This window comes from Pseudonocardia sp. (assembly GCF_035305885.1).
GTDB lineage: Bacteria > Actinomycetota > Actinomycetes > Mycobacteriales > Pseudonocardiaceae > Pseudonocardia.
Genome location: NZ_DATGOP010000061.1, coordinates 1 through 56079, shown reverse-complemented (window position 1 = coordinate 56079; position 56079 = coordinate 1). Strand labels below are relative to the sequence as shown.

Genomic DNA, 56079 nt, shown 5'->3' with positions numbered 1-56079 from the left:
TCGGGGTCGAGTACGTCCGCGACGGCGAGCGGCGCACGATCCGGGCCGAGAAGGAGGTCGTGCTGTCCGCTGGGGTTTTCGGGACGCCCCAGCTCCTCATGCCCTCCGGCATCGGCGCCGCCGACGAGCTGCGCCCGCACGGGATCGACGTGGTCCGGGACCTGCCCGGCGTGGGGCGCAACCTCCGCGACCACGTCGCGAGCCCGCTCGTGTGGGCAAGCCGCCTCGACGTCCCGGCGCCCCGGATGACCGGCATCGAGGCCCAGCTGATCGCGGACTCCGGCGACGCCGGGGACGATCCAGCCCGACCGGCAGGCGGTCTTCGTCTCCTTCGTCTACTCCACGCTCACCGACGACCTGCCGGAGCAGGGGTTCACCGCGCTCGCGATCCTGCTGCACCCGGCGAGCCACGGTCGGGTGCGGCTGCGCTCCGCCGACCCACCGAGACGCCCCTCATCGACCCCGCCATCCCGTCCGACCCCCGTGACCTGGACGCCCTCGTCGACCACCTCGAGTCCCTGCGACAGGTGGGCGCACACCCGCGCCGGCCGAGTGGATCAAGTCGGAGGTGTACCCCCGCCCGGACCGGACGAGCCGCGACGCGCTCCGCGACTACGTGCGGGCGTCGGCCGACAGCGGGCACCACCAGGTGGGCACGGCGCGCATCGGCACCGACCCGCTGGCGGTCGTCGTCCTGCAGCTGCGCGTCCACGGCCTGACCGGGCTGCGGATCGCGGACGCCTCGGTCATGCCCGTCACCCCCGCGGGCAACACCGCAGGCCCGACCCTCATGATCGGGGAACGGGCGGCGGCTCTGATCCGGGCCGGCTAGAGCCAGCGGGGCGGTTGCGGCACGGCGGTGGGGGCACCGTCCGCCGCGACCGCCTCGACGGCGTCGCCGCCGCAGCGGCCCACCAGCCAGCCGAGCACCTGCGCCGCCGGGCCCCGCACCCGCACCGGCGCATCGGTGGCGGGGCCGAGCGGCCACGTCCGGTCCCGGTCGGTGGGCGCGAGCAGCGCCGACGGGCAGCCCTCCGCACCCGAGAGCATGCCGGTGGCGTCGTCGAGCAGGGTGTCCACGACGTCCGGGGCGATCTCGGAGACCGAGACGCCCGCGTCGAGGTCCACCGCGTGCAGCCACACCTCGCGCACCCGCATCCACGGGATCTCGGCGGCGGGGATCGGCCTGCCCAGCGCGCTGCGGACCTCCGCCTGCCAGGTCTTCTCGTCGAGGGCGGCGAGCGCGGCGTCGAGGTCGGCGGCCGTGCTCACCAGCTCGGCCCGCAGGACGTCGACCGGCTTCTGCGACGACGCCTCGATGTCGGCCGCCCTGGCCTCCCGCGACGGGTACATGGGCGTCTCGACGCCGGTGCGCGCCCAGGTGGCGAGGCGGATCAACGCCTCGGCGTTGCGCGCCACATGGGCGACGACGTGGGCGCGGCTCCAGCCGGGCAGCGCGCTCGGCGCGCGCAGCGCGTCGTCGGGGAGGGCGCCGACGGCCCGGGCGAAGAGCTCGGTGCCCGCGCCCATCCAGGGCAGCGTCACGGCGGTGTCACGGCGGTCCACACCCGGATCCTAGGGGCCGATCAGCCGCCCGCGAGCGGGTCGGGACGGGTCCGGCGCAGCTCCGGCAGGCGCAGGCGCCGCCCGCGCGCCGGCTGCCGGCCGGCCGCCACCAGCCCGAGGCCCGCGCGCAGCGCGCTCGCCGCGTCGAGGGTGGCGTCCCGGGCGGCGGCGCTCAGCGCGGTGAAGCTCGCGTAGCCGTGCACGAGGCCGGGGAAGCGGCGCGCGACGACCGGCACCCCCGCCTCGCGGAGCCGGGCGGCGAGCTCCTCCCCCTCATCGCGCAGCGGGTCGAAGCCCGCCGTGGCGAGGTACACCGGCGGCATGCCGGACAGGTCGTCGGCGCGCAGGATCGCCCCGCGCGTGTCGTCGGTGGGCACGCCGTCGGGCAGGTACATGCGCTCGAGCTCGCGCAGCATGTCGGCGGTGAGCCCGAACCCGGTGCCGAACAGCTCCCTCGACCCGCCGCTGCGCTCGGCGTCGGTGACGGGGTAGAGCGCGAGCACGAACGCGGGCAGCGGGCCGCCCAGGACGGCCTGCTGGTGGGCGACCACGAGCGCGAGGTTGGCGCCCGCGCTGTCACCCCCGACCGCGATCAGGTCCGGGTGCGCGCCGTACGCGGCAGCGTCGTCCCGCACGGCCCGGAACGCCGCGAGGGCGTCCTCCAGCGCGGCCGGGTACGGGTGCTCGGGCGCGAGCCGGTAGTCCACCGAGAGCACGCGCACCCCGGACTGGGCGGCGAGGAGCCGGCAGAGCGGGTCGGTGGAGGCGACGCTGCCCATCACGAAGCCGCCGCCGTGGAAGTAGACGACCAGCGACCGGGTCTCGGGCACGGCGCGCGGGACGTACAGCCGCGCGGGCAGCGGCCCGACCTCCCCCGGCACCTCCAGGTCGCGGGCCTCGATGTGCTCGAGCGGCGCGTCGGCCACCAGGTCGGCGGCGATGTCGGCCTGCCGCCGCTGCTCGGCGAGCGTGGCCCGGTCGACGGTGCCGCCGTCGCGGCTGGACAACAGCCGGTCGACCCGGCCGAGCAGCTGCAGGTCGAGGTCGAGCTCCTGGTCGTCCACCGAGATCGGGGGCCCGGCGAGGAGGCGCTTGACCGGTCTCGGCAACCCGAACAGGACGCGGAACACCCACCGCAGCACCTGCACGCGCAGTCGCTCACCGATCACATACCCACGGTACGCCGCGCGGTGGCGCCGGGCCCTACTTCAACGCGCCCGTGGCGAGCCCGTCCTGGATCCGGCGCTGGAACACGACGTACACCGCGAGCACCGGCAGCAGCGCGATCACGAGGCCCGCGAACAGCGCGCTCCAGTCGGAGCGGTATCCCTGGTTGGCCGCGAGCACCGCGAGGCCCTGCGACAGCACGTACCGGTCCTGGTCGGGCATCAGCACCAGCGGCAGCAGGAACTGGTTCCACAGCCCGAAGAAGTTGAGGATCCCCACGCTGATCAGCCCCGGCCGGGCCAGCGGCAGCATGATCCGGAAGAACGCGCCCGCATGCGAGCAGCCGTCGAGCATCGCCGCCTCCACGAGCGCGCCCGGCAGCGTCCGGAAGAAGCTCGTGAGGAAGAAGACCGTGAACGGCAGCGCGTACGCGGTGTAGACGAGGACCAGCCCGTGGTAGGTGCCGAGCATGCCGAGGTTCTGCACCACGAAGAACAGCGGCACCAGCGCCAGGAAGATCGGGAACGTCATCCCGGCGACCAGCGTGTAGTAGATCGCGTTGCGGCCCGGGAACTCGTAGCGGGCGAGCACGTAGGCCACCATCGCGCCGAGCAGCATCACGAGCACGACGGCCGCGCAGACCACGATCGCGCTGTTGACGAAGTAGCGGCCGATGTTCGCCGTGGTCCAGGCCCGCACGAAGTTGTCGAAGTGCCACTCGGTGGGCGGGCTCCACGGGCTCGTGAAGATCTCGCGGTCGGACTTGAAGCTGGTGAGCACCGCCCACAGCAGGGGCACGACGCCCATCAGCACCCAGCCGACGAGCACCACCTGCGCCACGACGGTGAGCCCGAGCTCGCCCGTGGTGCCGCGGCGGGCCGGGCGCGCGTCGGGCGAGGCGGACGGCGTGGAGACGGCGGGCCGCGTGTCGATCGTCATCCGGACTCCTTCAGTACTCGACCCGCTCGCGGTTGCCCATGCGCAGGACCACGACCGCCAGCACCAACGTCACCACGCACAGCGCCACCCCGATCGCCGACGCGTAGCCGAACCGGCCGTCGGTGAACGCCGCCCGGTACAGGTACTGGGCCACCACCTCGGTGGACCCGTCCGGGCCGCCGTCGGGCAGCATCACCTGCAGCAGCGCGAAGCCGTCGAGCATCAGGATCCCCAGGTAGATGTAGGAGGTCTTGATGCTGTCGGTCAGCATCGGCAGCGTGATCGAGAAGAACGTCCGCACGCGGCCCGCGCCGTCGAGCACCGCCGCCTCGAACACGTCCGTGGGCAGCGACTTCATCGCCGCGCCGAACACGACGTAGAAGAAGCCCACGAAGCTCCAGATCAGCACCGCCATCACCGACGGCAGCGCGACCGCGGGGTCGCCCAGCCACACCCGGGTGAGCCAGTCGAAGCCGAGCAGCCGCAGCAGACCGTTCAGCAGCCCGGCCTCCGGGTTGTAGAAGAAGCTGAACAGCACGCCCGCGATCACCAGCGGCACGACGTGCGGGAAGACGAACACCACCTGGTAGAAGCGCGACCCGCGCACGCCACCCCTGCCGACCGCGCCGCGCCGCCCCGCCACCGTGGTCATGGTGGCGAGGAACAGCGCGATCGCGAGCGTCACGACCGGCACGACGATCAGCAGCAGCAGGTTGTGCCACATCGCCTGCCAGAACCGGCCGTCGCCCATCAGCTCGACGTAGTTGGCGAGGCCGATGAAGTTCCGGTCCGCGGAGAAGCCCCGCCAGTCGGTCATCGAGATGTAGATCGCCTGCAGGTACGGCGACACCACGAACACGACGTAGAGCAGCAGCGGGATCGCGAGGAAGCTCGCGATGAACCGGTACTTTCCGTAACGCATCGAAGCCCCCGGGGTTGGTGGTCGCTCGGGCGGGCCCGGCTCAGCGCGAGAACTTGGGCACGTTCTGGTCGGCCGCGAGCTTGTCGGCCTCCGACTGGACGGTGGAGATGAACGTGTTGGCGTCGATGCGCCCGGCGAGCAGGTTGCCCAGCTGCTGCTGCAGCACGCTCTTCCAGAAGTTCACGTACCAGGTGTTGATCTGCCACGAGAAGACGTCGTCGCCCGCGGCGTCCAGCACGGCCGTGACCGACTTGAGGGCGGGCGTGGCCGCCGCGCCGGCGTCGGCCCCCTGCACGCTCGGCACGGACGCGGTGAGCTCGGCGAACTTCGACGCGCCCTCCTTGGACAGCATCAGCCGCAGGTACTCCAGGCCGCCGTTCACGTTCGCCGCCCGCGCCGGGACGATGAACGCCTCGGTGGGCTGGGTGCGCACCGCCGTGACCGGCAGCGCGGAGCCGCTGTCGAGCACCGGGACCGGGGCGGCCGTCATCGTGAAGTCCGGCGGCGCGATGCCCTTCATCTCGTTCTCCAGCCACGAGCCGGAGACGTAGAAGGCGGCCTTGCCCTGCACCCACGCGGTCTGCGCCTCGGTGTGCTTGAGGCCCTCCGAGCCGGGCATGAAGTAGCCCTTGCGGACCATCTCCTCGATCGCCTGCACGCCCGCGACCACGACGTCCTGCTGCCAGGCGCCCGGCTCCAGGTTGTCGATCTTCTTGGCGACCTCGGGCCCGCCCTGCTTGACCGCCATCCCGAGGGAGAGGTCGAACACGTAGTCGGCGGCGTTCGTGCCCCCGTAGGCCCACGGCGCGATGCCGGCGGCCTTGATCTGCTCGCAGAGCGCGAGCATCTCGTCGAGGGTGGTCGGCGGCTGCCAGCCGTGCTGGTCGAACAGCGGCTTGGAGTACCACATCGGGAAGGCGGCGTAGACGTAGTTCAGCATCAGGAACTGGCCGCCGTAGGTGCCCTGCTCGATCACGCCGGGCAGGAGGATGTCGCGGATCTTGACGTTCGGGTCGTCGACGGTGGGGGCGTCGAGGAGCGGGGCGAGGTCGGTGCACTGCCCCTCGGCGGCGAGGGTGGCGTAGTCGATCTTCTGCGCGCCCGAGTTGTCCAGCACGTCCGGCGGGTTGCCCGCGACGAAGCGCGGCTGCATCTCCTGGGCGATCTGCGTGGTGGCGGTGTGCTTGACCTCCGCCTGCGGGTAGGCGCGCTGGTAGAGCTCCTCGTGGAACAGCGCGTACTCGTCGCCGTAGCCGCCCTTGAAGATCACGACGTCGAGGGGGGCGTCGGGGGCGACGCCGAGCGGGTTCTGCGCGCTCACCTCGCCCTGCGCCGACGTGGTGGGGCCGCCGCCGCTGGTCGCGCACGCCGACAGCACGCCTGCGCCGGGCACGGTCAGCAGGCCGGCGGCGGCGAGCTGCCGGAGGAACTGCCTGCGGTCGAGTCCGGGACGGGGCCTGTTCATCACTTGCCTCCTGGTACGAGATCTCCTGCTGCGACGGCCGCGGCGGCCGGACTTCCTCAGGCGGGGCGACGGATGCGCCCCGCGTAGCGCGCTTCCAGCGCGGTGTTGTGGGCGTCGCCCTCGGGCACGTTGGACGACAGGTAGACGGGCGGGGTCTCGCCGGCGGCGAGCATCGTGCGCACGACCTCGGCGACGATCATCTGCGCGAGCAGCGCCCCCGTGATCGACGAGATCGCGCACACCGGGGCACCGCCCGCGTCGAGCACGGCGTCGCCGTAGGGCCCCCCGTTGTCGAGGACGACGTCGGCGAACTCGAACAGGCGCTTCCCGGAGGGGTGGCGCGAGGTCACCCGGCTGGTGTGCGCCATGGACGTGATCACGATCAGCGGGTGGCCGCCCTCCTTCACGGCGTGCGCGAGCTCGACCACCGAGCCGTTGCCACCGGAGTTCGACGCCATGACGAACACGTCGGGCGGCGCCACCCCGGCGAGGTCGTAGAGCCTGCGGCCGACCGCGGGGTCGCGCTCGAGGAACTCGGTGAACAGCACCTCCGGCGGCTCGCCGCCCAGCAGCACCAGGTCGCGCAGCGCGATCATGTTGGTCGGCACGAGGCCGCCCGCCCGCCCGCTGAGCTCCATGGCGAGGGCCTGCGAGTGCCCGGTGCCGAAGGCCTGCACGACCCCGCCGGCGCGCAGGCCCTCGACCACCAGGTCCGCCGCGGCCGTCACCGCGGCCGCCTGCTCCTGCGCCACCCGCCGCACCGCCTCCTCCGCGACCGCGGCGAACGCGGCGGCGGAGACGGCCGCCGGCGCGCTGCCGGCGGTGCGGCTCCCGGTGCTGCTCCCGGCGGTCATCAGGCTCCCCCGCGCGCGTTGTCGGCCTGCTCGCCCCGGCGGGACCGCTGCTCGTAGGGCATGCGGTGCGGGGCGACGGCCTCCCCCGCGCGCGTCCACGTCTCCGTCGCGCGCTCGTGGGTGCGCTGGGCGACGCCGAGGTAGAGCAGGTCCAGCACCAGGAACTGGGAGTGCCGCGCCGACATCTCGCCCGAGCGGTACGAGGTCTCGCGCACCGACGTGCACAGCAGGTGCTCGGCGACGTCGGCGATCGGCGAGGTCGAGAAGTTCGTGATCGCCACGGTGGTCGCGCCGCTGGAGCGGGCCTGGGAGAGCATGTCGACGGTCTCGGTGGACCGGCCGCTGTGGGTCAGCGCGATCGCGACGTCGCCCGGGCCGAGCAGGGCGGCGCTCATGAGGCCCGCGTGCACGTCCGACCACGTCCAGCAGGCGAGCCCGATGCGGTGCATCCGCATCTGGATGTCCTCGAGCACCGCGGCGCTGCCGCCGACGCCGTACATGTCGACGCGGCGGGCGCCGACGAGCGCCTCGATCACCTTCTCGACCGTGCGCAGGTCGAGGCCGGCGGCGGTCTCGTGCATCGCCTGCAGGTCGACCGCGAGCAGGGTGCGCAGGACGCGGTCGAGCGGGTCGGTGGGCAGCACGTCGGCGCCGATGCCGACCTCCCACCCCGCCTGGTCGGCGCGGCCGATGTCGGTGGCGATCCCGACCCGCAGCTCGGTGTACCCGGCGAGGCCGAGGCTGCGGCAGAACCGGGTGACGGTGGCCGGTGAGGTCCCGCTGCGCTCGCCGAGCTCGACGATCGTCGCCCGGGAGGCCCACGCCGGGTCCTCCAGGATCACGTTCCCCACCTGCCGCAACGCACCCGCCAGGCCGGGCAGCACGCTGCGCAGGTGGGACAGCAGCTGGCCCCTTCCCGCCTCGACGGGCGGATCGGATCCGGCTGTCACAGCCATCGACAAACCTTTCAAGCCAGGGCGGAGTGGGTGAAAATTTCCACCAGGGCGGGTTTCGTGTCAAGGTTTCGATAAGACGTTTCTGCAACGAGGGGGTAACGCCGTGGCGCTGTACGCCGGCCTGGACGCGGGCGGTGGGCGGTTCGCAGGCGCTGGGCCGTGTGCCGCTCTCGGCTGATCTTGTTGGTTACGAGTCCTGGCTGGAGCGGGACCAGGTCATGGCCTTGGATCTCGACCCGGCGGTTGGCGGGTTGTCCTCGCAGCCGTTCCGGTTGTCGTGGCAGGAGAAGGGGAAGACCCGCTCGCGCACGCCCGACTACCTCGTCCGGCTGGGCGACGGGACCGGCGTGGTGTTGGACGTGCGGGCCGATGACCGGATCGGGCCGGAGGACGCGGAGGCGTTCGCGATCACAGCGAAGGCCTGCGAGTCGGTCGGTTGGCAGTTCCGTCGGGTCGGCGCGATGGACGCGGTGCGGACGGCGAACCTGCGCTGGTTGGCGGGATATCGCCATCCCCGATGCCTGCATGCGGGCCGGGTTGCTGACGTGCAGCGGGTCTTCCGAGGGCCGCGCCCGTTGCTCGAAGGCGCTCGCCGGGTCGGCGACCCGATCTCGGTGTTGCCGACGCTGTTCCACCTGTTGTGGAGGCAGGTCCCGGAGATCGATCTGGACTCCGCTCTCCTGTCTGCCTCGTCGACGGTGCGGTGTCGCGCATGACGGTGTCGCAGCCGCGGCTGCTTCGAGCAGGGGATGACATCCTGATCGGCGGCGAGCAGTACAGCGTCGAGGCGGTGCCCGGTACCGAGGTTCGGCTGGTCAACGTGGTCGGCACCGAGTCGGTCGCGCCGCTGGCTGAGGTGCTGAGCCCTCGGTTTCATGTTGGCGTCCTCCGGCCGGGACGCGGCCCCGCTGCCGCCGTCGGGGCTGCTGGACGGCGTTCCAGACGCCGTGGCCGAACAGGCTCGCTGGTGGGAGCGACACATCGTGGAGATCGATCCTGGAGGCCAGCTACGGTGCCGAGGCTCCTCCGCTGCCGTCCGAGCGCACGTTCTACCGGCTGGTGAAGCGTCTTTCGCAGGGCCGGCACACGTTCGCCTCGGCCAAGACCCACCGTCGGCGGCGAAGCCGCCGGACGGGCCGTTCGGGTCGGTGACGGCGGCCCGTCCCGAAGAGTGGATGCAGATCGACTCCACCCCGATCGACGTCCGGGTCGTCCTGGACACCGGCGTGGTCGATCGGGCTGAGTTGACCTGGATCATCGACCTGGCCACGCGGAGCATTCCAGCGGCGGTGCTGCGGCCGACTACCAAGGCTGCTGACGCAGCGGTGCTGCTGGCGCGCACCCTCACCCCTGAGCCGATGCGTCCGGGCTGGGTCGACGCCCTGCGGACGTCACGCTCGGTGCTGCCGCGCCGGCGGCTGACCGAGGTGGACGAGCGGCTGGAACACGCTGCTGCCAGGCCGGTGATCGTGCCGGAGACGATCGGCGGGGATCGTGGTCGATGGCTGGGTCCTGCCGACCGGGGCGGCCCCAACCGTCCGGAGATGGCGTTCAGCGCCACCAGGTCCATCGTGTCTCTGGTGGCCGCTACCGCCTGCGATGAACCGCCCCAGGTGCGCTCATGAGCCCGTACTACCCGGCCACGAGCCCGTGCTCATAGGCGTATACGACGGCCTGTACCCGCGTGCGCAGGCCGAGCTTCGCCAGCACCCGGCTGACGTGGGTCTTCACCGTGCCCTCCTCTACCCACAGCGTGCGAGCGATCTCCGCGTTGGTCAGCCCGCGGGCCACCAGGAGTAGCACTTCGCGCTCCCGGTCGGTAAGCCGCTCGAGCTCCGGACCGGCGGGCCGCGGGCTGACCGCGGCGAAACGGGCGACGAGCCGCGGCGTGACCGCTGGATCGATCAGCCCGCGCCCAGCAGCAGCTGCGCGCACCGCGTCGAGTACCAGCTGCGGCGGGCTGTCCTTCAGCAGGAACCCGATCGCGCCCGCCGCGAGGGCACCGAACAGGTACTCGTCGAGATCGAATGTCGTGAGGGCGACCACGGGTACCGTCAGTTCCCGGATCGCCGCGATCCCGTCCATCCGGGGCATTCGGATGTCGATCAGGACGACCTCCGGGCGCAGCTCCTGCGCCGCCAGGATCGCGGCAGCGCCGTTGCCGGCCTCGCCGACGACGGAGATGTCCGATTCGGCGTCGAGCACGAGGCGCAGGGCGGACCGGACGGCCGGTTGGTCGTCGGCGACGAGCACGCGGATCGTCATCGGATCGGCAGGTGGGCTTCGACACGCCAGCCGGATGGCTGTCGCCCGGTGATGTGGAGTTCGCCGCCGAGCTGCCGCGCCCGCTCGCGCATGCCTCGGATCCCGGCGCCTTCGATGTCAGGGGACGGACCGGGACCGGTGCCGTCGTCCTCGACGACGATCGCGACCCGGTCCAGGTGATTCGTCACGCGCACGTCGATCGCGGTGGCGCGGGCGTGCCGGACCGCGTTCGTGAGCGCCTCCTGCAGCAGCAGGTGACCGTCGACGCCGAGCCGCAACTCGGTGCATTCGTACGCCACCGTGATCGGGCAGCCCGGCGTGCTCAGTCGTGCGGCGAGGTCCCGCACGTTGCCCGCGACCAGCTGCGTGCCCTGCTCTCGCAGCTCACCCAGCACCGCCCGCACATCGGTGATCGCGGCGGCGGCCACCTCGCCGATCGTGGCGAGCGCCCGGCCAGCCACTGGGTGCATCACCTCGGGTCGCACGATGTGCTGAGCAGCCGCCGCCTGCATCCGGATGGCCGTGAGGTGGTGCCCGACCGCGTCGTGCACGTCGCGGGCGATGGTGGCCCGCTCCTCGGCGACCGTGCGCGCGGCCTCCGCCCGGTGCAGCTGTGCGGCCTGTTCCGCCTGGGTCCTCCCGGCCCGCAGTGCGACGCCGACCGCGACGGGAGCAACCCCGGTGACGATGACCTCCGCGAACGCCGCGACCGTGGCCGCTTGCACCCCACCGAGCGAGATCGCGGCGAACCACGTCACCGACGCTGCGAGGACGACGGCTGGCCGCACACCCTGGTATGCCGCGGAGCAGAACGCGAGCATCACCACGACTCGGCCCGACCACTCCGGCACACCAAGCCCGAAGATGCTCACCGCGGCCGCGGCCAATGCGCAGGCCAGCGGGAACCGCCTGCGCAGCGCGAGCGGTGCCGCCACGCCCGCGCTGAGCAGGGCGAGCGCGGCGGCGGGAGCCTCCGCTCGCTCCAGCACCGCGGCCCCGTACAGGACAACGGCCGCCACAGCGGCGAGCAGGCCGTCCCGGGCCGTCGGGGGCAGCCGGTACCACGCGTCCATGAGCCGTTCCTACCGGATCGTCACGACTGGCAGCGTACGTCGGGTGCCGGCAGTTCGCCCGACGCCAGATAACGGTCGACGATCCGCCGGACGCACTCGTCGCCTCCCAGGTATCGGGAGTGCCCGCCCGCAGCCGCGAGGTACCGGGCGCCCAGGCGGTCGGCCACCCTCCTGCCCCACTCGGGCGGTGTTGCCGAATCACTGTCTCCGCCTGCGACGAGGATCGGCGGCAGGTCCCGTGCCGGGAGCGGTCGTGGCGGGTAGGTACCGCCGGGCAGGCCGGCGCACCGACCGTGTGTTCCGAACGCCTCGATCCATCCGATCCGCGGCGCGGTGGTGCGCAGCCGCTCGGTGATCCCGGCCAGCTGGGCGTGGTCAATGGTCGGGAGATCGGCGCAGGTGGCGAGGCCCTGGAGGTATCCACCCGGGACCGCGCCGCCATCACGTCCCGGGGGCGGCGAAGGCGGCGCGAGACCGCTGGGGTCGCCCGCGGCGAGCGCGGCCGCGAGCATCGGCCACCGGTCCGGCCTACGGATCGCGATGGCGGTTCCGACGACCACCGCCTCGCCCGCCGGCCCCGCGACGACCTCGTCCCAGGCTGCCAAGACGTCCCGCCCGTGCAGCGCGCACGCCGGCTCCCGGGCACACCAGTCCGCGAACTCGTGCAGGTTCCGCTCCAGCGCCGCCGCCTTTGGCGCGAGCACCTCGTACACATCCGGCGTGGTGTGGTCGATGACGCTGTCCAAGTACATCCGCCCGATGCGGTCGCCGAACAGCTCGGCGTACGCCTGACCGTAGACGGTGCCGTACGAGTTGCCGAAGTAGTTCAGAGTCGACTCGCCGAGCGCGGCGCGGATCGCCTCCATGTCGTGGGCCACCTGCCAGGAATCCATCCGGCTCTTCAGCGGGCCGAGCGCGTCGGCGCATGCGGCGACGAAGTGGTGCTGAGCCGCCTCGTACCTGTCGTACGTCGCCCGGTCTGGCTCTGTCCACGCGGGTGGCGCAGGCGGAGCGCTCGGGCAGGAGACGCCGCCGCTCTCCCCCATCCCGCGCGGGTCGAACACGACCACGTCGAACCACCTCGTCAGCTCGCCGATCTGCGGCGCCAGCCGGGGCAATGCGAAGAGCACCGGGTTCGGCCCGCCGGGCCCGAGGAGGAGCGTCCCGATCCGGGTTGCCGGGTCCCGCGCCGGGAACCGGCCCAGGCCGATCGCGATCGTGTCGGGTGCGTCGGGGGTGTTCCAGTCGACCGGCACGGTGATCCGCCCGCACTGCAGTCCGTCGTGACAGTCCTGCCAGGCGATCGGTGCGGAATCGGCACTGCAGGCCACGGTCGGCCAGAGGATCGCCAGCAGCACGGCGGCGACCGCGGCCGCTCGGCGCTTCATCATCATCGTCACGACGTCGACCCTGGCCCCAGCGACGGCCGCGTTCGTCCGTCCTGGGATAGATCTCGGGGATGCCGCTGTCGCGGTCCGTCGTGCCCACCGCGATCGGTAGTGGGACCTGGAACCCGGGTTTCATCGCGCTCGCCTGGGTGCTCTGGGAGAAGTTGGGCACAGGCGCGGGCGGGACCCGCACCCGCGCCGCGGTCGTCGACGAGGCCGGGCGGCTGCGCGGCGCCGCCTCCGGGCCCGGCGCGAACCCCGTGTCCCACGCGCCCGAGCGGGCCGTCGGTGCGCTCGCGGGCACGTTGCAGGCCGGGCTGGACGCCGCCGAGGTGCGCGGGCTGGTGCTCGGGCTCGCCGGGGCGGGTCGCGGCGGGCTCGCGGTGGCGGAGCCGGCCCGCGCCGCCGGGCTCTCCTGCCCGGTCCGCGTCGTGGGCGACGCCGTCACCGCGTTCGCCGCCGGCACCGCGGAACCCGACGGAACGGTGCCGGTCGCGGGCGCGGGCGCGGCCGCCGCCCGGATCGTCGCGCGGCGCGAGGCGGTGGTGGCCGACGGCAACGGCTGGCTCCTCGGCGACGACGGCTCCGGCTTCTGGCTGGGGCGGGAGGCCGTGCGCGCCGCGCTCGCCGCGCTGGACGGGCGGGGCGCCGCCACCGCGCTCCTGCCCGCCGTCGCCGGCGCGCTGCTCGGGGCGCCGGTTCGGCCCGGCGCCGGCCGCCGGGAGGCCGAGCGGCTCGTCGCCGCCGTGCAGGCCGAGCCGCCGATCGCGCTGGCCAGGCTCGCGCCGCTGGTCAGCACGGCCGCGGCGGCCGGGGACGAGGTCGCGGCCGCCATCGCGGCCCGGGCGGCCGACGCGCTGGTCGCGGCGGTCGCCGCGGTGCGGGACGCGGCCGACCGCACGCCGATCGTCCTCGCCGGGCGCGTCGTCGCGGGGGACACCCCGGTCGCCGCCCGCACCCGGGCGGCGTTGGAGCGGCACTGGCCCGGCCGCGTGCGCATCGCGGGTGACCCGGCGCGGGCCGCGGCGTGGCTGGCGAGCGTGACGGGCTGATCAGCGGTGGCCCGCGCGCCGGGCCGCGCCCGCGGTGGCGAGGACGACCACCCCCAGCACCGCGACCGACAGGTTCGCGTAGAGCTCGTAGCCGGCCAGGCCGTCGATGCGCGGGATCAACAGCCGGTTGACGACGTTGAGGAAGCCGAGGATCGGCTGGTACCCGAGCAGCCGGTCGATCGTCCCGCTGACGCCGACGGCGAGGAGCACGACCCCGACGAGCTGGAAGGCACTGCGCATGCCGGCGACGCTAGGCAGCGGCCCCCGGTGCGCGGATCGGTCGCGGGTGTCCCGCCACCACGACCGAAGTACCGAGTTGGCTCGTCATCGGTATCGCGATGGCGCGGATCCGGGCCTGCCGCGTTCCGCCGGCCGTACGCTCCGGTCCACGATGGACGCCACCACCCGGACCAGGCGCAGCAGGCGTGACTGGATCGTCGACACGTCGATGTTCGTGCTCGCCGTGCTGTTCGGGCTGTTCGAGGTGAGCCAGCGGGCCACCTCGCCCGTCGAGCCGCCGTGGCTGTTCGAGCTCGACCAGGTGGTCGGGGCGGCGGGCTGCGCGGCGCTGTGGCTGCGCAGGCGCTGGCCGGTGCAGCTCGGCGTCGCGCTGGTGCTCCTCTCGGCGGTCTTCGAGCTGGTCGCGGGCGCGATGCTCGCCGCGCTGTTCACGGTGGCGGTGCACCGGCCGAAGCGGGTCTCGTTCGCCCTGTTCCTGCTCAGCCTGGTCTGCGCCGGGACCTACTCGTTGGCCAGGGCCGAGCCGGAGCTGCCCACCGGCGTGCTGCTGATGCTCGGCGTCGCGACGCAGAGCGCCGCGTTCGGCTGGGGCCTGGTGATCCAGCACCAGCGCCAGCTCGTCGCGCGGGCCCGCACCGAGGCGCAGCTGCGCACCGAGCAGGCGCAGCTGGAGGCCCGCGAGGCCGTCGCCCGCGAGATGCACGACGTGCTGGGGCACCGGCTGTCGCTGCTCAGCGTGCACGCCGGCGCGCTGGAGTTCCGCCCCGACGCCCCCGCGGAGGACATCGCGCGGGCGGCGCGGGTGATCCGGGAGAGCGCCCACCAGGCGTTGCAGGACCTCCGCGAGGTCATCGGCGTGCTGCGCGCCCCCGTCGGGGAGCTGCCCCAGCCGACGGTGGCCGACATCCCGGAGCTGGTGGCCGAGTCCCGGCGCGCCGGGATGGACGTCGAGCTGCGCACCGACGTCACGGGCGTGCCGCCCGACACCGCGGGCCGCACGGCGTACCGCGTGGTGCAGGAGGCGTTGACCAACGCCCGCAAGCACGCCCCCGGCGCCACCGTCTCCATCGCGGTGACCGGGTCGGCCGGCACCGGCCTGACGGTCGTGGTCGAGAACGGCGCGCCGGAGCGGGCGGGCGAGGCCGGTGAGCCGGGGCAGGGCCTCACCGGTCTCGCCGAGCGGGTCGGGCTGGCGGGCGGCCGTCTGGACCACGGGCCCACGCCCGGGTCCGGCTGGCGGGTGGAGGCGTGGCTACCGTGGCCGGCGTGACCGGGGAGGCGGGCATCGGCGTGCTGATCGTCGACGACGACCCGCTCGTCCGCGCGGGTCTGTCGATGATGCTCGGCGGCGCGCCGGACATCCGCGTGGTCGGCGAGGCTGGCGACGGCGCCGAGGTGCCCGCCCTGGTCGACCGCCACTCCCCCGACGTCGTGCTGATGGACATCCGGATGCCCCGGGTCGACGGGCTCACCGCCACCGAGGCGCTGCGGGCGCGCCCGCGGGCACCCGAGGTCATCGTGCTGACCACGTTCGACGCCGACCGGCACGTCCTGCGCGCGCTGCGGGCGGGCGCGGCCGGCTTCCTGCTCAAGGACACCCCGCCCGAGGAGATCGTCGCGGCGGTGCGGCACGTCGCCCAGGGCAGGCCGGTGCTCTCGCCGGAGGTGATGCGCCGCCTGATGGCCCGCGTCGCCGACAGCGACCAGGACCGCAGGCGCGAGCGGGCGCGGGCCCGCATCGCGCTGCTCAACGACCGCGAGCGCGACGTCGCGGTCGCCGTGGGCCAGGGCCGCTCGAACGCCGAGATCGGGGCCGTGTTGCACCTCGCGGTGCCCACGGTGAAGACCCACGTCTCGAACATCCTCACCAAGCTCGACCTCAACAACCGCGTCCAGATCGCGCTCCTCGTCCACGACGCGGGGCTGCTGGACGAAGAAGAGGGCTAGCGGAACCCGGGCGATCACCCGCCCGGTCGGGCCACCCCCATCGCGTTCGGATACGGCACGGCGCCCGCGTCCGCGATCGACCGGGCGAGCGGGCCGAGGGCGTCGGTGAGCTCGGTCAGCTCGGCGTCGTCGACGTTCCGCAGCGCGGCGGCCGCGGACCGGTCGGTGCTCTGTTCGATCCCGGCGCGGAACTCCCGGCCGCGCGCGGTGGGCTCCCCGGCGTCGTCGAGCAGGCCGCGGGCGCGCAGCCGGTCGGCGGCGGCCGCCCACTCCTCCTCGGTCCAGCCGCGGAACTCCCGCTGCCGCTCCAGCAGGGACGCGCGGTGCAGGAGGTGGGCCTCGACGCCGTCGACCTGCGCGGCCACCAGCGCGGCGACGTGACCGTCGCCGCGGTACTCGCGCAGCACGGTGGTGGCGTGCCAGAGCCGGCCGACCTCGTCCGCGGGCGCCGGGACGTCCAGGTGGGCGGCCGCGAGCGGTCGGCCCGCCACGTCGAGGTCGGCGAGCAGGCCGGCCAGCCGGTCCGCCGCCGCGGCGAGCCGGGGCGCGGCGCCGGCGTGCGGCGCGAGCGCCGAGCGGGCCAGCCGCGCCCGGGTGTCGAGCACGCGGCCGGGCTCGACGATCTCCCACGCCCGCGGGAGGGCCCGCTCCACCATGCGGGGCGCGAAGCCGTGGAACAGCGCGGTGACCAGCCGGGGACCCGGCGTTCCGAGCGCCGCCGACCGGGAGGCGAAGTAGCCCATCCAGAACCCGCGCAGGCCGAGCTCCCCGTACACGTCCCTGGCCTCGGGCGCGAAGTACACGACCGCGTGCACCGCCTCCAGCAGCCGCCACAGCTCGCGCTCCCCGCGCTCCCGCTCGCTCACAGGCCGGTTCTACCAGCAGAGAGGAATTAGCGGATTGTTGAACGATTTGCTAGCGTCTTATCCAGCATCGAGGAGCACGCGGAGGCCCTGTTGCGTACCACGGTTCACGACGTCCCCGTCCCGTCTCGCCTGTCCAACCGCGACATCCGCCTGCTGCGGGCAGCGGCCGACGGCCGCGTCGAGTGCAGCGGCAACGGCCACCTCGACTTCTTCGTGGACGGGTTCGCGTACTGCGACCACCAGGCCGCCCGCGCGTTGGTCCGCGCCGGGCTGCTCCGCCCCGCCGAGTCGTCGGACCCCGCGGAGCGCCGCACCGTCCGGGTGACCGACGCCGGCCGGGACGCGCTGGCCGGACGCGACCGGTAGCGCCGAACCGGGTGCATCGGCGCCGGTGGCGTCCGGGTCGGGCGCCGTGCCCGCCGCCACCGGCACCGCCGCCGGGTTCCTCGACGCGCTGCGCGCCGTTCGCTCCGACGCCGAGCTCGCGGTGGTGGGCAAGCGGCTCGCGCCCGGCGGGCCCGCCATCGGCGTGCGGATGAAGGACCTGTTCGACGCGGCGAAGGCCGCCCGGCGCACGCCGCTGGAGCAGGTCGAGGCGCTTTTCGCCGACGAGTCGCACGAGGCCCGGATGGGGGCGCTGTGCATCCACGACTCGCGGGCCGAGGGCCGGCTCGCCACCGCCGACGACCGGCACGGGTACCACGAGGTGTACCCGCGGCACCTGGACCGCATCACGACCTGGGACGTGGTCGACCGCGCGGCGCCGAGCGTGGTCGGCGGCCACCTGCTCGGCCGCTCCAGCGCGCCGCCGGTCGACCTGGGCCGCGCGCGCCGACCCGGCCGGCCTGTTCGAGGTCGCCGCCCTCCTCGCCGCCGACACGGACCCGGAGGTCCACAACGCCGTCGGCATCGCGCTCGAGCACGCGCCCCGCGGGCCGTCGAACGCTCCCTCGACGAGCACGCCGCCCGGATGCCGCGCGCCGCGGTCCGGACCGCCGCGGACGAGCTCGACCCGGACGTGCGGGCGCGCTACGTCGGCCGCTGACCGCCCGCCCCCGTAAGCTACGCGGCCGTGACGGCCGGTACCTCGCGCATGGGCATCGGCCTGGCCGCCGTCGCCCGCCCCGCCTACATCACCTCCGGGCGCGCGGCCGTCCTCGGCGACCGCCGCAGCGTCGCCGACCTGCGGGCCCGCACGGAGGCCGTGCTCGACGCCGCGTACGCAGCGGGAATGCGCTACATCGACGTGGCCCGCTCCTACGGGCGGGCCGAGGAGTTCCTCGCCGGGTGGCTCGCCCGCCACCCGGAGGTCGACGACGTCGAGATCGGCTCCAAGTGGGGCTACCGGTACGTCGGCGGGTGGCGGCTCGACGCGCCCGTGCACGAGGTGAAGGACCACTCGCTCGCCGCCTTCACCGAACAGCTCGCCGAGACCGCGGCGCTGCTCGGCCCCCGCCTCGGCGTCTACCACGTGCACTCCGCGACGCTCGACACCGGCGTGCTCGACGACGCCGAGCTGCACCGCGCCCTCGCCGAGCTGCGCGACCGCGGGGTGCGGGTCGGCGTGTCCACCTCGGGGCCCCGGCAGGCCGACGCGGTGCGCAAGGCGCTGGAGATCGAGGTCGGCGGGGCGCCGTTGTTCACCTCGATCCAGTCGACGTGGAACGTGCTGGAGCAATCGGTCGGTCCGGCGCTCGCCGAGGCCGCCGACGCGGGTGCGCGGGTGATCGTCAAGGAGGCCGTCGCGAACGGGCGCCTCACCCCCGGCGCCCCCGACGCGCCGCCTCGGGTGGTGGCGCTCGCCGAGCGGCTGGGCATCCCGCTGGACCAGCTCGCGATCGCCGCGGCGCTCGCCCAGCCGTGGGCGTGGCGCGTGCTGTCCGGCGGCGTGGATCCGGCCCAGGTCGCGAGCAACGCGGCCGCCGAACGCGTGTCGCTCCCCGCGGACGTGCCGGCCGAGCTGGGGGATCTCGCCGAGGCCCCGGAGGAGTACTGGGCGGCCCGTTCGGCCCGCGCGTGGAACTAGAGGTCGCGCCCCGGCAACGGTATGGCTCCAAGGCTTCCGGGCGCGTGGACAACGCCCGGGGCGTGTGCGATGTTCGTGATCACGAACTGCAGGAGGTGCCATGGTCGTCACCACCACCCGCCGGAGCCTGGCCGCCGTCGTCGCCGCGGGAGCGCTGCTGCTCGCCGCGTGCGGGGGTGGGGAGTCCGCGGCCCCGGGTGCTGACGGATCCCTGTCCATCGCCACCGGGGGCACCGGCGGCGTCTACTACCCGTACGGCGGCGGGATGGGCACCGTGCTGTCCGAGAAGCTGGGTATCACCGCCACCGCCCAGGAGACGAACGCCTCGGTCGACAACGTGCTGCTGGTGCAGGAGGGCGGGGCCGACATCGCGTTCGCGCTCGGCGACACCGTGGCCGACGCGATCGCGGGCAAGGACCAGTTCGAGGGTCGCGAGATCACGATCTGCACGCTGGGCAAGCTCTACAACAACTTCACCCAGACCGTCACCACGACCTCGACCGGCATCCGGACCATCGAGGACCTGCGCGGCAAGCGCGTGTCGGTCGGCTCGCCGGGTTCGGGCACCGAGGTGATCGCGCTGCGGATCCTCGAGGCGGCCGGGATCAACCCGGACACCGACATCCAGCGCAGCCAGCTCGGCGTCGGCGAGACCGCGGAGGCCCTGCGCGACGGCACCATCGACGCCGGGTTCTGGTCGGGCGGCCTGCCCACCGGCGCCCTGGTCGACCTGGCCACGACCGGCCAGATGGTGGTGATCCCGACCGGGGAGTACACCGAGGCGCTGGTCTCGCGGTACGGCCCGTACTACGAGACCGACGAGATCCCGGCGAACACCTACCAGGGCCAGACCGAGCCCAGCCCGCAGGTCGTGGTGCCGAACGTGCTGATCGCGCGCTCCGACATGCCCGAGCAACTGCAGCAGGACATCACGCGCACGATCTTCGAGAGCAAGGACCAGCTCGCGGCCGTCCACCCGGCGGCGAACGACCTCGACCCGGCCACGGCGGGTGACGTCTCCTTCGTCGATGTCTGCCCGGGCGCGAAGGCGTACTTCGACCAGGTCACCGGCTAGGCCCATCCCGGTGCGCGCGGTCGCTGCCGTACTCGCCGCCGGCCTGCTCGGCTCGGGGTGCGCCGCGGCGGACCACGGGCCCGCCGTCACGGTCCGCGACGAAAGCGGTGCGGTGCTGACGCGGGTGCCGCTGCCGTCACCGGGGTTCGCCGTGAGCTACCGCAACTCCGTGTACGGCACGGTCGCCGAGGAGCGCTACCGCGTGGAGCCGGACGGGCGGTTCGGGCTCGTCGAGCTGGCGGCCGACCAGGTCGCGGTGCTCGAGGAGTACTACGCCGTGCCCGGCCCGGTGCGCCCCGCACCGGACGGCGACCGCAGGCGGTGGGTGGCGCCGCCGCGCGACCACCCGGTCTTCGGCGAGCTGGCGATCGCCGCCACCGCGCTCGGCGAGCGCACGCTCCACGTCCCCGGGCACCCGCCGGTGCCGCTCCCCCCGCTGGTGACCGAGGGGGTCACCGTGGTTCTCGACGTCGAGGAGAACTGATGACGACACGCCCCGACGGCGACGAGGCACCCGCCGTCGACGAGGAGGCGCTGCTCGCCGAGTACGAGTCGGAGAAGCCGGCGCGCCACCTGTCCGGGGTGCCGCTGCGGGTCGTGCAGGTGCTGGGCGCGCTGCTCACGCTGTACGGCCTGTGGTGGGTGTTCAACCCGATGCCCGCGCAGCAGTACCTGCCGTCGTTCCTCGGGTTGGGGCTGGCGCTGACGTTCCTCGCCTACCGCGGCTGGGGGCGCTCGCAGGGCGCGACGACGGACAACCCGCACCCGCTCGACTGGGTGCTCGCCGCCGTCGCGGTCGTGCCGTTCGCCTACATCGTGGCCGACTGGGACTCGTTCTTCCGCCGCGCCGTGGTGCCCACCGACCTCGACGTCGTGCTGGGCACGCTCGCGATCCTGCTGGTGCTGGAGGCGGCGCGGCGGACGGTCGGGCTGGTGGTGCCCCTCGTGGTGGTGGGCTTCCTCGCCTACGCCTACTTCGGCCCGTACTTCCCCGGCCCGTTCGCCACGTCGTCGTTCACGTGGGAGCGGCTCGTCGGGCACAACGTGATGGGCACCCAGGGCGTGTTCGGCGTGCCGTTGGAGGTCGCGGCCACCTACATCATCCTGTTCACGCTCTACGGCGCGGTCCTCACCGCCTCCGGCGCCACCCGCTTCTTCATCGACCTGTCGTTCTCGGCGTTCGGGCAGTCGGGCGCCGGGCCCGGCCGGACCGTGACGCTAGCGGGCTTCCTGCTCGGCACCGTGTCCGGGTCGGGCGTGGCCACCACGGTGACGTTGGGCGGCGTCGCCTGGCCGCTCCTGCGCCGGGCCGGCTACCCGCAGGAGCACGGCGGCGCGGTGCTCGCCGCGGCGGGCATCGGCGCGATCCTGTCGCCGCCCACCCTCGGGGCGGCGGCGTTCATCATCGCCGAGCTGCTCAACGTCTCCTACCTGCAGGTGCTGATCTGGGCGACCATCCCCACCCTGCTCTACTACCTGGGGATCATCCTCGCGGTGGAGATGGACGCCCGCCGCTACCGCACCCATGCGATCGAGATGGACGTCCGCCCGGCGGGCGCCCTGCTGTTGCGGTTCGGGTACCACTTCAGCTCGCTGGTGGCGATCGTCGTGTTCATGGCGCTCGGGCTGACGCCGTTCCGCGCGGTCGTCTACGCCACGGTGCTCGCGTTCGCGCTGAGCTTCCTCGAGCGCGGCTGCTGGATGACGCCGCGGCGCATCTTCGAGGCGCTGGCCGCCGGGGCGAGCGGGGCGCTGTCGGTGATCCCCGTGATGGCGGTGGCCGGGATCATCGTCGGCGTCATGACGCTCACCGGGCTCGGGCTCAAGCTCGCCGGGATCATCGTGGCGCTCGCGGGCGGGAGCCTGGTGCTCACCGCGATCTACTCGGCGGTGGCCGTGGTGCTGCTCGGGCTCGCGGTGCCGGTGACGGCGAGCTTCATCATCTCGTGGGTGATCATCGGCCCGGCGCTGCAGGACGTGGGTGTGCCCGCTTTCGCAGCGGCGATGTTCATCTTCTACTACTCGGTGCTGTCGGAGGTGTCCCCGCCGACGGCGCTCTCCCCGTTCGCGGCGTCGGCGATCACCGGCGGGCGGCCGGTCCGCACGATGTGGCTCACCTGGAAGTACACGCTGCCCGCGTTCCTCGTCCCGTTCGTCGCGGTGCTCTCGCCGCAGGGCGTGGGGCTGCTGCTCGAGGGTGGGTTCGGCACGGTCCTCGTCGCGGCGCTCGCGTCGGCGGCGGCGGTGGCGGCGCTGGCCGTGGTCACCGGGGCGTGGCTGGTCGGCCCCGCCGGGTGGCCGGAGCGGGCGCTGTTCGCGGTGGCCGCCGTCGCGCTGCTGGTGATGGCCCCGCTGTCGCTCGGGATCGGCGTGCTCGCGGCCGCGCTGGGGATCGGCGTGCACCTGCTGCTCCGCCGAAGGAAAGCGGATGGCAACCGATCGAAAGTGAACCCCTAGCGGTTACCAAACTGTTCGTTGACGGTTAACGCCGTGCTTCTTACAGTTCGCGCGTGGCCGGCATCGCGGAGCACGAGCGACAGCAAGAGGTGCTGCGCCTGCTCGACATCGAGGGCCGGGTGAGCGTCGCCGACCTCGCCCGCCGCTTCGGGGTCACCGCGGTGACGATCCGCAAGGACCTCGAGGTGCTGGAGCGCAGGCACCTGCTCTCCCGGGTGCGCGGCGGGGCCGTGAGCGCCGAGGGCGCCGACGAGGGCGCGTTCGAGATGCGCCTGCGCCACCGCACCGCGGCGAAGTGCGCCATCGCGCGCGCGGCCGCCGCGCTCGTGCCGGACGGCGCGGCGATCGCCCTGGACTGCAGCACCACCTGCTACTACCTCGCCCACGAGCTGCGGGGCCGCCGCAACCTGATCGTGGTGACCAACGGCCTGCGCGCTGCCGAGCTGCTGAGCGACAGCGGGGTCACCGTCGTCCTGCCGGGCGGCACGCTGCGGCGCTCGTCGTGGTCGCTCGTGGGCGACATCGGCGACGTGGTGGTGAGCCGCGGGCGCCTCGCGATGGGCTTCTTCGGGGTCCGCGGCCTGTCCCGCGACCACGGCCTGATGGAGCTCTCGGTCGAGGAGACGACCGTGAAACGGCGGCTCGCCGCGGCCTGCGGCGAGGTCTACGGCCTGTTCGACTCGTCCAAGATCGGCCGGTTCGCGCTGCACAGCTTCGTGCCCACCGAGCGCATCACCGGCCTGTTCACCGACGACGGCGCCGATCCCGACGCGCTCGCCGGGTTCGCCGAGCGCGGCGTCCGGATCACCCGGCTGCCCGTCGACGACACCACCCACAAGACGTCCGCCTGACCACACAGGCGTGGAGGAAGGAGCGAGGATGCGGCGCAGGAGCATCACCACGGTTCTCGCCGTGGCCACGGCGGGGGTGCTCGCCCTCGCCGGCTGCACCCAGCAGAACCCCGGCGGCGGGGGCGGAGGGGACGGCGGCGAGGACAGGGTCACGGTCGCGTTCGTGCCCAAGCTGCAGGGCATCCCCTACTTCGAGGCGATGAACACCGGCGGCCAGAAGGCCGCGCAGGAGCTCGGCATCGAGTGGATCTACCGCGGGGCGTCGACCGCCGACCCCGGCGCCCAGACCGAGATCGTCAACTCGCTGATCCAACAGCGGGTGGACGTCCTCGTCGTGGCCCCGAACGACCCCGACTCGATGGCCCCGGTGCTGCAGGAGGCCGCCGACCAGGGCATCAAGGTCATGACGAGTGACACGGACGCGCCCAACTCCGTGCGCGAGGTGTTCGTCAACCAGGCCACCGCGGAGGGCATCGGCACCGCGCTCACCGACGCCCTGCTCGAGGCGATGGGCGGCGAGGGCAAGTACGCCATCGTGTCGTGCGGGCAGACCGCGGCGAACCTGAACTCCTGGATCGAGGTCCAGAAGCGGGTGACCGCCGAGAAGTACCCGAACGCCGAGATCGTCGACATCGTCTACGCGGGCGAGGACGAGGCGCAGTCGGTCACGATGGCCAAGGACCTCATGAACGCCCACCCCGACCTCAAGGGCCTCGTCGGCGAGTGCACCGCGTCGGCGCCCGGCGTGGCGAAGGCCGTGACCGAGGCGGGCAAGATCGGCCAGGTCTTCACGGTCGGCCTCGGCACGCCGCAGTCGATGAAGCAGTACCTGGAGAACGGCTCGTCGTCCGCCGCGATCCTGTGGGACGTCGAGCAGCTCGGCTACCTCACCGCGTGGGCCGGCCTGCAGGTGGCCTCCGGCACGCCGTTCCAGGAGACGAACAAGGTCAACGACCAGCTGACCGACGTGAAGTGGTTCCCGGAGGAGAAGATGCTGCTGCTCGGTGAGCCGCTGCGCATCACGACCGACAACGTCAACGACTACCAGTACTGATGGCCGGCGACGTCCTTCTGCGGCTGCGCGGCGTCCAGAAGCGCTACGGCGGCGTGCGGGCGCTGCGGGGCGTCGACCTCGACGTTCTCGCCGGCGAGGTGCACGCCCTCGTCGGCGAGAACGGCGCGGGGAAATCCACACTGATCAAGATCGTGTCCGGGGCCGAGGTGGCCGACGAGGGCACGGTCGAGCTCGAGGGCACCCCGCTCGCCGGCGGGAGCACCCAGGCGGCCATGGCGGCCGGGATCGCCACGGTCTACCAGGAGCCGCACCTGTTCGGCGAGCTCACCGTGGCCGAGAACGTGTTCCTCGGCCGGGAGCTGCGCACCGGCGGGCGGGTGGACTGGGCCACCCAGCGCACCCGGGTGACCGAGCTGCTCTCCCGGATCGGCCTCGACCCCGCGATCGGGGACGTCCGCGTCGCCGACCTCCCGGTGGCCGAGCAGCAGCTCGTGTCGATCGCCAAGGCGTTCGCGCACTCGGCGAAGATCCTCATCCTCGACGAGCCGTCGGCGATCCTCACCGACCGGGAGATCGAGGTGCTGTTCGGCGTGGTCCGCAACCTGCGGGCCGCGGGCGTGGGGATCATCTACATCTCGCACCGGCTCGACGAGCTGTCGCAGATCAGCGACCGGGTCACCGTGCTGCGCGACGGCGAGGTGGTCGCCACCAAGCCGACCAGCGAGCTGACGGTGCGGCAGGTGGCCGAGCTGATGGTCGGCCACGAGCTGTCCTCGGCCACGGTCGACCGGCCGACCCCGACCGGGGAGACGGTGCTGACCGTGTCGGGGCTCGGCCGCACCGGGGCCTTCTCCGGCCTCGACCTCACCGTCCGCAAGGGCGAGGTGGTGGCGCTCTACGGCCTCATCGGCTCGGGCACCGGCGCGATCGCCCGCGCCCTCTACGGCATCACCCCCGCCGACGAGGGCACCATCCGCATCGACGGCGAGGAGGTGCGGCTGAGCTCCCCGCAGGACGCCGCGGCCGCCGGCATCGCGATGCTGCCGGGCAACCGCAAGCAGCAGGGCGTGTTCGCGAACAAGTCGATCGCGTTCAACATCTCCAGCGCCCACCTGCGCCACCTCGCGAAGCTCGGCTTCTGGTTCGACCGACGCCGGGAGCGGTCCATCGCGGAGGACTTCCTGCGGCGGATCGCCATCAAGGCCCCCGACGTCGGCACGGCGGTCGGGGCGCTCTCCGGCGGCAACCAGCAGAAGGTCGTGCTCGCCCGCCAGCTCGTGCGCGCGCCCCGCGTGCTCGTGCTCGAGGAGCCGACGCAGGGCGTCGACGTGGGGGCGAAGGAGGAGATCCACCGGCTGGTCCTGGAGCTGGCCGACGGCGGCAGCGCCGTTCTCGTCATCTCGACGGATCTGCCGGAGGTGCTGCAGCTCGCCGACCGGGTGCTGGTGGTGCGGAAGGGACAGGTGGTGCGCGAGTTCGCGCGCGGCGCGAGCCAGGCGGAGGTCCTCGCAGCCGCCGCGGGTGACGAAGGCGAGGCGGTCGCATGACCACGACCACGGAGGCGGTCACCGCGCCCGCGCGCCGCAGGCCGCGGGTGCGGGCGATCGAGGGCCAGGAGCTCGCGCTCATCGCGGTCGTCGGCGCGCTGTGGGTGGTGCTGTCGATCGTCACCGACACGTTCCTCACCACCGGCAACCTGCAGAACATCCTGTTCACCGTCGCCCCGATCGCGCTCATCGGGATCGGGATGACGGCGGTGATCGTCACGGCCGGCATCGACGTCTCGGTGGGCAGCCAGGCCGCGGTCGTGATGGTGATCGTCGCGCTGCTGGCGCGCGACGCGGGGCTGCCGTTCCTGCCGACGGTCGCCGTGGCGGTGGTGATCGGGCTCGTGCTCGGCGCGATCAACGGGTTGCTCGTCGCCTTCGGCGGCATCCACCCGATCATCGTCACGTTCGGCACGCTGAACATCTACCGATTCGTCGCGCTGCAGATCTTCGGCAACGAGCAGGTGGCGGGCGTGCCCGCCACGCTCGCCCCCATCGGCGGCGGCGCCGAGGGCCGGATCCTCGGCGTGCCCACCGCGTGGTGGATCACGCTCGTCCTGGCCGCGGCCATGTGGTGCTACATGCGGTACTGGGCCACCGGCCGCCACCTCTACGCGGTCGGCGGCGACCCGTTCGCCGCGCGCCTGGCCGGCGTGCGGGTGCGGCGGCGCCAGATCAGCGCGTACGTGCTCACCGGTGCGTGCGTGGGGCTCGCCGCCTGCATCCTCATCGGCAGCGGTGGCCTCGTGCAGCAGAACGTGGGCACCGGGCTCGAGCTGCGGGTGATCGCCGCGGTGGTCATCGGCGGCACGAGCATCATCGGCGGCCGCGGCACCGTCCTCGGCACGCTGCTCGGGGCGCTGCTGGTGGGCACCGTGTCCAGCGCCGTCACCCTGCTGTCCTGGCCGTCCGAGCTCACCCAGCTGTTCATCGGCCTGTTCATCCTCGTGGCGGTCGGCGTCGACCTGCTGCGCGAGCGGCGGAGGAGCGCGCGATGACCGAGATCGAAACCGTTCCCCCGGCCGAGCGCACGCGCGGCGAGGGCATCGCGGCGCGCGTGCTGCGGATCGCGCTGACCGAGCGCATCGTGCTGCTCGCGGTGCTGCTCGTCGTCGTGGTCGTGTGGTTCCGCGTGCTCGGCGCGGGCGGCTACCTCGTCGCCCCGTACGACCTGCGCTACCTGGGCAACGCGCTCGAGTCGATGGTGCCGTTCGCACTGCTCGCGATCGCGGAGCTGTTCGTGATCGTGTCCGGGCGCGGCGGCATCGACCTGTCGGTGGGCGCGATCGTCTCCCTCGCCGGCATGGTGTTCGGGTTCATGGTCGGCGTGTGGGAGTGGCCGCTGCTCCCGTCGATCGTCGGGTGCATCGTCGTGGGTGCGCTGCTGGGCGCCGTCAACGGGGCCCTCGTGGCCTACCTGCGGTTCCCGGCCCTGATCGCGACGCTGGCGACGTACTACGCCTACAGCTCGCTCGCGCTGATCAGCAACGCGAACGCGCCGATCTCCACCCCGCCGGTCGTGGCGCTGCACTCGCTGACCCGCAACATCCAGCTCCCGCTGCTGCCGCCGATCCCGACGCACGTGTTCACGATCATGATCCCGTGCGTCGTGCTGGCCTGGGTGGTCGTCTCCCGCTCGACGTACGGCAGGGCGCTCTACGCGGTCGGGACGAACGACGTCGCGGCCGAGTACGCCACGCAGCCGGTCGCCCGCACGCGCTTCACCGCGTTCGTGATCTCGGGGCTGCTCTCCGGCGTCGTGGCCGTGGTGACGGTGGCGCAGTTCGCCTCGGCCCGGCCGGACGCGGGCATCGTGGGCAACGGCATGGCGCTGCCCGCGATCACCGTGGCCGTGCTGGGCGGCGTCGCGATCCAGGGCGGCATCGGCCGGGTCGGCGGCGTGGTCGTGGCCGCGCTGCTGATCACCTGGCTGAACGCGGGCATGCTCCTGGCGTTCCCGGAGGGCGCCGAGGGCAGCCGCTACCAGCTGCTCGCGCTGGGCCTGGTGCTCGTGTTGTCCGCGCTGCTCAACACGTTCGCGCTCCGTCGCTACGGGAGGCTCGCATGACGTTCGCACTGCGCCCGGACGAGGTGCCGGACGAGCTGGTCGCGCTCACCCGGCGGATCGGCGACCCCGCCGCGGACCTGGTCGTCCTCGCCGAGGGCAACACGTCGGTGCGCCTCGACGGCGACCGGTTCGCGGTCAAGGCGTCGGGCTCCCGGATGGACCTCGCCGGGGCGGGTGACTTCGTGGTCGGGGAGCTGCCCGAGCTCGTCGACGTGCTGGAACGCGGCGGCACCGACCAGGAGACGCTCACCCGGCTGCTGTCCGCGGGCGAGGCCAGGGCGTCGATCGAGACGCTCGTGCACGTGGTGGCGCTCGCGGCGGGGGCGCGGTGGGTGGCGCACACGCACCCCACCGCGGTCGTCGGGACGCTCGCGGTGCGGGAGGCCGAACGGCTGTGGGCGGAGCCGCTCTTCCCGGACGAGGCGGTGGTGCTCGGCGAGCCGGTGTGGGTGCCCTACGCCGCGCCGGGCATCGCGCTCGGCACGGCCGTGCACGCCGCCGTGCGCGAGCGGCTCGACCGCGACGGCGTCGCACCCCGGCTGATCCTCTTGGGCAACCACGGCATCGTCGCCCTCGGCGCCACCGCCACCGAGGTGGAGACCGTCACGACCATGGCGGTCAAGGCCGCCCGGGTGCGGGCGATCGGCCTCGGCGCCGGCACGCTGGCCCCGCTGGGGATCGAGCACGCCCGCGAGCTCGCCGGGCGCCCGGACGAGGCGGCCCGCCGCACCCTCCTGGGCGGCTCCCGCGCCTGATCCCGCCTACGACGGGCGGCGCTGCGCGGGCCGCTCGGGCATCACCTCGGCCGCCACGTCGAGGAAGCCCGCGAGCACCCGGGACTCGTCGCCGGGGCGCCAGACCAGCGCCACCGGCACGCGCACGTCCGCGCCGGTCACCGGGCGGAAGACCACCCCCTCGAACTGCAGCCACTCGGCCGACGCCGGCAGCAGGGCCACCCCGACGGCGGCGGCGACCAGAGCCACCACGGTGTAGGTGTCCTGGGCCTCCTGCACGACCCGGGGCCAGAACCCGACGTCGGCGCAGGCCCGCATCGCGGTGTCGCGCAGGTGCGAGCCCTGCCGGTCGGGGTAGCTGACGAAGTTCTCCCCGGCCAGCTCGGCCAGCGGGACCGACGGGCGGGCGGCGAGGGGGTGGTCGTCGGGCAGCACCGCCACGAGCTCCTCGTCGAGCACCGTGCGGCTGGCCAGCAGCTTCGGGACGGGGGCGCGCAGCAGCGCGACGTCGATGCCGCCGTCGACCAGCGCGCTGATCTGGGCGGCGCTGAACACCGACGGGTGCAGCTCGAGCCGCACGAGGGGGTACCGCTGCCGGTAGGCGCGGGTCAGCCGGGGCAGCAGCCGCCACGTGGTCGCTCCGGTGAGCCCGACGCGGATCTCGCCGCGCTCCCCCCGCTCGGTGAGCAGCACCGACTCCCGCGCGCGGTCGGCCTCGGCGAGCACCCTGCGGGCGTGTTCGAGGAAGACCGCCCCCGCGTTGGTGAGCCGCACGCTGCGCGTGGTCCGCTCCAGCAGGCGCACCCCGAGGTCGCGCTCCAGCTGTTTGATCTGCTGGGACAGCGGCGGCTGCGCGATGTGCAGGCGCGCGGCGGCCCGGCCGAAGTGCAGCTCGTCGGCCACCGCCGCGAAGGCGCGCAGGTGGCGCAGCTCCATGATCAGCTCCGATCCGGATTGATACGAGTGGCGTCTCAGTCCTGGCGACATCTTGTATTGGACCGGCCAACCGCGCACTGCATACGGTCACCCATCAGACGTCCGGCCTCAGGGAAGAGGTGCTGATGGAGCAGTGGCGCGGCCACCTGCACCGGATCGGTCCGTTGCTCGTCCTCGCCGTGGGCGTCGCCGCTCTCGTCGGTGCCGTCGGGCTCTCGCTCGGTTCGCTGACCGAACCGGGCCCCGGCCTGTGGCCGTTCGTGGCGGCGCTGCTGCTCACCGGCACCGGCCTCGTGCTGCTGGTGGTCGACGACCCGGAGGACTACGAGCCGTTCACCCGCGGCTCGGCCCGCATCGCGGGCGGCCTCGCCGGGCTCGCCGTCTTCGTCGCGGCGTTCGAGGTGGTCGGCTTCGTGCTCCCGGCGTTCCTGATGCTCCTGCTCTGGCTGCGGGTGTTCGGCCGCGAGCCGTGGCGGTTGGCGCTGGGCCTCGCGGCCGCCGGGTCGATCGGGCTCTACGTGCTGTTCGACACCGTGCTCGGGGTGCGCTTCCCGTCGGACGCCGTCGCCGGGCTGGTGGGGGCCTGACGTGGGCGTCCTGGACGGGATCGCGCAGGGGTTCGCCGTCGCGCTGGACCCGGTCAACATCCTCTACGTCTTCATCGGGGTGCTCATCGGCACGGTGATCGGCGTGCTGCCGGGCCTCGGCCCGACCGCGACGATCGCGCTGCTGCTGCCGCTGACCTACGAGATCGAGCCGCACACGGCCGTGATCCTGCTGGCCGGCATCTACTACGGCTCGATGTACGGCGGCACGATCACGTCGGTGCTGCTGCGCCTGCCCGGCGAGGCCGCGTCGGTGGTCACCACGTTCGACGGCTACGAGATGGCCAAGCAGGGCCGCGCCGGCCCCGCGCTGGGGATCGCGGCCATCGGGTCGTTCGTGGGCGGCGTGCTGTCCGTCGTCGGGCTCGCGCTGCTCGCCCCGCCGCTCGCCGCGCTCGCGGTGTCGTTCGGGCCGCCGGAGTACGTGGCGCTGACCGTGCTCGGAATCCTGCTGATCACCTACCTCGGCACCGGCTCGGCCGTGAAGAGCCTCTGCATGGCCGCGCTCGGCCTGCTGCTGGCCACGGTGGGCCAGGACCCGATCGCCGGCACGACCCGCTTCACGTTCGGGCAGGTCGCGCTGTTCGACGGCCTCGACTTCGTCGCGGTCGCGATGGGCCTGTTCGGCGTCGGCGAGATCCTGCACAGCCTGGAGCGCACCGAGAAGGCACAGGCCGTCGCCCGGAGGATCAAGGGCATCTGGCCCAGCCGGGCGGACATGCGCGACTCCGCGGGCGCCATCGGCCGCGGCAGCGTGCTCGGGTTCCTGATCGGCGTGCTGCCCGGCGGCGGCGGGGTGGTGTCCTCCCTCGCGTCGTACGCGCTGGAGAAACGCCGGGCGAAGGACCCGAGCCGGTTCGGCCGCGGCGCGATCGAGGGCGTGGCCGGCCCGGAGACGGCGAACAACGCCTCGTCGACGTCGGCGTTCATCCCGCTGCTCACGCTGGGCATCCCGGCCAACGTCGTGCTCGCGCTGATCTTCGGTGCGCTGCTGATCCACGGCGTGACCCCGGGGCCGCAACTCATCGACCAGCACCCGGAGATCTTCTGGGGCGTGATCGCGTCGATGTTCGTCGGCAACCTCATGCTGCTCGCGCTGAACATCCCCCTGGTCGGGGTGTTCGTGCAGATCCTGCGGGTGCGCGCCGGGATCCTCTCCGCGTTCGCCCTGCTCGTGACGATGGCGGGCGTCTTCTCGATCAACAACGACGCCACCGACATGTGGGTGGTGCTCGCGTTCGGCCTGCTGGGCTGGCTCATGAAGAAGACGGGCTTCGAGCCCGGCCCGCTCGTGCTGGCGTTCGTGCTCGGGCCGGTCCTCGAGCGCGCGTTCCGGCAGTCGATGCTGATCTCCGGCGGCAGCCTCTCCGTGTTCGTCACGCGGCCGATCTCCGGTGGCCTGCTCGCCGCGACGGTCCTCGTCGTCGTGATCAGCGTCGTCACCGCGCGCCGCAGGGCGCGCGTGCTCCACCGCCACGACGAACTCACACCCGCCGAGGGAGAGCGATGAACCGCCTACGTACCGCCGCCGCGCTCGCGGCCGCGCTGCTGCTCGCCGCGTGCGGCGGGCCGGGATCCGCCGAGTCGGCGGACGAGTACCCGTCCGACCAGATCCGGCTGATCGTGCCGTACACCGCGGGCGGCCCGACCGACATCGCCGCGCGGGCGCTCGGCAGGTACATGGAGGGCGCGCTCGGGCAGACGGTCGTGGTGGAGAACCTGCCCGGCGCCTCCGGGTCGACGGCCTACCAGGAGCTGCTGTCGGCCGAGCCGGACGGGTACACGCTGTCGATGTCCGCGCTGCCCACGGCCGTGCTCAACTACCTCACCAACGACGTGGGCTACACCCGCGACTCGTTCGCCCCGGTCGGCGTGATCACCCAGGTGCCGTCGGCGCTCGTGGTGCCCGCCTCGTCGCCGTACCAGGACCTGGAGGCGCTGTTCGCCGCGGCCCGCTCCGACCCCGCGCTCGTCAGCGTCGGCACGCCGGGCGCGACCAACACCCATGCCGCGGAGACCCGCCGGATCACGCAGCTCTACGACGTGCCGCTCACCGTGGTGCCGTTCAACGGCGCACAGGAGGTGTTCGCGGCGCTGCTGGGCGGCAACATCGTCGCCGGGTTCGTCAACGCCTCGCAGGATCTGATGCCGCTGCTCGAGTCCGGGCAGCTGCGCGTGCTCGCCGTGGGCACCGAGGAGCGGCTGTCCTACCTGGACGCGCCCACGTTCGTCGAGCACGGCTACCCGGAGATCACGCAGAGCACCACCACGTTCGGCGTCGTCGCGCCGGCGGGCACGCCGCAGCCGGTGATCGCGAAGCTGGAGGAGACCATGCGGGCGGCCTCGGCCGACCCGGAGACCAGGCGCGGGCTCGACGAGCGGTACGTGCCCGAACAGTTCCTGGGCAGCGCCGACCTCGCGGCGCTGTTCGCCGAGACCGAGCAGACGTTCCAGGGGGTCGCCAGTGGCGGGTGACGGGCCGGCGAACAACGGCACAGCGGACAACGGCACAGCGAACGGCACAGCGGACAACGGCGCGCGGGGGCTGGTCGACGCCCTGCGGGAGCTGGGGGTCGAGCTGGCCTTCGGGCTTCCGGGCGTGCACAACCTGCCGGTGTGGGAGGCGTGCGCCGCGGCCGGGATCCGGCTGGTCGGGGTGCGGCACGAGCAGGCCGCCGCGTACGCGGCCGACGGCTACGCCCGGGCCACCGGGCGGCTCGGGGTCGCGGTCGTGACCACCGGGCCGGGCGCGGCCAACACGCTCGGCGCCACCGGCGAGGCCATGACCTCCGGCGCGCCCGTGCTGGTGATCGCCACCGACATCCCGTCGACGCTGCGCAGGCCGGGCGTCTACCGCGGCGTGCTGCACGAGACCCGCGACCAGGCCGCGATGTTCGCCCCGGTCACGAAGGCGGCGACCACCAGCACGGCGGCCGCGGACCTGTACGCCGACGTGCTGCGGGCGGGCCGGGAGGCGCTGCGGGCCCCGTCCGGGCCCGTCTACCTGGGGGTGCCCACCGACCTGCTGTCCGCCCCGGTCACCGGGCGCACGCCCCCGGCGCCCGAGCCGCCACCCGCTCCGGAACCGGACCTCGGCGCCGCGCTCGCCCTGGTCGAGCGGGCGGAGCGCCCGCTGCTGTGGGTCGGCGGCGGGGCGGTGCGGGCCGGGGCGGGGGCGGCGGTCGCGCGCCTGGCCGAACGGCTGGCCGCGCCGGTCGTCACCACCTACCACGGGCGCGGGATCCTCCCGCCCGACCACCCGTGCCTCGCCCCCGCCGTCCCGCACGTCCCCGCCATCGGGGCGCTGTGGGACGAGGCCGACCTCGTCATCGCGATCGGCAGTGACCTCGACGGGATGACCACCCAGAACTGGCGGATGCCGCGACCGCCCGCGCTGCTCGCGGTCAACGTCGACCCGGCGGACGCCGCGAAGAACTACGAGCCCGACCACGTGGTGGTCGGCGACGCCGCGGCCACGACCGAACGGCTCGCCGACGCGGTGGCCCAGCGGGACGGCCTCGACGTGCTCGCGGTGCAGACCCGCTCCCTGCGCACGCACGTCGAGACGCTCGTGCGCGAGGAGGAGCCGCAGGCCGCGCTGCTGCTCGACACGTTCGACCGCGTCCTGCCGGCCGACGCCACGGTGCTCGCCGACATGTGCATCGCCGGCTACTGGGTCGCCGGGTTCCACCGGGTGCCCGGGCCGCGGCGGCTCGCGTACCCGATGGGCTGGGGCACCCTCGGCTTCGCCTTCCCCGCGGCGCTCGGGGCGGCCGCGCGCGGGCGGGCGGTGGCCGTGGTGGGCGACGGCGGGTTCCTCTTCGCCTGCGGCGAGCTCGCCACCGCGGCGCAGGAGGGGCTGCCCGTCACGGTCGTGCTCGTCGACGACGGCGGGTACGGGATGCTCCGCTTCGACCAGGTGCAGGCGGGCGTGCCGACCCGCGGCGTCGACCTGCTGACCCCCGACTTCGTGGCGCTCGCGGGCGCGTTCGGGGTGCCCGCGCAGGCCGTCGACGGCTTCGGGGACGCCTTCGAGGCGGCCCTGGCGAAGAGCCTGGCAACCGACGGCCCGTCACTGGTGGCGGTGCGGGCGGCGCTCACCCCACCGCCGTCGACCTCTCCGCGCTGGTACCGGGCGGCCCGATGATCGACAAGCGGGTGGCGTCGACGGCCGAGGCGGTCGCCGGGATCACCGACGGGGCCACCGTGCTCGTCGGCGGGTTCGGCAACTCCGGCATCCCGGTCGAGCTGGTGCACGCGCTGCTCGACCTGGGCGTGCGCGACCTCACCGTCGTCACGAACAACGCGGGCAGCGGCGAGACCGACATCGCCGCGCTGATCCGCGAGCGGCGGGTCCGCAAGATCATCTGCTCGTACCCGCGGTCCTCCGGCTCGGTGTGGTTCGAGAAGCTGTGGCGGGCCGGCGAGATCGAGCTGGAACTGGTGCCGCAGGGCACGCTCAGCGAACGGATGCGCGCGGCCGGGGCGGGCCTGGGCGGCTTCTTCACCCCGACCGGGGCGGACACCCCGCTCGCGGACGGCAAGGAGGTCCGCGTCATCGGCGGGCGCAGGCACGTGTTCGAGGAACCGCTGCACGGCGACGTCGCGCTGATCAAGGCCGACCGCGCCGACCGGTGGGGCAACCTCGTCTACCACTCCGCGGCCCGCAACTTCGGGCCCGTGATGGCCACCGCGGCGAAGCTGACGGTGGCGCAGGTGCGCGCGTTCGTCGAGCTCGGCGAGCTCGACCCGGAGGCGGTCGTGACGCCGGGGATCTTCGTCGACCGGGTGGTCGTGGCATGAGGCTCACCGCGCGGCAGATGGCAGCCCGGGTGGCGCAGGACATCCCGGACGGCTCGTACGTCAACCTCGGCATCGGGCTGCCCACGCTGGTGGCCGACGTGGTGCCGCCGGACCGCGAGGTCGTCTACCACAGCGAGAACGGCATCCTCGGCATGGGACCGGCCCCCGCGCCCGGCACCGGCGACCCCGAGCTGATCAACGCGGGCAAGCAGCTGGTGACGCTGCTGCCCGGGGGCGCCTACTTCCACCACACCGACGCCTTCGTGATGATGCGCGGCGGGCACATCGACATCACGGTGCTCGGCGCGTTCCAGGTGTCCGCACGCGGCGACCTCGCCAACTGGGCCACCGACGACCCCACGGTGCCGCCCGCCGTCGGCGGCGCGATGGACCTCGCCGTCGGCGCCCGCCGGGTGCTGGTGATGACCACCCACACCACCAAGGACGGCCGACCCAAGCTCGTGACCTCGTGCACGTACCCGCTCACCGCGGCCGGGGTGGTCGACCGCGTCTACACCGACCTCGCCGTGCTGGACGTGACGCCCGACGGGTTCCTGGTGCAGGAGCTCGTCGCCGGCACCACGCCCGCCGAGCTGCAGGCGCGCACCGACGCGCCGCTGCGGTTCGCCGACGAACTCGCCGTCCTCGGGGAGGAACCGTGAGAGCGATCGCGATCATCGCCGGGCTGCTGCTCCTGGCCGGGTGCGGCGGCGGGGCGGCGAGCCCCGCCGACGACGCGGAGTACCCGACGGAGGAGATCCGCCTGCTCGTGCCCTACGCCGCGGGCGGCCCCACCGACCTCACCGCACGGGCGTACGGCGCCTTCCTCGAACGCGACCTCGGGCAGCCGGTCGTCGTGGAGAACCTGCCCGGCGGCTCGGGCGCGCTCGCGACGCAGGAGCTGGTGCAGGCCGAGCCGGACGGGCACACCCTCGCGCTCATCACCGCGGGCACGGTCGTGCTCACCCCGCTGGTGAACGAGGTCGGCTACACCGCCGCCGACGTGACCCCGGTCGGGGTGCTCTCGGAGGTGCCGTCGCTGCTCGCCGTCGCCGCGGACTCGCCGCACCAGGACATCGACGCGTTCGTCGCCGACGCGCGGGCCCGCCCGGGCGCGATCACCGTCGGCGTGCCCGGCGCCACCACGCCGCAGGGCATCGAGCTGCAGCGGCTGCGCGACGAGCACGGCGTCGAGGTCACCGTGGTCCCGTTCAACGGCAACGCGGAGATGACCACCGCCCTGCTCGGCGGCAACGTCGACGCCGTGCTGATCAACGCGTCGCAGGACGTCACGGCGAACATCGACGCGGGCGAGTTCCGCCCGCTCGCCGTGTCCACCGAGCAGCGGCTCGACTGGCTGCCCGGCGTGCCGACGCTGGTCGAGGCCGGGTTCGCCGGGCTCACGCTGTCCGGCTCGACGTTCGGGCTCGCCGGCCCGGCCGGGTTGCCCGAGCGGGTCGTCACGCGCCTCGAGGACGCCCTGCGGCGGGCGCACGACGCCCCGGAGGTCGTCGCCGCCGTGGACGAGCGCTACCTGGGCCCGCAGTTCCGCGGCGCCGCCGAGATGCGCGCCGTCCTCGACCGGACGCGGGCCGTCTACGAGCCGATCCTGGGAGGGGCGTGATGGGACGCAGGTGGGCGGGCGTGGCCGCCGCCGCCGTGGTGGCGGTGGCGGCCGGTTGCTCCGCGCCGTACGCGCCGGAGGAGTACCCGACGCAGGAGATCACGATCCTCGTGCCCTACACGGCGGGCGGGCCGACCGACCTCGCCGCCCGCACCATGGGCGCGCACCTGGAGCGGGCGCTCGGCCAGCCGGTGGTCGTGGAGAACCTGCCGGGGGCCGCCGGGTCGGTCGCCATGAACGAGCTGGTGGCGAGCGAGCCGGACGGCCACACGCTGACGCTGGTCGCGGCGCCGTCCACGGTCGTCACGCCGATGATCCAGGACGTGCCCTACGACGCGGACTCCTTCGTCCCGATCGGGGTGATCACCGAGGTGCCGTCCGTGCTCGCGGTCGCGGGCGAGTCCGGGTTCGCCGACGGCGCCGCCTTCTTCGCCGCGGCCCGGGAGCGGCCGGGCGAGCTGACCGTCGGCACGCCCGGCGCCACCACGTCGCAGGCCATCGAGCTGCGCCGGCTCGCCGAGACCTACGGCGTGCAGGTCACGGTCGTGCCGTTCAACGGCAACGCCGAGCTGACCCAGGCCGTGCTCGGCGGCACCGTCGACGCGGTGCTGATCAACGTCTCGCAGGACGTCCGCGCGCAGTTCGACGCGGGCGCGTTCCGCCCGCTCGCGGTCAGCACGGCCGAGCGGCTGGACTACCTGCCCGACGTGCCGACGCTCGCCGAGCTCGGCTTCCCCGAACTCACCTACAGCACGTCGCTGTTCGGGCTGGGCGCCCCGGCCGGCACCCCGCAGGAGGTCGTGGCGAAGCTGGAGGCGGCGATGCGCGAAGGCCTCGCCGACCCCGGCATCCGCGCGCAGCTCGACGAGGCGTACGTGCCCGACGAGTTCATCGGCGCGGTCGAGTTCCGGGAGCGGCTCGACGACATCGTCCGCGTGTACGGGCCGGTCGCCCAGCAACTCAAGGATGGTTGACTCACCCCCATGGACACCGGTCTGAAGGGACGCACCGCCGTCGTGCCCGGCGCCAGCTCCGGCCTCGGCCTCGCCGTGGCCCGCTCGCTCGCCGCCGAGGGGGCGAACGTGGTGCTGGGCGGGCGACGCGGCGAGCTCGTGCGCGAGGAGGCGGCGAAGCTGCCGTCGGCCGTCGGGGTCGAGGTCGACATCACCGACCCGGCCGCCGCCGACGCGCTGGTCGGCGCCGCGATCGAGCGCTTCGGCCCCGTCGACGTGCTCGTGCTCAACGGTGGCGGGCCCCCGCCCGGCACGGCGGTCGACTTCACCCCCGAACAGCTCACCGACGCCGTCAACCTGCTCGTCGCGCCGCACCAGCGGCTCGTGCGGGCCGTGCTGCCCGGGATGCGCGAGCGCGGGTTCGGCCGCATCGTCGCGATCGGCTCCAGCGGCGTGCAGTCCCCGATCGAGCGCCTGGTCGCCTCCAACGCGGGTCGTGCGGCGCTCGCGGGCTACCTCAAGACGCTGGCCTCCGAGGTCGCCGCCGACGGCGTCACCGTCAACATGGTGCTGCCCGGCCGGATCGCCACCGACCGCGTCGGCGTGCTCGACCGGGCCAACGCCGAGCGCACCGGCAAGACCGAGGAGGAGGTGCGCGAGGCCGCCATGGCCGCCATCCCGGCGAAGCGGTACGGCACGCCCGAGGAGTTCGCCGCGGTCGTGACGTTCCTGGCCAGCACGGCCGCCTCCTACGTCACCGGGGAGCAGGTCCGCTGCGACGGGGGCCTGGTGCGCACGCACTGACCGTGCGGCGGGATCGGCCTCGGCCGTCGTCCGCTCCCGGGCGGGAGCCGGGTCGATCCCGCCGGGCTCACGGTGCCGTTCCGATCACACAGGACGCCGTCGTGCGCCCTCGCCGCGGCGCCGTCGCCGAGCGCGTCCAGGACCCGGATCGCGTGCGCCGGCGCCACGTGCCGCCGGACCTCGTCCGGCGTGAACCACGACCCGCCTCGACCCGTCCGCCACGGTGGCCTCGCCCGCCGCGGGTCGGCAGCGGAAGACCAGGGCGACGATCCCGCACGCGACGTCCTCGAACCCCCCGGTGAGCCGCTCGACCTCCAGGCGCACGCCGGTCTCCCCGGCCGCCTCGCGGCGCGCGCCCCCGTCGAAGGTCTCCTCGAGCTCGAGCACGCCGCCGGTCGGCTCCCGGCGGCCGTGTCCCGGCGCTGGATCGCGAGGACCCGCCCGTCGCCGCGCACCACGATGCCGGCGACGCTCACCGAGCCTGGGCGGGCCGCCCGTGTCGAGACCTCCTCGGACGACGGGGACGCAGCCGACCCGTCGGACCCGCACCGTACGGTCGCCCCGTGGCTCCCCGCGGCAGCAGAACCCGTCCCGTCAAGCGCCGTCCGGAGGCGCCCGCCCTGCCCGACCGGACGGCCCCGGGTCCGGCCGCGGTCGCCGACGGCGACCTGTGGGACTGCGTGCAGGTCGGCGCCGGCGTCGCGGTGCCGGAGCGGGTCGCCGACCTGCGCATCCGGGAGAGCCGCGTGGCCGGGTTGCGGCTCGCGGGTGTGGTCCTCACGGGCCTGGAGTGCCGGGACGTGGAGTTCGTCGGCTGCGACCTGTCCGGGGCGCGGCTGGACGACGCCCTCCTCACCCGGGTCGCTTTCACCGACTGCCGGCTCACCGGCACCGTGTTCGACGGGGCCTCGCTCAGCGACGTCCGGATCACCGACAGCACCGCCGACCTCGCCGGGTTCCGGATGGCGAGGGCGCGGTTCCTGCTGGTCGAGAACACCTCGATGCGCGGCGCCGACCTCTACGAGCTCGACGGCCAGCACTGCGCGCTGCTCGGCTGCGACCTGGGCGGGGCCAACGTCGACCACGCGCGGCTGCGCGAGACCGACCTGCACGGCTCCACCGTCGACGACCTGCGCGGCGTGCTCTCGCTGCGCGGCACCCGGATCGGCCCGGACCAGGTCGTCCCGCTGGCGGTCGGCCTGCTCGGCGCGCTGGGCATCGAGGTCACCGACCGGCCGCCCGGCTGAGCTCAGCCGCGGCCGAGGAACGGCATGGTCGTCGCCGTGATCGTCAGGAACGGGATGTTCGCCTCCAGCGGCAGCCGGGCCATGAGCAGCACGGCGTCGGCCACGTGGCGCGGGTCGAACGTCGGCTCCGGGCGGATGCTGCCGTCGGCCTGCCGGGCGCCGACGGCGATCCCCGCGGTCATGTCGGTGGCGGCGTTGCCGATGTCGATCTGGCCGCACGCGATGCCGTAGGGGCGCCCGTCGAGGGCGATCGACTTGGTCAGGCCGGTGATCGCGTGCTTCGTGGCCGTGTACGCGGCGCTGCCCGGGCGCGGCACGTGCGCGGAGATCGAGCCGTTGTTGATGATCCGCCCGCCCTGCGGCCGCTGGGCGCGCATCGCGGCGAACGCCTCGCGCGCGCAGAGGAACGAACCGGTCAGGTTGGTGGCGACGGTGGAGGTCCAGTCGTCCACCGCGATCTCGTCGGGGGTGCCGGACGGGCCGAACGTGCCCGCGTTGTTCACGAGCAGGTCGACCCGGCCCCAGCGGTCGCGGACCGCGGCGAACAGCGCGGCGACCGAGCTCGCGTCGGCCACGTCCGTCGGGACGACGAGCGCCGCGTCCCGCCCGCCCGCGGTCTCCTCGAGCGGGCCCGCCCGCCGCCCGGCGAGCGCCACCCGGTAGCCCGCGTCGAGCAGGGCGGTCGCCACCACCCGCCCGATCCCCGAGCCCGCACCCGTCACCACTGCCACGTCGCCGTCCGTCACGATGTCATGATCTCCCGTCCGTGGCCACCACGCACCCGGCGCGCCCGCTCGGAAGCTCCGCGACGTGCCGCCGCACCACCGTGAACCCGCCGTCGGCCAGCACGCGGGCGAGCCGCTCGACGGTCGGCCCGGTCGAGGCGGGGTCGAGCGGCTGGAAGGGCAGCGCGAACCGGCCGCCCGGCGCGAGGTGGGCGCGCACGACCTCGAGCTCCCGCACCGGGTCGCCGCGCAGGAACACCGGGACGTGGCTGGCGAAGACCAGGTCGAACCGCGCGTCGCCGAGGTCGGCCTCGTGCAGGGCCGCGACCTGGAACGCCGCCCGCCCCGCGGCCACGTGGTCGGTGTTGCGCCGCGCCGCCATCTCGATCATGGTGACGGACCGGTCGATGCCGAGGACGCTCCCGCCGTCGAGCCGCTCGCACACCAGCGACACCGCCACCCCGTGCCCGCAGCCGATCTCGAGCACGCGGTCGGCCGGGCGCACGCCCAGCGTCTCGACCGCCCACACCAACCTCTCCGCCGCCCGCGCCACGCGACAAGCATCGCAGCGGGGCGCTACTCCTCCAGCGACAGCGCGCCGGACGGGCAGTTGGCCACGGCCTCGCGGGCGGCGGCGACGTCGGCGGGGTGCTCGTCGAGCACGACCACGATGCCGTCGTCGTCCTGGTCGAACACCTCCCCCGCCGTGACGACGCACAGCCCGGCCCCGATGCAGACGTCGCGGTCGGCGCGCACGCGCACCTCGCTCACCAGGTCACCTCCAATGCGGACAGCCCGTAGATGACGCTGAAGCTGCGGAACTGCGCGCTGCCGGGCACCTCGGCCAGGCCGGGGAAGCGCCGCAGCAGCGCCGGGAACCCGATCCTCATCTCCATCCGCGCGAGCGGCGCCCCGAGGCAGTGGTGGATGCCGTGGCCGAAGGCCAGGTGCCCGACCCCGCCGCGGGTGACGTCGAGCTGGTCCGGGTCGCTGCGCAGCTCCGGGTCGCGGTTGGCGACGGGCAACGCGCACAGGACGAGGTCCCCCTCGGCGATCCGCTGGCCGGCGATCTCGGTGTCGACGGTGGCGATCTTCGCGGTCCCCGTGTGCACGATGGAGAGCCACCTCAGCAGCTCCTCCACCGCCGCGTCGACGCGCTCCGGCTCGTCGCGCACGATCGCGAGCTGGTCGGGGTGGCGCAGCAGGGCGAGCGTGCCCAGCCCGAGCATGTTGGCCGTGGTCTCGTGGCCCGCGATGAGCAGCAGCGAGGCGATCCCGATGAGCTCGTCGGTGCTCAGGTCGGAGCCGTGTTCGCGCACGAGCATGCCGAGCATGTCCTCGCCCGGGTCGGCCTGCGCCCCGGCCACCAGCCGCGCCATGTACGCCCGCGACTCCCGCGCCACCTGAACCCGCTCCTCGACCGGCGTGCCCAGGTCGAGCTGGCGGTTGCTGCGCTCCTGGAACTCGGCCCGGTCGGCGTAGGGCACCCCGAGCAGCTCGCAGATCACCAGCGACGGCACGGGCAGCGCGAACCCGGCCACCAGGTCGGCGGGCGGGCCGTGCCGCTCCATCGCGTCCAGGTGCTCGTCGACGATCTCGCGGATCCGCGGCTCCAGCCGCCGCATGCGCCGCACCGTGAACTCCGGCGTGAGCATCCGCCGCAGCCGGGTGTGGTCCGGCGGGTCGAACGCGAGCAGGTTTCCCGCCACCTGCCGGGCGCGCTCCTCCTCGCTCACCGGCGGGACCCCCGGGATGGACCTGGCGAGCTGCAGGCGGCCGTTGCTGAACCGCACCGGGTCGCTCAGCACCTCCCGGACGTCGGCGAACCGGGTCACCAGCCAGGCCGGGACGCCGAACGCGGTGCGGACCTGCTCGATCCCCTTGGCGGCGCGCAACTCGGCCAGCTCGGGTACGGGCTCGAAGCCGTGGCGCTGCATGTGGACGGGCAACGTGGGTGCTGTCACCGGACCTCCCCCGACGGGACGCACGCCCTCGTGGCGCGCTGCGTGGTGAGAGGAAGACGACGGGCACCCGCTCCCGGGTTCCGCGGCGCCTCAGCAACCCCTCAGTCGATCACGGCTCAGTCGACCATCGCCGGGCCGCCGCCGGCGGCGGCGCGGCTCGGCTTGCGGAGGAACAGGGCGAGGACGACCGCGGCCCCGGTCATCAGCGTGGTGAGGAACATGACGTCGTCCAGCGCGGTGACGTAGACCTGCACGTTCGTCTGCTGGTAGACGGCGTAGGTGCCCAGCACCTGGCCCGCCTGCCCCTGACCGATCGCGGGCAGCACGGCCGGGTTGACGAGCGCGGCTCGGTCGGCGCCCAGCTGGGCCTGCTGGATGGTCATGAACGCCGTGAGGGCCGCGAGCCCCAGCGCCGACGAGACCCGTTGCACGACGTTGTTGAACGCGCTCGCCGAACCGACGATCGCGGGCGGGACGGCCGAGATGCCGTTCGTCATGATCGGCATCATGCACAGCCCGGTGCCCAGCGCCCGCAGGCACAACAACCCGACGATCTCCCCCTGGGAGGTGACCGGCGTGAGGTTCTGCATGAGGTAACCGGCCAGGGTCATGATCAGCAGCCCGGCGACGGCGGGGATGCGCGCCCCGACCCGGTCGTAGAGCTGCCCGGCGATCGGCATCAGCACCGCCATGACGAACGCCTGCGGCATGAGCAGCAGGCCCGCCTCGAACGCCCCGAGCCCGCGCGCCGACTGCAGGTACACCGGGATGTAGAACAGCGTCGCGAACAGGCCGACCGACAGCACCGCGATCAGCAGCAGCGAGTTCGTGTAGGTCCAGACGAGGAACACCCGCACGTCGAGCAACGGGTTGTCGACCGCCGTCTCGATCACCACGAAGAGCGCGAGGCACACGACCCCGAGGAAGATCAGGATCACGGTGGGGTAGGCTGTCCAGCCCCACGACTGCCCCTCGGAGAGCGCCAGCAGCAGCGACGACAGCCCGACGGCGATGGTGAGGAACCCGAGCAGGTCGAAGCGCCCGGCCGGCCTCGAGGGGAACGGCGGTAGCAGGAACACGGCCGCGATCGCCCCGAGCACGCCGACCGGCACGTTGATGAAGAAGATCAGCCGCCAGTCGACGTACTCCACCAGGTAGCCGCCGAGCGTCGGGCCGACGGCGGGCGCGACGACCACGCCGAGGCCGTAGATGCCCATCGCGCTGCCGATCTTCTCCTTCGGCACGATCTGGTAGAGCATCGACAGCGTCACGACGGGCAGGACCCCGCCCGGGATGGCCTGCAGGACCCGGAAGGCGATCATGCTCTCCAGGTCCCACGCGATGCCGCAGAGCGCCGAGCCCGCCGCGAAGGCCACCAGCGCGGCGATGTAGAGCCGCGTCTGCCCGACCCGGTTGGACAGCCACGAGCTGATCGGGACGATCACGCCGAGCACGAGCGTGTAGGACGTGGCGATCCACTCGATGTCGTCCGCGGTGACCCCGAAGACGCTCTGCATCTCGGGGATCGCCACGTTCACGATGCTCGTGTCGAGCACCGACATGAACATGCCCGACAGGAGCACGAGCAGCGGGAGCAGCCAGCCCCCTCCTGCGGCCGCGGGCGCCTCGGCCCGGGCCGCCGCAGCCTGCGTCACCGGCTAGCCCTTGTGGATTTGCACGGTCACGTTCATGCCCGGCACGAGCCCGAGTCCCTCGGGGTTCTCGATGGAGATCTTCACCGGGATCACCTGGGTGACCTTCTGGAAGTTGCCCGACGTGTTCGACTCGGGGAACACCGAGAACACGCCCGCGGCGCCGCCCTGCACCTCGCGCACCGTGCCGCGGAAGTCGTGGCCGGGGAACGCGTCGACCTCGATGTCGACCCGCTGGCCGGGCCGGACGTCGTCGATGTCGGTCTCGTCGACCCGCGCGGTGACGTAGATGTTCGAGAAGTCGTACGCGACGGCGAGCTCCGTGCCCGCCACGACGTAGGTGCCCTCGACCGCGTTGTTGACCGCGACCGTGCCGTCGGCCGGGGCCCGCACCGGCATCTCGGGCTGGACGAACGCGCCCTGCATGCGGATCCGGCCCACGACGTGGTCCTTCTGCAGCTGGGCGCCCTGGGTGGCCTTCCAGGCGATCACGGTGCCGCTGGTGGGCGCGTTGATCGAGATCTTGTCGCCGTCGATCTGGGCGTTGTCGGTGGTGACGTAGTTCTGCGCGTCGATGAAGTACCAGGCGGTGATCCCACCGCCCGCCAGCACGGCGATCGCGAGGATCACCAGCAGGGCGATCCGCGTACCCCGCGACATCTGCCGCTTCTGCTGCTCGGGCTCCGCCTTCTCGCCGGCGCCGTTCTCGCCGTCGGTGCTGCCGCCCGCCACCGCGACCGGACCCTCAGACATCGACCGACTCCCCTCCGACCTCGAGTATCCGCTCGCTCACCTGGCGGCGGGCAGCAGAACCTGCTGCCCCTCCCGCAGGCCGGAGAGCACCTGCGTGCGGTCCGCACCCACCTTGCCGGCCTCGAACGGCACCGACTTCTGGACCCCGTTCGGCTCCACGACCGTGACGGTCGGCCGACCGTTCTCCTGCCGCACCGCCGCGTTCGGGACGGTGAGCACGTTGTCGAGCTCCTCGGTCACCACGGTGGCGCGCACCGTCTGCCCGTCCTTGACCCGCGGGTCGGAGTTCTGGACCACGATCGTGACGTAGTACGAGACGACCCCGGAGATGGCGGTGCCGGTGGGCGCGACCGAGAGCACCGTGCCTTCGAGCGTCACGTCGGGGACCGCGTCGACCGCCACGCTGACCTTCTGGTTCGGCTCGATCATCGCGGCGTCCGCCTCGTTGAACGGCACGACCACCTGGAACGCGTCGATGTTGTCGAGCACGATGAACTGCGTGCCGCCGGGACGCGCGGGGTTGGCGGCGACGCCCGCCGACGCCTGCGCGGGCGAGGCGGACTCCACGCCGGGGATGGCCGCGTCGCTGCCCGGGGCGAGCGCGCTGGTGCCGCTGCTGGGCCCGATGTACTCGCCGACCACGCCGTTGATCGCCGAGACGGTGCCCGCCACCGGGGCGCGCAGCGTCGCGTTCTCGACGTCGCGCCGGGCGGCCTCGACGACGGCCTGCTGGGCGATCACCGCGCCGCGCTGCGCCTCGATGGCGAAGGGGCGGTCCGACCGCGCCTCCCGCGCGTTGTTGCGGGCGGTCACCACGCCCTGCTCGGCGTTCGCGATCGACAGCTCGCCGCTCGCCTTCTGCTGGTCGCGCTGCCGCTTCGCGGTCTGCACCGCGTTCTCGCTGATCACGACCTGCTGCTTGGCGGAGACCACGGCCTGCTTGTCCGCCGGGATCTGGCTGCAGGCCGGGTTGGACATCGTGACGAGGCCGGAGTTCAGGCCCGGGCTGCCGCTCGTCGACGGGCCGTCGTCATCGTCGTCGTCATCGTCGTCGTCATCGCGCTTGCTGCTCGACGAGCTCCCGTTGCAGGCCCGCTCGTCGGCCTCGAGCTTGTCCTTGGCCTTCTTCAGGGCCTTCTTGTCGATCGCGAGCTTGCGCTCGGCGTTGTCGATCTCCTGCTCGGCCGCGTCGAGCGCCTCGTCGGCCTGCTTGCGGGTCTTCTCCAGGATCTCCTGGGCCTGCGCCAGCGAGTCGCCCGCTCCGTCGGCGGCCGGCGAGTTGATCAGGCGGTCGAGCTCGGCCTGCTGGGTCTTCAGCAGGCCCTCCTGCTGCTCGAGCGTCTGGCGCAGCGCGAAGTCGTCCACGGTGGCGAGCACCTGGCCCGGCTCGACGCGGTCACCGACCTTGACGAAGACGTTGGTGAGCTGGCCGCCGTTCGGGAAACCGAGGTTCTGCTGGCTCGCCGCGGCGATCGACCCGGTGGCGGTGACGCCGCTGGTCACGGCGGCGCGCTGGACGGTCGCGGTCGTCGGCGCCGAGGGTTCCTCGCTCGTGCACGAAGCCACCAGCAGGACCGCGAGGGCACCGCACCCCGCCGCCCCGATCCGCCGCAGCCGCCCGGCCGGCATGTGGCGCCGGTTCATCTGCTGCACGTTCCCCTCCCGCTGATGCGGCACGATCGCCACGCTCTGGAAACGAGAGAGCAGTCTCGCAGATACCGCCTCGCCCGATCGAAGGACCCCCGATCATGGGAAATCGCGGTCCGTGCTGATAGAACGCTGAGAACCGACAGAGAGGACGGCCGTGGGAGACGAGCAGCAGCCCCGCCTGCGGGCTGACGCGCGCCGCAACCGCGACCGTATCGTCGCCGCGGCCAAGGCCTTGTTCGCCACGCACGGGCCCGACGCGCCGACCGAGGAAATCGCCCGATCGGCGGGCGTCGCGCCCGGCACGCTCTACCGCCACTTCGCCGACCGGGAGGCCCTGATCCGGGCCGTGGCGATCAACAACTTCGAGCGGGCCTTCGCGGAGGCGAACGCCGCGGTCACCGAGGAGGCCTCGGCCTGGGGCGCGCTCGTGCGCATCCTGCGCCAGTCGCAGGAGCTGCGGCTGTCGTTCCGGCTCCTCACCGCCTACCCGCACGTGCACGCGATCCTCAAGAAGGAGCGCGACGTCGAGCAGGCCCGCAGGCACATGATCGAGCTGCTGGACCGGGTCGTGCGCCGGGCGCAGGCCGAGGGCACCCTGCGCAGGGACGTCGGCACCGGCGACGTCGCGCTGGCGTTCGCGCTGCTGGCCCACCCGCTCGCCATCGAGTGGACCGAGGCGGCGCAGATGGCCTCGGAGCGCTGCATGGCGTTGCTGTTGGAGAGCCTCCGGGCGAAAGGGCCCCACGAGCCGCTCCCCGGGCACGCCATCTGGCCCGAGGACCTCGCCAACGGCTGAGCGCTCAGGCGGTCGGGAGGCAGCTCCCCTCGCGCGCGCCGATCTCCGGGTGGTCGTCGCCGGGGTCCCAGCCGAGCTCGGCGGTGGCCCGCGCCGTCGAGTAGAACCCCGCATTGCCCGGGAGCGGGGAGCGCAGCGGCACCCCCGGGTAGAAGCGCGCGGCGAGCTCGGCGCTCGGCGTGGACGTGATCGTGCGGTCGGCCACGATGTGGTAGACGGCGTGGCCCGGGGACGGGCGGAGCGCCGCGAGCAGGCACGCGGCCGCCGCGGCGTCGAAGCTCACCCAGCCCCACAGGTCCTTGCGGGCCGGCCCGTCGTCGGGCCCGCGGGACCGCGCGGCCTCCGCGTCGTCGCGCAGGCCGTGCAGCCGCAGCGCCGAGAACGCCGCGTCGGGCCGCCGGCGCGCGAACGCGGCCGACTGCTGCTCGACGATCCACTTCGACAGGCTGTACGGGTCCTCGGCGTAGCCGGGGTGGTCCTCGTCCACCGGGAAGTAGTCGTAGCGCGGCTCGGCGCTGAAGACGCCCCCGATCGCGTTGACGCTGGACGCGAGGCAGACGCCGGCGAGGCCGTGCTCCTCGGCCGCCACCAGCACGTGGTAGGTGCCGTTCACGTTGACCCGGTGCACCTCCGGCTCCGGGTACCGCGGGTGGGTGAGGCCACCGAGGTGGATCACGGCCTCGGCCCCGGCCAGGGCGGCGCGCGCCTGGTCGAGGTCGGTGAGGTCGGCGGCCCGCCACTCCACGGCGGGCGCGGGCTCCCCGGTCGCGCCGGGCAGGTCGGTCGCGACGACCTCGTGCCCGGCGCGCACGGCACGGGCGACGACGTGCCGGCCGAGCCGGCCCGCCGCGCCCGTCACGGCGATGCGCAAGTCAGCTCCACAGCCGGTCGTGGGAGAACTCGCTGTCCCACTGGGTGGTCTCGTCGAAGAACACCGGGCTGCGCGGGTCCAGCTGCTGGCGGAACAGCTCCTCGTTGATGTCGCCGAACCCGAGGCCCGGTGCGTCCGGGACGTCGATGTAGCCGTCCTGGATCAGCGGCTTCGGCAGGTCGGTGACCAGGTCGCTCCAGAACGGCACGTCCGCGGCGTGGTGCTCGAGCGCGAGGAAGTTCTCGGTGGCGGCGGCCAGGTGCACGCACGCCATCGTCGCGATCGGCGACGCGGCCAGGTGCAGCGCCATCGCGATGCCGCGCTCCTGGGCGTAGTCGCCCAGCCGCTTGGTCTCGGCGATCCCGCCGGAGGTGGCCGGGTCCGGGTGCACGATGCGGATCGCACCCGCGTCCAGCAGCGGCTTGAAGCCCTCGAGGAGGTAGATGTCCTCACCGGTGCAGGTCGGCACGGCGACCGACTCGGTGAGCTGGCGCCACTGGTCGGTGTACTGCCACGGGATCAGGTCCTCGATCCAGGCGAGCGTGAACGGCTCGAGGGCCCGCCCGATGCGGATGCACGAGTCGATCGCGATGTGCCCGAAGTGGTCGGCCGCGATCGCCACGTCGTAGCCGACGATCGACCGCACCGTGTCGACGTAGCTGGCCAGGTACTCGACGCCCTTCGGCGTGACCTGGATGCCGGTGAACGGGTGCATGGTGGTCTTGTCGTCGCGCGACCCGGGAGGGGCGATGAGCGCGCCGGGCACGTCCCACAGCAGGTCGATGCCGACGTCCATCTTGAGCATCGTGAAGCCGCGGCGCTTGCGCTCCAGCAGCCGCTCCCCCATCTCCTTCGGGTCGGGCACCGACGGGGTGTCGGCGTAGCAGCGCACGGTGTCCCGGAACTTCCCGCCCACCAGCGCGTAGGCGGGAACCCCGTACGCCTTGCCCGCGAGGTCCATCAGCGCCATCTCGATGCCGGAGACGCCGCCGCCCTGCCTGCCGTGGTACCCGAACTGCTTGATCTTGCGGAAGATCTTGTCCAGGTTGCACGGGTTCTCGCCGACGATCCGGCTCTTCAGCATGAGCGCGTAGGTGGCGCTGGCCTGGTCGCGCACCTCGCCGTAGCCGACGATCCCCTGGTTGGTGTCGATCCGGATGATCGAGGACCGGAACGGCACCCCGTGCAGGTTGGCCACCCGCAGGTCGGTGATGCGCAGCGCGCTCGGGCGCGACGCGGTGCTGACGTACTCCTCGCTGATCGTTGACGTGCTCATGCGTTCTGCTCCTTGCGCCACTGCTGGAAGTCGGCCTCGATGTCGTCGGACCAGGTCGGGACGTCGATCTGGGCACTCGTGTAGCGCCGCTCCGACAAGCGCTGCTTGCCGAACACGTCGCGGATGCGGGTGTCCTCGGCTGCGGCCGCGACGTCGGCGGCCAGGTGGGCGGGGATGACGGCGACGCCGGTGGGCGTACCCAGGACGACGTCGCCGGGCAGCACCGTGACCCCGCCGATGCGGATGGGGATGTTGATCCCGGCGAGCGTCACCCCGCGGATCGGCGTGGGGTCGACGTCGCGGTGGAAGATGTTGACCCCGCCGCCGAGCTTCTGCAGGCCCTGCAGGTCGCGGATCCCGCCGTCGATCACGGCGCCCACGCCGGTGCGGGTGGCGACGGCCGTGCCCAGGTTGTCGCCGACCACGGTGCCCTCGACGACCTTGCCGAAGATGTCGACGACCATGACGTCGCCGGGCTCGAGGGTCTCGATCACCCACGAGTTCTGCCGGTCGCCCTCCAGGTGGCCCTCGCGCGCCCCCGCCGCGACCACGACCGCGTCGAAGTCGGGCCGGTGCGGCAGGAACTGCGCGGTGACCGCCCTGCCCACGATCACCGTGCCCGGGTGGGTCTCCTTCCAGCCCCCGGCGAACTGGCGCACGTAGCCGGCCTGGAACAGGTGCCCCCACGCCTCCTCGGTGGTGGCCAACCGCAGGCTGTCGAGCACCTCGTCGGGTACGCGGGGCCGGCCCGACCCGAACCGCTCACCGGTCCACGCCGCGGTGAGCTCTTCGAGGTCGTCCTTGCCGGGATGGATCCGCACGTCGGCTTCGCCTTCTTCCTGTCAGATGTACTCGGTCAGACCCTGCGCGGTGGACACGAGCAGCGGCGCGTAGCCGAGCAGCTCGTCGCGGTCCACCGCGAACGTCACCGTCGAGATGCTCACCCCGCCGCGGGGCTTGCCCGTCCGGTCGAGGACCGCGGCGCCGAGGCACCGCACGGTGGCCTCGTTCTCCTCGTCGTCGAGGGCGTAGCCGCGCTCGCGCACCTTCGCGAGCTCCGCGTGCAGGGTCTTCGGGTCGGTGATCGTGTTCGGGGTCCTGGCCGGCATGCCCGCCGAGGCGACGATGGATTCGACCTCGTCGGGCGGCAGGTGCGCGAGGATCGCCTTCCCGATCGCGGTGCAGTGCAGCATGAGCTGGTTGCCCACGCGGGAGCGCATCTCGTACGGCTTGTCGCTGTCGACCTTGTGCAGGTAGACGGCGTGGTCGCCGACGCGGACGGCGAGGTGCACGGTGTTGCCGCCCGCGCCCTCCTGCAGCCTGCGCAGGGCGGGCCCGACCCCGGTCGACACGACCGACACGATCCGCGCGCCGAGGCCGGAGAGCCGGCCCCCGACGCCGTAGCGCCCGTCACCGCAGTTCTCCGCGAAGCCCTCGGCCGTGAGCGTGGAGAGCACGCGGTACGCCGTGGAACGCGGCACCGCCGCGCGCTCGGCCACGTCCATCAGGCGGTGCGGGCCGTCGGGGACGGCCAGCGCCTCCAGGATCCGCATGGCCTTCTCGACCGACGTACCCGCCGCGCTGGCCCGTCCCCTGCGGGCCGGTTGAACCGATGACGCTGATGTCATCCCTTCACGGCACCCGCTGTGAGCCCTTCGGTCAAGAACCGTTGTCCGAAGGCGTACATGAGCACCACCGGGATGCTGATCAACAGCGACGCCGCGGCCAGCTGGCCCTGCGGCACCACGTCACCGAAGATCATCGATTGCATGCCGACCGGGAGCGTCTTGTACTCGTCGCGGGTGATGAACACGAACGCGAAGAGGAACTCGTTCCACGCGTTCGTGAGCGTGAACAGCGCGACGGCCAGGAGCCCCGGCTTCGCGAGCGGCAGCACGATGCGCAGGAACGCCCCGAACCGCGTGCAGCCGTCGACCAACGCCGACTCCTCCAGGTCGGCCGGGATCGACTTGAAGTAGCCGACGAGCAGCCACGTCGCGAACGGCAGCGTGAACGTCGGGTACGTGATCACCAGCGACCAGAGCGAGTCGTTCAGCCGGATGCCGCTCATCATCTGGTACAGCGGGATGAACAGCAGCGCTCCCGGCATCACGTAGGTGAGCAGGATCGTCACCGTGAAGCTCTCGGAGCCGCGGAACTTCAGCCGCGCGAGCGCGTAGCCGGCGAGCGCGGCGCACACGAGCGCGATCAGGGTGGACGCCCCGGCCACCAGGACGGTGTTGATGTACCAGGTGCCGAACGCCCGTCCGCTGAACAGGTTCGTGAACTGCTCGGTGCTCCACGGGGTGGGCCACAGGTCGTCGGTGCGCATGACGATCTGCGAGTCCGACTTGAACGCCGTGACCGTCATCCAGTACAGCGGCGCCAGCACGAACCCGAGCAGGCCGATCAGGGCCAGCCCGGAGCCCACGCCGTTGACCAGCCGCGCGGCCGTCCGGTTGCCGCGCGCGGCCAGCCGGGACACGATGCCGCCGACGATCGCGGCGAGCACCACGAACACGCCGAGCACGAACGCGGCCTTCCACACGATGTGGGGGGAGACCCAGATCAGCAGCAGCGTCGAGACGGCGACGACCACCCACGGCATCGCCTTGCGCTGCGCCGGGGTGAGCCGGCTGCGCCCTTCGACCACGCCCGGCCCGTCGCTGCGCCGCATCATCCGCACCAGGATGATCACGAGGATGCCGACGATCGGCAGCATCACCAGCGTGACGGCCGCGCCCGCGCCCAGCTGCAGCTGCTGGATCGCCTTGGAGTAGGCCACCATCACGTACGGCGCGGTCGCGTCGCCCGGCCCGCCCTGGGTCATGAGCCAGATCAGGTCGAAGTTGTTGAACGTCCAGATGGACGACAGCAACACCGTCACGATCATGACGTGGCGCAGCCCGGGCAGGGTCACGTGGCGGAAGCGCTGCCACGGCGACGCGCCGTCGACCATGGCCGCTTCGTAGAGCGTGCTGTCGATCGCCTTCAGCCCGGCGAGGAAGGTCACCGTGAAGAACGGGATGCCCTTCCAGACGTTGACCAGGATGACCGCGGGCATCGCGAGCGCCGGGTCGGACAGCCATTCCGCGGGCCAGGACGGGACCAACCCGATCGCGGCCAGCAACGGCCCGATGCCGGTGTCGGTCAGCACCACGTTGACGCTGCCGAAGATCGGGTCGAACAGCGAGCGCCACGTGAACGCGGTGACGACCGTCGGCACCACCCACGGCAGCAGGATGATGCCGGCGAGGATCGCGCGCCCGCGCCGCATGTGGTGCAGCATCAGCGCCGCGATGAGTCCGAGGGTCACCTTGAAGATCTCGGCGTACGCGGTGAAGACGAACGAGTTGATCACGCCCGTGTGGAACACGGGGTCGTCGACGAGCGCGGTGAAGTTGTCCAGGCCGACGAACACCGTCTCCGCGCCGTGCCGTTCCGTCGTGCTCGTGACGATCGAGCTGACGATCGGGAACAGGATCAGCGCCGCGATGAGCAGCCCGGTGGGCGCGAGGAAGGCCGTGGCGAGCCGCCAGTCCCGCCCGAGCCACCGCTGCGCGCCGGTGAGCGCGGGCGAGGTGGACGACGCCGGCCGGGTGGCGGCCGGCGGGGGTTGTACGACCGTCACTGCTTGTAGCCCTGCTGCTCGAAGATCTGGACCATCCGGTCGTGGGTCGTGGCGACGGCCTCGGCCGGGGAGGTGCCCTGGACCACCGCCTGCATCATGTCCGTGAGCAGGTAGGCCGCCACGGCGGCCTGCTCACCGGGGCTCGGCGGCTGCGGGAACGAGTAGCCGGTCTTGGTGGTGAGCGGGATCGGCGTCTTGGTCTGCTCGCGGATCGCCGCGTAGGCCGGGTCCCCCTCGGTGTAGAAGGGGTCGGAGTCCCACACCTTCTCCCACGCCGGGTTCACCAGGCAGGGCGCCTCCTTCGCGACGCCGAGCAGGGCGGAGCCGCTCACCATGAACTTCGCGACCTGCTTGGCGAGGTCGGGGTTCTTCGCGCCCTTGAACACGACGAACGAGTTCGACGAGCCGAACGCGAGCGGGATGTCGAGCGCCGGGCCGATGGCCCCGTTGAACGCGTGGGTGTTCTCGTAGACCGGGTTGCCCTTGGTCTTCGAGTCGGCGTAGATGCTGTACTGGTTGTTGGTGACGCCGATGATGCCGGCGAGCCAGTTCTCGTTGTTGCCGGTGTCGGTCCAGCTCTCGATGCCGGGCGGGAGCATCGGCTCGTACTTCGGGTTCGTGTAGATATCGCCGATGAACGCGACGGCCTCGACGGTCTCCGGCGAGTTGAACACCACCTTCTCCCCGGTGTTGTCCGCGATCGCGCCGCCGTAGGCGTTGATGACCGACTCGATGAACCCGTTGGCGTCGCCGGAGCGGTTGATCGTGATGCCCCAGCCGAAGCGCCGCTGCGAGGGGTCGGAGACCTCGAGCGCGTAGTCGCGCAGCTCCTCCCACGTGTAGTAGGGCTTGAGCGGGAGCCCCTTCTCCTCGTACCAGTCCTTGCGCAGGAACATGCCGGCGGCGATGAAGTGGTACGGGATCGCGTACCAGCGGCCGTCGAACACGCAGAAGTTCGAGGCCTCCGTGGCCGGCTCGCCGTAGAGGGTCTTCATCTCCTCGACGACGTCGGTGACGTCCTCGAGGTCACCGAGGTTGTACAGCTGGCCGACGAACCGCTCGTCGTTCATGAAGGCCATGTCGCGGGTGGTGCCCGCCTTCACCTCGGCGTCCATCTTGGCGACCATGTCGCCGGAGTCGCCCGAGACCAGGTCGTTCTGGACGGTGGTGCCGGTGGCTTCCGCGAAGGCCTGCAACGACCGGTCGAGCGCCTGGTTGGCGGCGTCGGAGTACAGCTTCTGCGAGAGCATGCCCACCGAGCCGCCGCGGTAGGGCGCCGCGGCGTCCAGGATCTCCTGCGGGACCTGCACCTCCACCTGGGGGGCGGCCGGCGGACCACCCCCGCAGGCGGTGAGCCCGACCGCGCCGAGCGCGCTCATCCCAAGGAACTTCCGCCTCGACCACTCGGGTCCGGTCCGCAGTGCCATGACCACTCCTCACCGCGTCCCTCCCTTGGGACGCGTTCCGACGGGGCGACGGTGCAACCGACGGGGGTCATCCCGTTTTATTTAGTGAAATGGGATGCCACGTAGTGCGACGGCGGTCACACTAGGGGGCATCCGGTCGGGTGTCAACGGTCACTCCTTCGAGCACTCGCGTTCACCCGGAAGGCCGTCGAACAGACCCTCGGCACCCCGGGGGCGCCACAGCGGCACGCCCCCGTCGGCGGTGGGGTCGAGGGCGACGACCCCGCCCTGCTCGGCCGAGTCGAGGGCCGCCAGGACGATCCGCATGTTGGCCGCGCTCTGCGCGATCGTGCCCACCACCGGGCCGCCGTGCCGCACGGCGTCGGCGAAGTCGCAGAGCTCGGCGTAGTAGCCGTTGTCGATGCCGCGGAAGACGTCGGTGCGGGTGGTGCCGTCCGCGCGCGTGAGCGTCACCCGCCGCTCGTGCTCCGGCCCGGACAGCACGAGCACGCCTTCCGTGCCGTAGAGGCGCATGTCGTTCGGCTCGGGGGGCACCGGCACCTCCGAGTAGCAGGCCGTGTAGTTGCCGATGGCGCCCGAGGCGAACGTGAGGTTCAGGGCGAGGTCGGACGGGGAGTCGATGGTGCTGTTGGCCCATTGCACCGCCCCGTGCACGGCGATGGCGTCGCCGCAGAGCATCCGGATCTGCGCGATGTCGTGCACGCCCGCGTCGAGGTGGACCCCGCCCCGGTACTGCGGCTTGCGCCGCCACGGCGTGCTGTTGAACCGGCCCGCGCGCGGCACCATCTGCCCGGCGCGGCGGTAGGCCATCAGGTGCAGCTTGCCGATCGCGCCGTCGTCGAGCAGCGCGCGGGCGTGCCGGATGTCGTCGCGGTAGAAGTAGTTCTCGGCGATCAGCACGACCCGGTCGGGGAACTCGCGCTCGAACGCGAGGAACGCCTCGGCCTGTTCGGCGTCGGTGCCGGTCGGCTTCTCGCACAGCAGGTGCTTGCCCGCCTCCAGCGCGTCCCGGGCGATCCCGTAGAGCAGCGGGATGGGCACCGAGACCAGCACGGCGTCGACGTCGTCGCGGGCGAGCAGGTCGCGGTGGTCGGTGTGGTGGCGCGCCGGGTCGACGCCGCTGTAGCCGGCGAAGCGCGCCGCCTGCTCGGGTGAGGTGTCGGCGAACGCCGTGACGACGTACCGGTCGGGCATCTGGCGCAGCGCCGGCCAGTGCAGCTTCTCGACGGCGAGGCCGGTGCCGATCAGCCCGAGCCGGATCGGGTCGCTCACCCCTCCCCTCCCTTCGGTGCGAGCAGGGGCGCGTTGCCCTGCACGTGGGTGCGCATGGCCACCCGCGCGGCCTCGGGGTCGCGGGCCTCGATCGCGCGGAAGATGAGCGCGTGCGCCTCGGTGGCCTTGCGCAGGCTCTCCGGGCCCTGGTTGGTGACGCGACGGCTGGCGGTGCCCAGCCAGCGCGCCGAGTACATGATCCGGTCGAGGATGCGGTTCTCGGCCGCCCGGCAGATCTCCATGTGGAACTCGTGGTCGACCTCGAGGTAGGCGTCCGGGTCGTGCTCGAGGCTCGCCATCCGCTCCAGCTCGGCGCGCATGCGCTCCAGCGCCTCGTCGGTGACGTGCTCGGCCGCCATCGCGGCGAGCTCCGGCTCCAGCAGCACGCGCATCTGGAGCAGCTCGCGCAGCAGCTGCTCGACGTGCTCGGGCGGCAGCCACTCGGCCAGCAGCGGGCTGAGGTAGTCCCACTCAGCCTGCGGGCGGACGGTGACCCGGCGGCCCTGGGCGATGTCGACGATGTCGAGCGAGGCGAGGATCTTGAGCGTCTCGCGCGCCACCACCCGGGAGACGCCGAACTCCCGCGAGATGTCCAGCTCGGACGGTGCCCGCCCATC

The 56079-nt window shown here is 73.1% G+C and carries 57 protein-coding genes and 1 pseudogene (1 of these 58 only partly in view); 30 read left to right on the top strand and 28 right to left on the bottom strand.

The genetic code is table 11. The annotated features are described in order from the left end of the window. Together VKZ81_RS35130 and VKZ81_RS12205 are read left to right on the top strand one after the other, a co-directional pair. Window positions 1-137: pseudogene (locus VKZ81_RS35130) on the top strand (GMC family oxidoreductase N-terminal domain-containing protein); its annotated part reaches 199 nt to the left of the window's first position; the annotation flags it as partial. 419 nt (window positions 138-556) lie between these two features. Next, window positions 557-832, top strand: coding sequence for a GMC oxidoreductase (locus VKZ81_RS12205; RefSeq protein ID WP_324241660.1), 276 nt, complete (start codon window positions 557-559; stop codon window positions 830-832). Here VKZ81_RS12205 and VKZ81_RS12200 read toward each other — a convergent pair. The 7 genes from VKZ81_RS12200 to VKZ81_RS12170 are packed head-to-tail and all read right to left on the bottom strand — an operon-like array spanning window position 829 to window position 7869. Continuing rightward, the gene (locus tag VKZ81_RS12200; protein ID WP_324241617.1) at window positions 829-1566 is read right to left on the bottom strand and encodes a maleylpyruvate isomerase family mycothiol-dependent enzyme; all 738 of its coding nucleotides are present in this window, start codon (window positions 1564-1566) and stop codon (window positions 829-831) included. The two genes, VKZ81_RS12205 and VKZ81_RS12200, sit on opposite strands and share 4 nt — an antisense overlap. Before the next feature lie 20 nt (window positions 1567-1586). Further along, a complete protein-coding gene (locus tag VKZ81_RS12195) occupies window positions 1587-2735 on the bottom strand; it encodes an alpha/beta hydrolase (protein WP_324241616.1) in 1149 nt (382 codons plus the stop codon). A 34-nt stretch (window positions 2736-2769) separates the two neighbouring features. Next, window positions 2770-3672 carry a carbohydrate ABC transporter permease gene (locus tag VKZ81_RS12190; protein WP_324241615.1) on the bottom strand — a complete coding sequence of 301 codons (903 nt, stop codon included), beginning with the start codon at window positions 3670-3672 and terminating at the stop codon, window positions 2770-2772. A gap of 10 nt (window positions 3673-3682) precedes the next feature. After that, window positions 3683-4594, bottom strand: a complete 912-nt coding sequence (locus VKZ81_RS12185) for a carbohydrate ABC transporter permease (RefSeq protein ID WP_324241614.1) — start codon at window positions 4592-4594, stop codon at window positions 3683-3685. Between the two features lie 40 nt (window positions 4595-4634). After that, the gene (gene ngcE, locus VKZ81_RS12180) at window positions 4635-6059 is read right to left on the bottom strand and encodes an N-acetylglucosamine/diacetylchitobiose ABC transporter substrate-binding protein (RefSeq protein WP_324241613.1); all 1425 of its coding nucleotides are present in this window, start codon (window positions 6057-6059) and stop codon (window positions 4635-4637) included. Window positions 6060-6115: 56 nt separating this feature from the next. Further along, the gene (locus VKZ81_RS12175; protein ID WP_324241612.1) at window positions 6116-6913 is read right to left on the bottom strand and encodes an SIS domain-containing protein; all 798 of its coding nucleotides are present in this window, start codon (window positions 6911-6913) and stop codon (window positions 6116-6118) included. Beyond that, window positions 6913-7869: a MurR/RpiR family transcriptional regulator gene (locus tag VKZ81_RS12170; RefSeq protein ID WP_324241611.1), complete on the bottom strand. Its 957-nt coding sequence runs from the start codon at window positions 7867-7869 to the stop codon at window positions 6913-6915. Before VKZ81_RS12170 ends, VKZ81_RS12175 begins: the two co-directional genes overlap by 1 nt. Before the next feature lie 134 nt (window positions 7870-8003). On the opposite strand from VKZ81_RS12170, the gene VKZ81_RS12165 reads away from it, so the two are divergent. Both VKZ81_RS12165 and VKZ81_RS12160 read left to right on the top strand, forming a co-directional pair. After that, window positions 8004-8585, top strand: a complete 582-nt coding sequence (locus VKZ81_RS12165; RefSeq protein ID WP_324241610.1) for a TnsA-like heteromeric transposase endonuclease subunit — start codon at window positions 8004-8006, stop codon at window positions 8583-8585. A gap of 459 nt (window positions 8586-9044) precedes the next feature. Further along, entirely contained in the window at window positions 9045-9494 is a 450-nt protein-coding gene (locus tag VKZ81_RS12160) for a hypothetical protein (RefSeq protein WP_324241609.1), read from the top strand. A 7-nt stretch (window positions 9495-9501) separates the two neighbouring features. Here VKZ81_RS12160 and VKZ81_RS12155 read toward each other — a convergent pair whose 3' ends face one another. From VKZ81_RS12155 to VKZ81_RS12145, 3 genes are read right to left on the bottom strand one after another with little or no spacing between them, the layout of a single operon-like run. Then, entirely contained in the window at window positions 9502-10134 is a 633-nt protein-coding gene (locus VKZ81_RS12155) for a response regulator transcription factor (protein ID WP_324241608.1), read from the bottom strand. Continuing rightward, entirely contained in the window at window positions 10131-11207 is a 1077-nt protein-coding gene (locus VKZ81_RS12150; protein ID WP_324241607.1) for a sensor histidine kinase, read from the bottom strand. The genes VKZ81_RS12155 and VKZ81_RS12150 overlap by 4 nt, the downstream gene beginning before the upstream one ends. 20 nt (window positions 11208-11227) lie before the next feature. Then, window positions 11228-12565, bottom strand: a complete 1338-nt coding sequence (locus VKZ81_RS12145; protein ID WP_324241606.1) for an alpha/beta hydrolase — start codon at window positions 12563-12565, stop codon at window positions 11228-11230. A 101-nt stretch (window positions 12566-12666) separates the two neighbouring features. Here VKZ81_RS12145 and VKZ81_RS12140 point away from each other — a divergent pair, with 101 nt between their 5' ends. Further along, window positions 12667-13647, top strand: coding sequence for a BadF/BadG/BcrA/BcrD ATPase family protein (locus VKZ81_RS12140; protein ID WP_324241605.1), 981 nt, complete (start codon window positions 12667-12669; stop codon window positions 13645-13647). Here VKZ81_RS12140 and VKZ81_RS12135 read toward each other — a convergent pair whose 3' ends face one another. Then, entirely contained in the window at window positions 13648-13887 is a 240-nt protein-coding gene (locus VKZ81_RS12135; RefSeq protein ID WP_324241604.1) for a hypothetical protein, read from the bottom strand. A 151-nt stretch (window positions 13888-14038) separates the two neighbouring features. On the opposite strand from VKZ81_RS12135, the gene VKZ81_RS12130 reads away from it, so the two are divergent. Next, window positions 14039-15157, top strand: a complete 1119-nt coding sequence (locus VKZ81_RS12130; RefSeq protein ID WP_324241603.1) for a sensor histidine kinase — start codon at window positions 14039-14041, stop codon at window positions 15155-15157. After that, window positions 15145-15834: a response regulator transcription factor gene (locus tag VKZ81_RS12125; protein ID WP_324241659.1), complete on the top strand. Its 690-nt coding sequence runs from the start codon at window positions 15145-15147 to the stop codon at window positions 15832-15834. Before VKZ81_RS12130 ends, VKZ81_RS12125 begins: the two co-directional genes overlap by 13 nt. A gap of 14 nt (window positions 15835-15848) precedes the next feature. Here the strand turns inward: VKZ81_RS12125 and VKZ81_RS12120 are convergent, their stop codons facing one another. After that, a complete protein-coding gene (locus VKZ81_RS12120) occupies window positions 15849-16700 on the bottom strand; it encodes an SCO6745 family protein (protein WP_324241602.1) in 852 nt (283 codons plus the stop codon). Between the two features lie 90 nt (window positions 16701-16790). Between VKZ81_RS12120 and VKZ81_RS12115 the strand changes: the two genes are divergently transcribed. From VKZ81_RS12115 to VKZ81_RS12060, 12 genes are all read left to right on the top strand, one after another. Further along, the gene (locus VKZ81_RS12115) at window positions 16791-17066 is read left to right on the top strand and encodes a hypothetical protein (RefSeq protein WP_324241601.1); all 276 of its coding nucleotides are present in this window, start codon (window positions 16791-16793) and stop codon (window positions 17064-17066) included. A gap of 25 nt (window positions 17067-17091) precedes the next feature. Further along, window positions 17092-17745, top strand: coding sequence for a DNA alkylation repair protein (locus VKZ81_RS12110; RefSeq protein WP_324241600.1), 654 nt, complete (start codon window positions 17092-17094; stop codon window positions 17743-17745). Window positions 17746-17793: 48 nt separating this feature from the next. Then, window positions 17794-18726: an aldo/keto reductase gene (locus VKZ81_RS12105; protein WP_324241658.1), complete on the top strand. Its 933-nt coding sequence runs from the start codon at window positions 17794-17796 to the stop codon at window positions 18724-18726. Window positions 18727-18826: 100 nt separating this feature from the next. After that, the gene (locus tag VKZ81_RS12100; protein ID WP_324241599.1) at window positions 18827-19801 is read left to right on the top strand and encodes a TAXI family TRAP transporter solute-binding subunit; all 975 of its coding nucleotides are present in this window, start codon (window positions 18827-18829) and stop codon (window positions 19799-19801) included. A 10-nt stretch (window positions 19802-19811) separates the two neighbouring features. After that, the gene (locus VKZ81_RS12095; protein ID WP_324241598.1) at window positions 19812-20285 is read left to right on the top strand and encodes a hypothetical protein; all 474 of its coding nucleotides are present in this window, start codon (window positions 19812-19814) and stop codon (window positions 20283-20285) included. Further along, window positions 20285-22258: a TRAP transporter permease gene (locus tag VKZ81_RS12090; protein WP_324241597.1), complete on the top strand. Its 1974-nt coding sequence runs from the start codon at window positions 20285-20287 to the stop codon at window positions 22256-22258. Before VKZ81_RS12095 ends, VKZ81_RS12090 begins: the two co-directional genes overlap by 1 nt. Window positions 22259-22311: 53 nt before the next feature. After that, complete coding sequence (locus VKZ81_RS12085) at window positions 22312-23109, top strand: DeoR/GlpR family DNA-binding transcription regulator (protein ID WP_324241596.1); 798 nt, start codon at window positions 22312-22314, stop codon at window positions 23107-23109. Between the two features lie 28 nt (window positions 23110-23137). After that, entirely contained in the window at window positions 23138-24163 is a 1026-nt protein-coding gene (locus tag VKZ81_RS12080) for an autoinducer 2 ABC transporter substrate-binding protein (protein ID WP_324241595.1), read from the top strand. Next, window positions 24163-25671, top strand: a complete 1509-nt coding sequence (locus VKZ81_RS12075) for a sugar ABC transporter ATP-binding protein (protein ID WP_324241594.1) — start codon at window positions 24163-24165, stop codon at window positions 25669-25671. The genes VKZ81_RS12080 and VKZ81_RS12075 overlap by 1 nt, the downstream gene beginning before the upstream one ends. Beyond that, on the top strand, window positions 25668-26669 hold the full coding sequence (locus VKZ81_RS12070; RefSeq protein ID WP_324241593.1) for an ABC transporter permease: 1002 nt from the start codon (window positions 25668-25670) through the stop codon (window positions 26667-26669). Before VKZ81_RS12075 ends, VKZ81_RS12070 begins: the two co-directional genes overlap by 4 nt. Beyond that, a complete protein-coding gene (locus VKZ81_RS12065; RefSeq protein ID WP_324241592.1) occupies window positions 26666-27739 on the top strand; it encodes an ABC transporter permease in 1074 nt (357 codons plus the stop codon). Before VKZ81_RS12070 ends, VKZ81_RS12065 begins: the two co-directional genes overlap by 4 nt. Continuing rightward, a complete protein-coding gene (locus tag VKZ81_RS12060) occupies window positions 27736-28494 on the top strand; it encodes a class II aldolase/adducin family protein (RefSeq protein WP_324241591.1) in 759 nt (252 codons plus the stop codon). Before VKZ81_RS12065 ends, VKZ81_RS12060 begins: the two co-directional genes overlap by 4 nt. Window positions 28495-28500: 6 nt before the next feature. On the opposite strand, the gene VKZ81_RS12055 is transcribed toward VKZ81_RS12060, so the two are convergent. Next, window positions 28501-29409, bottom strand: coding sequence for a LysR substrate-binding domain-containing protein (locus tag VKZ81_RS12055; protein WP_324241590.1), 909 nt, complete (start codon window positions 29407-29409; stop codon window positions 28501-28503). A 125-nt stretch (window positions 29410-29534) separates the two neighbouring features. Between VKZ81_RS12055 and VKZ81_RS12050 the strand changes: the two genes are divergently transcribed. The 10 genes from VKZ81_RS12050 to VKZ81_RS12005 all read left to right on the top strand — a co-directional run bounded on the left by VKZ81_RS12050 (window position 29535) and on the right by VKZ81_RS12005 (window position 39445). After that, entirely contained in the window at window positions 29535-29996 is a 462-nt protein-coding gene (locus tag VKZ81_RS12050; protein WP_324241589.1) for a tripartite tricarboxylate transporter TctB family protein, read from the top strand. A 1-nt stretch (window position 29997) separates the two neighbouring features. Next, window positions 29998-31524, top strand: coding sequence for a tripartite tricarboxylate transporter permease (locus VKZ81_RS12045; protein WP_324241588.1), 1527 nt, complete (start codon window positions 29998-30000; stop codon window positions 31522-31524). Beyond that, on the top strand, window positions 31521-32489 hold the full coding sequence (locus VKZ81_RS12040) for a tripartite tricarboxylate transporter substrate binding protein (protein ID WP_324241587.1): 969 nt from the start codon (window positions 31521-31523) through the stop codon (window positions 32487-32489). The genes VKZ81_RS12045 and VKZ81_RS12040 overlap by 4 nt, the downstream gene beginning before the upstream one ends. Continuing rightward, a complete protein-coding gene (locus tag VKZ81_RS12035; RefSeq protein ID WP_324241586.1) occupies window positions 32479-34161 on the top strand; it encodes a thiamine pyrophosphate-binding protein in 1683 nt (560 codons plus the stop codon). Before VKZ81_RS12040 ends, VKZ81_RS12035 begins: the two co-directional genes overlap by 11 nt. Continuing rightward, window positions 34158-34817, top strand: a complete 660-nt coding sequence (locus VKZ81_RS12030) for a 3-oxoacid CoA-transferase subunit A (RefSeq protein WP_324241585.1) — start codon at window positions 34158-34160, stop codon at window positions 34815-34817. The genes VKZ81_RS12035 and VKZ81_RS12030 overlap by 4 nt, the downstream gene beginning before the upstream one ends. Next, complete coding sequence (locus VKZ81_RS12025; RefSeq protein WP_324241584.1) at window positions 34814-35479, top strand: 3-oxoacid CoA-transferase subunit B; 666 nt, start codon at window positions 34814-34816, stop codon at window positions 35477-35479. The genes VKZ81_RS12030 and VKZ81_RS12025 overlap by 4 nt, the downstream gene beginning before the upstream one ends. Further along, window positions 35476-36441: a tripartite tricarboxylate transporter substrate binding protein gene (locus VKZ81_RS12020; RefSeq protein WP_324241583.1), complete on the top strand. Its 966-nt coding sequence runs from the start codon at window positions 35476-35478 to the stop codon at window positions 36439-36441. The genes VKZ81_RS12025 and VKZ81_RS12020 overlap by 4 nt, the downstream gene beginning before the upstream one ends. Then, the gene (locus VKZ81_RS12015) at window positions 36441-37415 is read left to right on the top strand and encodes a tripartite tricarboxylate transporter substrate binding protein (protein WP_324241582.1); all 975 of its coding nucleotides are present in this window, start codon (window positions 36441-36443) and stop codon (window positions 37413-37415) included. The genes VKZ81_RS12020 and VKZ81_RS12015 overlap by 1 nt, the downstream gene beginning before the upstream one ends. Window positions 37416-37424: 9 nt before the next feature. Beyond that, window positions 37425-38198, top strand: coding sequence for an SDR family oxidoreductase (locus VKZ81_RS12010; RefSeq protein ID WP_324241581.1), 774 nt, complete (start codon window positions 37425-37427; stop codon window positions 38196-38198). A gap of 563 nt (window positions 38199-38761) precedes the next feature. Continuing rightward, window positions 38762-39445, top strand: a complete 684-nt coding sequence (locus tag VKZ81_RS12005; RefSeq protein ID WP_324241580.1) for a pentapeptide repeat-containing protein — start codon at window positions 38762-38764, stop codon at window positions 39443-39445. A 2-nt stretch (window positions 39446-39447) separates the two neighbouring features. Here the strand turns inward: VKZ81_RS12005 and VKZ81_RS12000 are convergent, their stop codons facing one another. The 7 genes from VKZ81_RS12000 to VKZ81_RS11970 all read right to left on the bottom strand — a co-directional run bounded on the left by VKZ81_RS12000 (window position 39448) and on the right by VKZ81_RS11970 (window position 46216). After that, the gene (locus VKZ81_RS12000; RefSeq protein WP_324241579.1) at window positions 39448-40191 is read right to left on the bottom strand and encodes an SDR family oxidoreductase; all 744 of its coding nucleotides are present in this window, start codon (window positions 40189-40191) and stop codon (window positions 39448-39450) included. A 4-nt stretch (window positions 40192-40195) separates the two neighbouring features. Next, a complete protein-coding gene (locus VKZ81_RS11995; RefSeq protein ID WP_324241578.1) occupies window positions 40196-40723 on the bottom strand; it encodes a class I SAM-dependent methyltransferase in 528 nt (175 codons plus the stop codon). A gap of 23 nt (window positions 40724-40746) precedes the next feature. After that, a complete protein-coding gene (locus VKZ81_RS11990; RefSeq protein WP_324241657.1) occupies window positions 40747-40932 on the bottom strand; it encodes a ferredoxin in 186 nt (61 codons plus the stop codon). 5 nt (window positions 40933-40937) lie between these two features. Next, entirely contained in the window at window positions 40938-42107 is a 1170-nt protein-coding gene (locus tag VKZ81_RS11985) for a cytochrome P450 (RefSeq protein ID WP_324241656.1), read from the bottom strand. 143 nt (window positions 42108-42250) lie between these two features. Continuing rightward, window positions 42251-43789: a DHA2 family efflux MFS transporter permease subunit gene (locus tag VKZ81_RS11980; protein ID WP_324241577.1), complete on the bottom strand. Its 1539-nt coding sequence runs from the start codon at window positions 43787-43789 to the stop codon at window positions 42251-42253. A gap of 3 nt (window positions 43790-43792) precedes the next feature. Continuing rightward, window positions 43793-44539, bottom strand: a complete 747-nt coding sequence (locus VKZ81_RS11975) for a beta-barrel domain-containing protein (RefSeq protein WP_324241576.1) — start codon at window positions 44537-44539, stop codon at window positions 43793-43795. Window positions 44540-44575: 36 nt separating this feature from the next. Continuing rightward, window positions 44576-46216 carry an efflux RND transporter periplasmic adaptor subunit gene (locus tag VKZ81_RS11970; RefSeq protein ID WP_324241575.1) on the bottom strand — a complete coding sequence of 547 codons (1641 nt, stop codon included), beginning with the start codon at window positions 46214-46216 and terminating at the stop codon, window positions 44576-44578. Window positions 46217-46343: 127 nt separating this feature from the next. Between VKZ81_RS11970 and VKZ81_RS11965 the strand changes: the two genes are divergently transcribed. Continuing rightward, entirely contained in the window at window positions 46344-46985 is a 642-nt protein-coding gene (locus tag VKZ81_RS11965; protein ID WP_324241574.1) for a TetR/AcrR family transcriptional regulator, read from the top strand. 4 nt (window positions 46986-46989) lie between these two features. Here the strand turns inward: VKZ81_RS11965 and VKZ81_RS11960 are convergent, their stop codons facing one another. The 8 genes from VKZ81_RS11960 to VKZ81_RS11925 all read right to left on the bottom strand — a co-directional run. Beyond that, complete coding sequence (locus tag VKZ81_RS11960) at window positions 46990-47856, bottom strand: NAD-dependent epimerase/dehydratase family protein (protein WP_324241573.1); 867 nt, start codon at window positions 47854-47856, stop codon at window positions 46990-46992. A gap of 1 nt (window position 47857) precedes the next feature. After that, window positions 47858-49132, bottom strand: a complete 1275-nt coding sequence (locus tag VKZ81_RS11955) for a mandelate racemase/muconate lactonizing enzyme family protein (RefSeq protein WP_324241572.1) — start codon at window positions 49130-49132, stop codon at window positions 47858-47860. Then, window positions 49129-49953, bottom strand: coding sequence for an RraA family protein (locus tag VKZ81_RS11950; protein WP_324241571.1), 825 nt, complete (start codon window positions 49951-49953; stop codon window positions 49129-49131). Before VKZ81_RS11950 ends, VKZ81_RS11955 begins: the two co-directional genes overlap by 4 nt. 21 nt (window positions 49954-49974) lie before the next feature. Then, window positions 49975-50760, bottom strand: a complete 786-nt coding sequence (locus VKZ81_RS11945; RefSeq protein ID WP_324241570.1) for an IclR family transcriptional regulator — start codon at window positions 50758-50760, stop codon at window positions 49975-49977. Beyond that, window positions 50757-52763, bottom strand: coding sequence for an ABC transporter permease (locus VKZ81_RS11940; RefSeq protein WP_324241569.1), 2007 nt, complete (start codon window positions 52761-52763; stop codon window positions 50757-50759). Before VKZ81_RS11940 ends, VKZ81_RS11945 begins: the two co-directional genes overlap by 4 nt. After that, a complete protein-coding gene (locus tag VKZ81_RS11935; RefSeq protein WP_324241568.1) occupies window positions 52760-54142 on the bottom strand; it encodes an extracellular solute-binding protein in 1383 nt (460 codons plus the stop codon). The genes VKZ81_RS11940 and VKZ81_RS11935 overlap by 4 nt, the downstream gene beginning before the upstream one ends. Before the next feature lie 198 nt (window positions 54143-54340). Then, the gene (locus VKZ81_RS11930) at window positions 54341-55462 is read right to left on the bottom strand and encodes a Gfo/Idh/MocA family protein (RefSeq protein WP_324241567.1); all 1122 of its coding nucleotides are present in this window, start codon (window positions 55460-55462) and stop codon (window positions 54341-54343) included. Then, window positions 55459-56079: FadR/GntR family transcriptional regulator (locus VKZ81_RS11925; protein ID WP_324241566.1), on the bottom strand; the 621-nt coding region annotated here is incomplete at its 5' end. The genes VKZ81_RS11930 and VKZ81_RS11925, both read right to left, overlap by 4 nt.

Coding starts and splice junctions, on each gene's coding strand:
- VKZ81_RS12105 (WP_324241658.1), top strand. CDS start 17,794: ATGGGCATCGGCCTGGCCGCCGTCGCCCGCCCCGCCTACATCACCTCC.
- VKZ81_RS12130 (WP_324241603.1), top strand. CDS start 14,039: ATGGACGCCACCACCCGGACCAGGCGCAGCAGGCGTGACTGGATCGTC.
- VKZ81_RS12185 (WP_324241614.1), bottom strand. CDS start 4,594: ATGCGTTACGGAAAGTACCGGTTCATCGCGAGCTTCCTCGCGATCCCG.
- VKZ81_RS12190 (WP_324241615.1), bottom strand. CDS start 3,672: ATGACGATCGACACGCGGCCCGCCGTCTCCACGCCGTCCGCCTCGCCC.
- VKZ81_RS12025 (WP_324241584.1), top strand. CDS start 34,814: ATGAGGCTCACCGCGCGGCAGATGGCAGCCCGGGTGGCGCAGGACATC.
- VKZ81_RS12010 (WP_324241581.1), top strand. CDS start 37,425: ATGGACACCGGTCTGAAGGGACGCACCGCCGTCGTGCCCGGCGCCAGC.
- VKZ81_RS12155 (WP_324241608.1), bottom strand. CDS start 10,134: ATGACGATCCGCGTGCTCGTCGCCGACGACCAACCGGCCGTCCGGTCC.
- VKZ81_RS12065 (WP_324241592.1), top strand. CDS start 26,666: ATGACCGAGATCGAAACCGTTCCCCCGGCCGAGCGCACGCGCGGCGAG.
- VKZ81_RS12100 (WP_324241599.1), top strand. CDS start 18,827: ATGGTCGTCACCACCACCCGCCGGAGCCTGGCCGCCGTCGTCGCCGCG.
- VKZ81_RS12070 (WP_324241593.1), top strand. CDS start 25,668: ATGACCACGACCACGGAGGCGGTCACCGCGCCCGCGCGCCGCAGGCCG.
- VKZ81_RS12050 (WP_324241589.1), top strand. CDS start 29,535: ATGGAGCAGTGGCGCGGCCACCTGCACCGGATCGGTCCGTTGCTCGTC.
- ngcE (WP_324241613.1), bottom strand. CDS start 6,059: ATGAACAGGCCCCGTCCCGGACTCGACCGCAGGCAGTTCCTCCGGCAG.
- VKZ81_RS12060 (WP_324241591.1), top strand. CDS start 27,736: ATGACGTTCGCACTGCGCCCGGACGAGGTGCCGGACGAGCTGGTCGCG.
- VKZ81_RS11945 (WP_324241570.1), bottom strand. CDS start 50,760: ATGACATCAGCGTCATCGGTTCAACCGGCCCGCAGGGGACGGGCCAGC.
- VKZ81_RS12140 (WP_324241605.1), top strand. CDS start 12,667: ATGCCGCTGTCGCGGTCCGTCGTGCCCACCGCGATCGGTAGTGGGACC.
- VKZ81_RS12055 (WP_324241590.1), bottom strand. CDS start 29,409: ATGGAGCTGCGCCACCTGCGCGCCTTCGCGGCGGTGGCCGACGAGCTG.
- VKZ81_RS12135 (WP_324241604.1), bottom strand. CDS start 13,887: ATGCGCAGTGCCTTCCAGCTCGTCGGGGTCGTGCTCCTCGCCGTCGGC.
- VKZ81_RS12090 (WP_324241597.1), top strand. CDS start 20,285: ATGACGACACGCCCCGACGGCGACGAGGCACCCGCCGTCGACGAGGAG.
- VKZ81_RS11985 (WP_324241656.1), bottom strand. CDS start 42,107: ATGCAGCGCCACGGCTTCGAGCCCGTACCCGAGCTGGCCGAGTTGCGC.
- VKZ81_RS12080 (WP_324241595.1), top strand. CDS start 23,138: ATGCGGCGCAGGAGCATCACCACGGTTCTCGCCGTGGCCACGGCGGGG.
- VKZ81_RS12030 (WP_324241585.1), top strand. CDS start 34,158: ATGATCGACAAGCGGGTGGCGTCGACGGCCGAGGCGGTCGCCGGGATC.
- VKZ81_RS12040 (WP_324241587.1), top strand. CDS start 31,521: ATGAACCGCCTACGTACCGCCGCCGCGCTCGCGGCCGCGCTGCTGCTC.
- VKZ81_RS11935 (WP_324241568.1), bottom strand. CDS start 54,142: ATGAGCGCGCTCGGCGCGGTCGGGCTCACCGCCTGCGGGGGTGGTCCG.
- VKZ81_RS12150 (WP_324241607.1), bottom strand. CDS start 11,207: ATGGACGCGTGGTACCGGCTGCCCCCGACGGCCCGGGACGGCCTGCTC.
- VKZ81_RS12015 (WP_324241582.1), top strand. CDS start 36,441: ATGGGACGCAGGTGGGCGGGCGTGGCCGCCGCCGCCGTGGTGGCGGTG.
- VKZ81_RS12170 (WP_324241611.1), bottom strand. CDS start 7,869: ATGGCTGTGACAGCCGGATCCGATCCGCCCGTCGAGGCGGGAAGGGGC.
- VKZ81_RS12175 (WP_324241612.1), bottom strand. CDS start 6,913: ATGACCGCCGGGAGCAGCACCGGGAGCCGCACCGCCGGCAGCGCGCCG.
- VKZ81_RS12075 (WP_324241594.1), top strand. CDS start 24,163: ATGGCCGGCGACGTCCTTCTGCGGCTGCGCGGCGTCCAGAAGCGCTAC.
- VKZ81_RS11975 (WP_324241576.1), bottom strand. CDS start 44,539: ATGTCTGAGGGTCCGGTCGCGGTGGCGGGCGGCAGCACCGACGGCGAG.
- VKZ81_RS11955 (WP_324241572.1), bottom strand. CDS start 49,132: ATGAGCACGTCAACGATCAGCGAGGAGTACGTCAGCACCGCGTCGCGC.
- VKZ81_RS12160 (WP_324241609.1), top strand. CDS start 9,045: ATGCAGATCGACTCCACCCCGATCGACGTCCGGGTCGTCCTGGACACC.